Below are 57,225 nucleotides of genomic sequence, written 5' to 3' on the forward strand. Positions count from 1 at the left end.
GCAACGCAGTATGGGCTGTGCAGACGCCAAATTTAAGTACGAGTATTAACCGAACAGCACACTAACCCGTTACCGGCCAGGGGCTGAAACTCAACGGCGCGTGGCCGGGCCTTGCTACACGCCCAGCGGGCACGTTTGCTGGCGGCGCTGCTCGAACAGGCAGATGGCCGCGGCGGCGGCCACATTGAGCGACTCCACCCCGGCGGACTGCGGAATGTGCACGCGCCAGTCGGCGCCTTGCAACAACGCGGGCGCCACACCCCGGCCCTCGTTACCAAACAGCCAGGCGCATGGTGCGCGCAAGTCCAACCGGTACAAAGAACGTGCCTGTTCCAGCGTGGTGGCGGCCAGCGGGATGTCGAGCCGCGCGCGCAGCGCCGACAGATCGACCCGCTCGTGTACCTGCAGGGCAAAGTGGGCGCCCTGCCCGCTTCTGAGCACCTTGGGCGACCAGGCGGCGGCACAGCCCTCGGAAAGAAAAGCCGCTGTCAGGCCGGCTGCGGCGGCGGTGCGCAGCAAGGTGCCCAGATTGCCCGGATCCTGCACCCGATCCAGCCACAGACAGCCCTCGGTCACGCGCGCGGGCATCGCGGGCACCGGCACGTCCACCAGGAAGAACACCGCCGGGCCATGCTCGACTTGCGACAGCACGCGGGCCAGATGGTCTTCGACCACCACGCGCCGCACCGTCTCGCAAGCGCTCCACAGCGGCTTGATCCAGCCAGGCGACTGCGCCTGAAACCCCTCGCTGACAATCAGCGCCAGGGGCACGCCGTAGCGCTCGAACCAGGCGCGGCACAGGTGCTCGCCTTCGAGCAGCACGCGCGTCTCGCGGTTGCCCGGGCGGCCTTGCGCCAGGCGCAGCCACAGACGGTAGTCGGGGTTGTCCCGCGAGGCGATGTGGCGTACCGAGATAGGCTGGGTCATGAGCAAAGTGCACCGGTCAAAAGGAATCGAACGAAAGGGATCGGGCCGCGTGATCAGGCGGGGATGCCGCGCGCGGGGCCGTCCAGCAGGCGGCGCACGGGCGCGAAGCTGCGCCGGTGCGCCGGGCACGGCCCGAATTCGGCCAGGCGGGCCAGGTGCAGCGCCGTGCCATAGCCCTTGTGCTGGTCAAAGGCATAGTGTGGATACAGGGCGTGCAGGCGCAGGCAATCGGCGTCGCGCGCGGTCTTGGCCAGGATCGAGGCCGCCGAGATGGCCGCCACCAGGGCGTCGCCCCCCACCACGGCCTGCGCGGCGCACGGCAGGCCTGCGGGCAGGCGGTTGCCGTCCACCAGAATTTTCGTGGGCGGGCTGGGCAAGGCCAGGCAGGCCTGGCGCATGGCCAGCAAGGTGGCCTGCAGGATGTTGAGCTGGTCGATCTGCTCGACGCCGACCTGGGCGATGGCCCAGGCCAGGGATCGCTGGCGGATTTCGTCGGCCAGGCGCTCGCGTGTGCGCGCACCGAGTTTTTTGGAATCGGCCAGCCCGGCGATCGGCTGCGCGGGGTCGAGAATGACCGCCGCCGCAAAGACCGGGCCCGCCAGCGGGCCACGGCCTGCTTCGTCCACCCCGGCCACCCAGGTGCTCGCCGACGACCGGATCGTGGGCGAGCGACCGCCCCACTCGACGCGTGGTTCGGGCGCGAACAGATCAGCTTGCATGGCCGTGGCAGACATCGAGAATCGCCTGTGCCGCCAGGCCGGGGGTATCCCGGCTGAGCGTGGCGTGCAGGCGCGCAAAGCGTTCGGCCACGACGGCGGCCCGAGCGCTGTCGCTCAGGGCTGCCCACGTGTGTTCCGCCAGGGCTGCAGGGGTCGCCGCCTCTTGCAGCAGTTCGGGCACGACGAAGTCGCGCTCGAGGATGTTGGGCAGGCCCACCCAGGGCAGGCTGGGCGCATTCTGGCCCGATTTCCACGCCATCAGGCGTCGCATCCAGGGCGTGATGGCATAGGCGATGACCAGGGGGCGCTTGAAGAGCGCCGCTTCGAGCGTGGCCGTGCCGCTGGCGACCAGCACGGCATCGGCGGCCTCCATGGCGTGCCAGGCGATGGGCCAGGTCTGCGACGGCAGCCCGTCGGCGCGCGCGGCGGCCGGGCCGGGCAGCGCCGACCATACCTGGCAGCGCGCCAACGGATGCAGCGCCAGGATCGCCTCGAACTGCGTCCGGCGCGCGGCATTGACCACCGGCACCACAATCCGCAGATCGGGGTCTTGCGTCTGCAGCTGTTGGGCGGCTTGCAGGAAGCGCGGCGCCAGCAGGCGGATTTCGGACTCGCGGCTGCCCGGCATCAGGGCCAGCACCCGGGCGGTGGGTTCGAGCCCGAGCGCGCGGCGCGCGGCGGCCCGGTCGGGTTGTCGGGGGATGAGCTCGGCCAACGGATGGCCGACGTAGGTGACCGGCACCCCTTCTTTTTGGTAGAGCTCGACCTCGAAGGGGAACAGCACGAGCATGTGCGAGACCGCCCGGCGAATCTGATGGATGCGCTCGTAGCGCCAGGCCCAGATGGACGGCCCGACGAAGTGCACCGTGGGGATCCCGGCGGCGCGCACTTTTTCTTCGAGGCGCAGGTTGAAGTCGGGCGCATCGACACCGACGAAGACGTCGGGGCGCTGCGCCAGCACGCGGCGCCGCGTGTCGCGCCAGGTGCGCAGCAGGCGCGGCGCGTGGCGCAAGGCATCGACATAGCCGAACACCGACAGCGCATCCATGGGATGCCAGGCCTGGAAACCGCTGCGCGCCATGGCCGGGCCGCCGATGCCGGCGGTCTGCGTGGCCGGGTCGCGCGCCAGTAGCCCCGCGATCATCCGGGCAGCCAGCAGATCGCCGGAGGGTTCACCGGCGACGATGGCCGCCCGGATCATGGCCGGACGATGCCGCGGCTGGAGGCGCGCAGGAAGTCGAGCAGCGTCTGCAGGGCGGCGGCCTCGGCGGGATGCTGGGACTGCAGCCCGGCCAGGGCCTCGATGGCCTGCTCGATGTTGAGCTGGCGGCGGTACAGCACCTTGTAGGCTTCTTTCAGCACCTGGATGTCGGCGGGCGTGTAGCCGCGGCGGCTCAGCCCTTCGGAATTGATGCCCACCGGGCGGAAGGAATCGCCCGCGCCGATCATGTAGGGCGGCACGTCCTGGCGCACCGAGCTGGTGCCGCCGATCATGGCGTGCGCGCCAATGCGCACGAACTGGTGCACCGCCGACAGGCCGCCCACGATCGCCCAGTCGCCGATGTGGATGTGTCCCGCGAGCTGCACGCTGTTGGCGATGACGATGTGGCTGCCCAGCTGGCAATCATGGGCGATGTGCACGTAGGCCATGATCCAGTTGTCGTCGCCCAGGCGGGTGGTGCCGATGTCCTGGACGGTGCCCGTGTTGACCGTGACGAACTCGCGAAAGGTGTTGCCCGCGCCGATTTCCAGCCCGGTGGGTTCGCCCTGGTATTTCTTGTCTTGCGGAATGCCGCCGATCGAGCAGAAGCGGTAGAAGTGATTGTCGGGGCCGATGCGGGTATGCCCGTCGATCACGCAATGCGCGCCGATGCGCGTGCGTGCGCCCACGCGCACGTGCGCGCCCACGAGGCTGTAGGGCCCCACGCTGACGTCGTCTTCCAGCTCGGCGCCGGGGGCGATGATGGCCGTCGGGTGAATCTGCGCAGCCGCCATCATTCCTCCAGGATGCGCACCGCACACATGATTTTGGCTTCGGCGGCGATGTGGTCGTCCACCTTGGCGACCGCCGTGTACTTGCAGATGGAGCGGCTGAGCTTGTCGGCCGAGACTTCCATGCGCAGCGTATCGCCGGGCACGACCGGGCGGCGGAAGCGCGCGCCATCGACGCCCACCAGGTAATAGGCGACCTTGGTGCTGACCAGGTTGGGCGCACCGGCGTCGGCAAAGGAGAACAAGGCGGCGGCCTGGGCCAGCGCCTCGATGATGAGCACCCCGGGCATCACCGGATGGTGGGCGAAGTGCCCCTGGAAAAACGGTTCGTTGTAGGTGACATTCTTGATGGCCACGATGCTCTTGCCAGGGTCCATCTCCAGAACGCGGTCTACGAGCAGCATCGGCTGGCGATGCGGCAAGCGCTCCATGATGTCTTTGATGTCGAGTTCCATTATCGTGTGTCCTGCTTGTTATGTGTTGGCTGCCCGCTCGCGGCGGCCCGCTCTGCCGAGCGCACGCGCTTGCGCAGCTGCGCCAATTGGCCGATCACTGCGGCATTATGTTGCCAGGCGGTGTGTTCAGCCACCGGGAATACCCCCGTATAGCGTCCCGGCTTGAGAATATCGGACGTCACGGCAGTACCGCCGGAGATGTGTACGTCGTCCGCGAGCGTGAGATGGCCGCCGAACATGGCCGCGCCGCCGATGACGCAGCGCTTGCCCATGGTGGTGGAGCCGGCCACGCCGACGCAGGCCGCCATGGCGGTATGGTCGCCGATCTGGCAGTTGTGCCCGATCATGATCTGGTTGTCGAGCTTGACGCCATTGCCCAGCACCGTGTCTTCGATGGCACCGCGATCGACGGTGGTGTTGGCGCCGATCTCGACGTCGTCGCCCAGTCGCACCCCGCCGAGCTGGGCGATCTTGGCCCAGGCGCCCGGCGTGCGCGGATCGGGCGCAAAGCCAAAACCATCGGCCCCCAGCACCACGCCGGCGTGCAGGATGGCGCGCGCGCCCACGCGCACCCCGTGATACAGGGTGACGTGCGCGTGCAGCAGGCTGTCGCGGCCGATGTCGCAATCGGGCCCGATGACACAGCCTGCGCCGATGCGCGTGCCGGCGCCGATGCGACAGCCGGATTCGATGATGGCCAGCGGCCCGACGTGTACCCCGGCTTCGAGCGTGGCGTCGGCGGCAACGACGGCGCTGGGATGGATGCCTTGCGGCAGATTGGCCAGGCGATGCTGGTCAAACCACTGCGCCAGCAGCGCGTACAGCAGATACGGCTGGGCGCACAGTACGACGGCCCAGTCGACCGGGCCCGGATGCTGCGCCTGAAAGGCCTGCCAGTCTTCCGGGCGCAGGATGACGGCCCCTGCGCGACAGCCCCGCAGCTGGTCGGCCAGGCGCGGGTTGGACAGAAAACTGATTTCGCTGCCGCCCGCCGCCGTGAGCGAGCCCAGGCCGGCGATGCGCAGCGTATCGGCGCCGGGCGCGTTGGTGATCTTGCACCCCAGGCCGACCGAATCCGCGCGCTGCAAGAGCTGCGGCAACACCGGAGCCCGATCGGGCGCAAGCAACACCGGCATGGGAAATCAACCGCCCAGGGCCTTGATGACCTGATCGGTGATATCGACGCGCGGACTGACGGTGACGGCGTCCTGGATGATCAGGTCGTAATTTTGCTGTTCGGCAATTTTCTTGATGGCCGCATCCGCCTTCTCGACGATGGCGGAGAATTCTTCGTTGCGGCGGCGGTTGAAGTCTTCCTGGAATTCGCGACGCTTGCGTTGCAGGTCGGAATCCATGTCTTGCAACTGACGCTGACGCTTGATGCGGTCGGCCTCGGCCAGCACGGGCGCGTCTTTGTCGAGCTTCTGGGCCTGTGCGCGCAAGCTGTCGGAGAGTTTTTGCAGATCTTGGTCGCGCTTCTTGAATTCGGCCTCGATTTTCGACTGGGCCGCCTTGGCCGGCTTGGAATCGCGCAGGATGCGCTCGGTGCTGACAAAGCCGATCTTGGTGCCCTGGGCGTACGACGGCACGACGAACAGCGCCCCCAGCCCGATCGCAGCAGCCACGGCCAAGGTGCGGTGACCACGGACGGCGCGTTGCGCCAAAGTTGAAACATTCAAACCTGTAAGACTCATGATGTAAAAACCACCTGCGGTGAACGCTGCGAAAAAATGGTTATTGTGCCACTAAAAAATGGGAATCAGAAACCCGTGCCGATCTGGAACTGGAAGATTTGCTTTTGGTCACCTTCCTTGGCGTTGAGCGGGCGCCCGAAGGACAGCTGCAACGGCCCGAGGGGGGATTCCCAGGACAGCCCCACCCCGGCGGAGTATTTCCAGCCGCAGGGGTCGGCCACCTGGCCGTACTGGCCGTTGGCGCAGGGCGAACCGTCGGTGGTGGTGACCTGGCCGATGTCGCTGAACATGAACCAGCGCAGGGTGCGGTCGCGCGAGGCGCCCGGGAACGGCAGGTACAGCTGCACGTTGCCAACGATGCGCCGCGAGCCCCCCAGGTAGGTGTCGGTGAGGCTGTCGCGCGGCCCCAGCGACGCGCCCTCGTAGCCACGCACCGAACCGATGCCGCCCGCATACATGTTCTTGATGACCGGGAAGGCCTTGCCGCCACTGCCGTAGGTCTTGGCCCAGTCGGCCTGGCCGTTGAGCGCCAGCGTGAAGGAGCGGCCCAGCGGCCAGTAGAACTGCTGCTGCCCGCTGAGTTTGTAGTATTTCAGGTCCAGCGTGGAGATGTCGGCCGATACGCGGCTGTAGCTGCCCTTGTGCGGCGCGAGCGCACTGTCGCGGGTGTCTTTGGCCCAGCCCAGGCTGAAGATGGCGGCGTTGGTGGTGTCGCCGTACTGCTGGACGAAATCTTGATAGGCCAGCGGCGCCGGATTGACCGACAGGTCGGTGCCCATCGTCATGTCGTGCAGCGAGTTGCGTTCGAACGTGCCGCCGGCGAAGATGCGGTCGGTTTCTGAAATGGGCACGCCGAAGTTCAGCCCCAGGCCCATGGATTCGACCGAGTACCAGCCCAGCGAACCGCTGTCGGAGACGTCGTACGGCGTGGTGCGGCGGTAGTACAGCGACGTGGTCTTGCTGATGCCGTCTTGCGTCCAGTAGGGGTTGGTGTGCGAGATGACCGCCGCCCGGTTGGTCTTGCTGGTGTTGACGTTGAGCGACAGCGAGTTGCCGCTGCCAAAGACGTTGTCCTGGCTGATGCCCGCCGACAGCATGAGCTTGTCGGTGGAACCGTAGCCCAGGCCCAGGCTGATCATGCCGGTGGGTTTTTCCTTGACATCGACATCGACGTCCACCTGGTCGGGCGAGCCGGGCACCGGCTCGGTCTTGACGTCCACGTCGCTGAAGTAACCCAGGCGATCGATGCGTTCTTTGGAGGTCTTGATGCTGGAGGAATCGTACCAGGCGGCCTCTTGCTGGCGCATTTCGCGGCGCACCACCTGGTCGCGGGTGCGCGTGTTGCCGCCCACATTGATGCGGCGCACATAGACGCGCCGCCCCGGATCGACGAAGAAGGTGAGCTTGGCCACGTGCGCGTCTTTGTCGAGCGTGGGGCTGGGGTTGACGTTGGCGAAGGCATAGCCCAGCGAACCGAGGTAGTCGGTGATGGACTTGGCCACGGCATTGGTCTTTTCGGCGGAGAAGGTCTCGCCCTCTTTCACCGTGACGAGCGGCTTGAGCTTGTCTTCGAGCCCGAGCAGATCGCCCGCCAGATCGACCGTGCCCAGCTTGTAGGGCTCGCCCTCGTGCAGCGACATGGTGATGTAGATGTTCTCGCGGTTGGGCGAAATCGTCACCTGCGGGGGTTCCATCGAAAATTCGAGGTAGCCGCGGTCGAGGTAGTACGAGCGGATGCGCTCGACGTCGCCCTCGAGTTTTTCACGCGAATACTTGTTGGTGCCGGTATACCAGGTCATGAGGCCGCCGGTGGTGAGCTGCATCTGGTCTTCGAGCGTACCCGCCGAGAAGGCCTTGTTGCCGATGAACTCGATCTTGCCGATGGTGGCGACGTCGCCCTCGAAGATGTCGAAGCTCACGCCCACGCGATTGCGCGGCAGCGGCGTGATGACCGGCGTGACCTGGACGCCATACTTGCCCTTGGACAGATACTGCTGCTTGAGTTCGAAGACGGCGCGGTCGAGCATGGCCTGGTCGAAGATGCGGCCCTGGCCGAAGCCCACCTGGGTGAGCGACTTGGTGAGCGCCTTGGCATCGAACTCGCGCATGCCGTTGAAATTGATGGAGGCGATGGTGGGACGTTCTTTGACCGACACCACCAGGACGTTGCCCCGGGCGTCGATCTTGACGTCGCTGAAAAAGCCCGTACCGTACAGCTTCTGGATGGCGGCGGCGGCTTCTTCTTCGGTGAAGGTCTGCCCTACCTTGACGGGCAGATAGGTGAAGATCGTCCCCGGATCGACGCGCTCGATACCCTGCACCTGGATGTCGCCGACGACAAACGGGGTGAAGGCGGCAGCCACCGCGGGAGCCAGCAAGGCCGCCAGAACCACGGGCAAAGCGCGCTTGATGAGACGAGAGTTCCGGAGAGACGACATCCTGGCAATCCTTTTCAGCCGTAACAGGGATAAGGGGAAAGTGATGCGCGATTGTAAGTCACAACGCGATCACCTGAAAAGCCGCGAAAAATCATTGAACAAGGCCAGAAACATGAGCCCGAACACCAGGCTCATGCCGATGCGCAGGCCCGCATCACGCACCCGTTCGGAGACGGGACGCCCACCGCGCAGCGCCTCCAGCAGATAGAACAGCAGATGCCCGCCATCCAGCATGGGGATGGGCAGAAGGTTGAGAATGCCGATGCTGATGCTGATGAGGGCGAGAAAGCTCAGGTAGGCTTCGAGGCCGACGCGCGCCGTCTGCCCGGCCACCTCGGCGATGGTCACCGGGCCGCTGACGTTGCGCCAGGATACCGCGCCCACCACCATGCGCCCCATCATGCGCAGGGTGAAGGCGCTGGTGTCCCAGGTGCGCCGCACACCGGCCCAAAGGCTGTCGAGCGGCCCCAGCCGCACCAGGGTCTGGGGCTGATAGGCCTCGATGAGGGCGCCGATGCGACCTTGCGTCGTGCCGTCGTCCGCGGTGACAGCCGCAGGGACGACCTGGAGCCGGATTTGCGCCGCGCCGCGTTCGATGGTCAGGACGAGCGGCTGCCCGGCGTGCGCCTGGATGGTCTGCACGAAGCCCTGCACGGACGGCTGTGCTTGCGCGCCCACGGCCAGGATGCGGTCGCCGGACAGCAGGCCGGCCTGTTGCGCCGCCCCGCCGGGGCTCACGGCGCCCACCCGGGGCTGCGGCGCCTGCAAGACGAGCCCGGCGGCGCGCAGGGGATCAGGGCCATCGGGGCTGAGCGCCTGCGCGGGCAGGTCGAGCCGCAGGCTGCGCTCGGCGCCCTGCGCGGCACGCAGCGTGAGCGTGACCGCCCCGCCCGAGGTGAGCGGTTCGAGCAGCTGCCAGCGCGCCTGGTTCCAGGAGGCCACGGCGCGCCCGTCCACGGCCAGCACGGTGTCGCCCGCCTGCACGCCGACTTGCGCCGCCACTGAGGCGGCGGGTGGCTGGGCCAGCACGGCCACGGGTTCGTGGACGCCCCACAGGCTCAGCATCGCATAGAGGATGGCCGCCAGGATCAGGTTGGCGGCGGGCCCGGCCAGCACCACGGCGGCGCGCTGCGCCAGGGGCTTGCCGTTGAACGCCGCCGCCCGCGTGGCGGGGTCGGCCTGTTCGGGCGCGTCGTCGAGCATCTTGACGTAGCCCCCCAGGGGGATGGCCGACAAGGCCCACTCGGTGCCCCGACGGTCGAGGCGGCGTGCCAGGATAGGCCCGAAGCCCACGGAAAAGCGCAGGATGCGCACGCCACACCAGCGCGCCACCCAATAGTGTCCCAGCTCGTGAAACGTGACGAGCAGGCCAAGGGCGAGCGCAAAGGCAAACAGGGTCAGCAGCATGAAGAGGCAGCGGCTCAGGCCGCTGCTTGGCAAAATCCGGCGGCCAGCGTCCGGGTACGTGAATCGAGATCGAGCACCTCGTCCAGGGAGCCCGGGACTTGGGCGTAGCGCCCCGCCGCCTCGTCCAGGCAGCGTTCGATGACGGCGGCGATCTGAGTATAGCGGATGCGCCCTTTCAGAAAGCCCTCGACGGCCACTTCGTTGGCGGCGTTGAGCGCAATGCAGGCGCTTTGCCCGTGGCCCAACGCGTTCAGCGACAGGCGCAGACAGGGAAAGCGCACGAGGTCGGGGGTTTCAAAGTCGAGGTGTCCCAGGCGCGCGAGATCGAGCAGACCCACGCCGCTGGCCAGGCGCTCGGGGTAGCCCAGCCCGTAGGCAATGGGCGTGCGCATGTCGGGCTGCCCCAGCTGCGCCAGGATGGAGCCATCGACGTACTCGACCATGGAGTGCACCACGCTTTGCGGGTGGATCACCACCTGGATGCGGTCGATGGGCATGGCAAAGAGCCAGTGGGCCTCGATGACCTCGAGCCCCTTGTTGAGCATGGTGGCCGAATCGACCGAAATCTTGCGTCCCATGCGCCAATTGGGATGGGCGCAGGCCTGGTCGGGGGTGACGAATTCGAGTTCGTCGAGCGCGGTACGCCGAAACGGCCCGCCCGAGGCCGTGAGCAGCAGCCGACGCACCCCGGGGGCGGGCTGCGCCGGTGCGCGGGCGCGATCGGCGGCCCAGGGCAGGCACTGGAAGATGGCGTTGTGTTCGCTGTCGATGGGCAGCAGCTCGGCGCCGCTGTCGCGCACCGCCTGCATGAACAGCCCCCCCGCCGCCACCAGGGCCTCTTTGTTGGCGAGCAGCACCCGCTTGCCCGCGCGCGCCGCAGCCAGCGCCCCGGGCAGGCCCGCGGCCCCCACGATCGCGGCCATGACCGCCGTGACTTCGGGATCCGCCGCCGTGTCGGCCAGCGCCTGCGCGCCCAGGCGGACTTCGGGGCGCGGCGTGCCTGTCGGCCAGGCCGCCAGGAAGCGCGCACGCGCGGCGGCGTCCGGCACGACCACGACGCGCGGGCGATGCCGCAGCGCCTGGGCGGCCAGGGCCTCGATGCGGCTGTGCGCGCTGAGGGCATGAACCGAGAGCCGATCGGGATGGCGGGCAACCACATCCAGGGTGCTGACCCCGATCGAGCCGGTGGACCCGAGGATGCAGAGACGGTGTACGGCAGGCATGACTTATCCGATGATGAGCAGAAGAATGGCGACCGGCGCGACGGGCAGCACGGCATCGATCCGATCGTACACCCCGCCGTGCCCGGGCAGCAGCTGGCTGGAGTCTTTCACCCCCGCGCGGCGCTTGAGCAGCGACTCGAACAGGTCGCCGACGATCGACCAGCCCGCCAGCACCACGCCCGCCAGCACCACGCCCGCCCAGCCCAGGCGTCCGAGCAGCAGCTGGCCGTAGCTGCCGGGCCACCAGAGAGCGGTGAGCGCCAGCCAGAGCGTGGCCGCCAGCACCCCGCCCGCCGCACCTTCCCAGGTTTTGCCGGGGCTGACCTTCGGCGCCAGCTTGTGGCGCCCGAAACCGCGTCCGGCAAAATAGGCCGCGATGTCGGCGCACCACACCAGCGCCCACAGGCTGATGAGGGCCGCGGCGCCATGGCTGAGAAAAATCCACGACAAGGCATACCAGGTGGCGGCAAGCACGATCACAGCCGCCACGGCCAGGCCCGCCGAAGGGCAGACGGCGGGCACGCGAGCGCGCACGACCATCGCGGGCGCGGGCAGCAGCCAGAACAGCAGGGCCAGGGGCAGGATGCCCCATTGGAACAACTGGGCAAACCCGGCCTGCTCGTCAACCAGCAGGCGCGAACCGATACCCATGAGAAACACCAGCAGCACGACGGCGCCGTTGCGCGCCAACGGCTGGTGCCAGACCAGGCGCCACCATTCCCAGAGCGCGGCCCCCGTCATGAGCGTGAGCAGGCTGAGCATGGGCCACGGCGTGGCTGCCGTCACGGCCCCCGCGACAATCAACAGCAGGACTATCGCCGTGAGGATTCTTTGACGCAGCATCACGTCCCCTTATCTTGGTGTGTGCAGTTGCTCGCTGGTGCGCCCGAAACGGCGTTCACGGTCGCGATACCAGGCAAAAGCCCGGTCGAGCTCGTCCGCGTTGAAGTCGGGCCAGTAGCAGTCGGTGAAGTACAGCTCGGTATAGGCCAGCTGCCAGATGAGAAAATTGGAAATGCGCTGCTCGCCGCCCGTCCGGATGAAGAGGTCGGGTTCGGGCGCGTAGTGCATGGCCAGCCAGGGGCTGAGCGCCGCTTCGTCGAGCGCCTCAGGGTGCTGGGCGAGTTCGGGCTGCGCTCGCAGCAGGGCCTGGATGGCCTGCAGGATGTCCCAGCGCCCGCCGTAGTTGGCCGCGATGGTGAGCGTCAGCGTGATTTCTTTGGCGGTGCGCTGCTCGGCTTCGGCAATCAGCTGGCGCAGGCGCGCATCGAACGCCCCCAGGTTGCCGACAATGCGCAGCCGCACACCCTGGGCAATGAGCTTGTCCACCTCTTTTTCAAGCGTGCGCACGAACAGGCGCATGAGCAGCGAGACCTCTTGCGCGGGCCGCCGCCAGTTTTCGGAGCTGAAGGCAAACAGCGTGAGGTATTCGACCCCCCGCTGCCCGCAGGCCTCGACCGTGCGCCGCACGGCCTGCACGCCGCGCACGTGCCCCGCCGTGCGCGGCAACTTGCGCCGGGTAGCCCAGCGCCCGTTGCCATCCATGATGATGGCCACGTGCCGCGGGGTCTGCCCGGTGGCTGGAATCGCCTGGGTGGAGCTGGCCTGACGCATGCCGCCTGAATCGCTGTGCAAATCGGGGCTCAGACCGTCATGATCTCGGCTTCCTTTTGGGAAACGAGCTTGTCGACGTCGGCCACGTAGCGGTCGGTGAGCTTTTGCACTTCGTCCTGGCCGCGGCGTTCTTCGTCTTCCGAGATTTCTTTTTCCTTGACCAGTTTCTTGAGCGTTTCGTTGGCGTCGCGGCGCAGGTTGCGCACCGCCACTTTGGTGTCTTCGCCTTCGCCACGCACCACCTTGGTGAGGTCGCGGCGGCGCTCTTCGGTGAGCGCGGGCATGGGCACGCGGATGTTGTCGCCCATGGCGATGGGGTTGAGGCCGAGATCGGATTCGCGGATGGCCTTATCCACGGCGGCGGCCATGGTTTTTTCCCAGACCTGGACACTGAGCGTACGCGCGTCGATGACGGTGACGTTGGCCACCTGGCTGACGGGGACGGGCGAACCGTAGTATTCGACGTGCACGTGGTCGAGAATGCCCGCGTGGGCGCGGCCCGTGCGGATCTTGGCCAGGCTGGTCTTGAGCGACTCGAGGGATTTGGCCATGCGCTCGTCAGCCGAGCGGCGGATGTCGGAAAGACTCATGAAGGCTCCTATACCTGTACCAGCGTGCCTTCGTCTTCGCCGCAGACGACGCGACGCAGGGCCCCTGGTTTATTGATCGAAAACACCTTGATCGGCAATTTTTGGTCACGGCACAAGGCAAATGCGGTGGCATCCATGACTTCGAGCCGACGCACGATGGCCTCGTCGAAGCTGATGCGCGAGTAGCGCGTGGCGTTGGGGTCTTTATTGGGATCGGCGCTATAGATGCCATCGACCTTGGTGGCCTTGAGCACCATCTCGGCCCCGATCTCGGCGCCACGCAGCGCGGCGGCCGTGTCGGTGGTGAAAAACGGGTTGCCGGTGCCCGCGGCGAAAATGACGACCTTGCCTTCTTCGAGGTAGCGCAAGGCCTTGGGGCGGATATAGCGCTCGACCACCTGGTCGATATTGAGCGCGGACTGCACGCGCGCATCCACGCCGTGGTTCTTGAGCGCGTCTTGCAAGGCCAGACCGTTCATCACCGTGGCCAGCATGCCCATGTAGTCGGCGGTGGCGCGATCCATGCCCTGGGCGCCAGGCGCCACGCCGCGAAAGATATTGCCCCCGCCGATGACGACGGCAAGTTGTACCCCGAGCGACACGATGCCGTGGATTTCTTCGGTCATGCGAAGAATGGTCGCGCGGTTGATGCCAAAGGCATCACCCCCCATCAGCGCTTCACCCGAAAGTTTCAGAAGGACGCGCTTGTAGGCTGGATTTGACATGCACCAGATTCCTGGAAGGATGAAGGAAACGCCCCGGCGGGGCGTGATGTGGCATCGCACCGGCGGCGCGATGCCATCGTACCTGAATCAGCGGGGATCAGGAACCGCTGGCGGCAGCGGCCACTTCGGCGGCGAAGTCTTCGCTCTTTTTCTCGATGCCTTCGCCCACCACGAACAAGGCGTAGCGGTTGATGCGCGCGCCCTTTTCCTTGAGCATCTGCTCGACGGACTGTTTGTCGTTCTTGACGAAGGGCTGCGACAGCAGCGTGACTTCTTTGAGGAACTTGTGCACGGCGCCTTCGACCATCTTGGTGACGATTTCGGCGGGCTTGCCGGATTCGGCGGCTTTCTGTTCGGCCACCGAGCGCTCGGCGGCGATGGCGGCGGGATCAACGCCATCGGCGTTGAGTGCGCGCGGCTTGGTGGCGGCGATGTGCATGGCCAGGTCCTTGCCCACTTCGTCGGCGCCGGCGAAATCGACCAGCACGCCGATGCGCCCGCCGTGCACGTAGCTGTTCAGGCCGTCGGTGGTCTCGAAGCGCTGGAAGCGACGCACGGACATGTTTTCACCGATCTTGCCCACCAGCGCCGTGCGCGTGGTTTCGACCGTGCCCTCGCCCATGGCGCAGGCGCCAAGCGCGGCGACGTCCGCCGGGTTCTTTTCGGCGACCAGCTGGGCCAGCGCGTTGACGAAGGCGATGAAGTCTTCGTTCTTGGCGACGAAGTCGGTTTCGCAGTTGACTTCGACGAGCGCGCCGACCTTGCTGTCGGCGGCGATGTGCAGGCCGATGAGGCCTTCGGCGGTGACGCGGCCGGCGGCCTTGGAGGCCTTGCTGCCGAGCTTGACGCGCAGCAGTTCTTCGGCGCGGGCCAGGTCGCCCTCGGCTTCAGTCAGGGCCTTTTTGCATTCCATCATGGGCGCGTCGGTCTTTTCGCGCAGCTCTTTGACCATGGCGGCAGTGATTTGAGCCATTTGATTCTCCTGTTCGATCAATGCAGATACCGGCAGGCGCCGGTATCGGGTGGCCCGGACACGATGCCGGGCCAACGAAGGCAGCGGATGACGAGGGGTTTATTCCTCGTGGTGCTCCTGCTCGACCTCGATGAATTCTTCACCTTCGGCCAGCTCTTCGACCAGGCCGTTGATGCTTTGTTCACGACCGGCCTGCACGGCATCGGCCATGCCACGGGCGTACAGCGCGATGGCCTTGGAGGAGTCGTCGTTGCCGGGAATGACGTAATCGATGCCCTCGGGCGAGTGGTTGGTATCGACCACGCCGACCACCGGAATGCCCAGGGTACGGGCTTCGGCAACGGCAATCTTGTGATAGCCCACGTCGATGACGAACAGCGCGTCGGGCAGGGTGTTCATGTCCTTGATGCCGCCGATGGACTTGTTCAGCTTGGCCAGCTCGCGTTCGAACATCAGGGCTTCTTTCTTGCTCATGTGTTCGGTGGCGCCTTCGGCTTGCTGGGCTTCCATGTCTTTCAGGCGCTTGATGGAAGTCTTGACCGTCTTGAAGTTGGTCATCATGCCGCCCAGCCAGCGGCTGTCGACGAAGGGCATGCCGCAGCGGGCGGCTTCGGCGGCCACCAGCTCGCGTGCCGAGCGCTTGGTGCCCACGAACAGGACGTTGCCGCCACGGGCCGCCACCTGGCGCACGAATTGCGTGGCCTCGAGGTATTTCTCGACGGTGCGTTCGAGGTTGACGATGTGGATCTTGTTGCGCTGGCCAAAGATGTACTCGGCCATCTTCGGGTTCCAGTAACGGGTCTGGTGGCCGAAGTGGACACCGGCTTCCAGCATTTCGCGCATGAGGCTCATGAATGTTCTCCAAAGGGTTTGGTCTTGTACATGGCCAGTATCCGGGGCTAAGATGGCCCGGACACCCATGGCAAGCCATGTACGCTATTTTTGAATGCTCGCCGCCAAAGACCGTAAAGCGTAGCGCCAAAGCGCAACCACAGCCATTGATAGCGAAGCCTATAATTCTACTATTCTTACTTCACTTTCAGCAAGCTTTCCCATGACTCAACTCGTCACCGATCCCCAGGATCTCGATCAGATGCGCGCCGCCTGCCAGGCAGCCGCCAGCATTCTCGACTACCTCACGCCCTTCGTGAAGGCGGGCGTCACCACCGGCGAACTCGACCGCCTGTGCATGGAATACCTCACCGACGAGCTGAAGGTGAAGTCCGCCACGGTGGGCTACGCGCCGCCGGGCTATCCGCCCTACCCGGCCTCCATCTGCACTTCGGTGAACCACGTCATCTGCCACGGCATTCCCAGCGACAAGGTGCTGAAAAACGGCGACATTCTCAACATGGACATCACCATCATCAAAGATGGCTGGTTCGGCGACACGAGCCGCATGTACACCGTGGGCGAACCCTCCATCCTCGCCAAGCGCCTCATCGACACCACCTACGAATGCATGTGGCTGGGCATCGAACAGGTACGCCCCGGCGCCACGCTGGGCGACATCGGCCACGTCATCCAGAAACACGCCGAAGCCGCCGGCTTCTCGGTGGTGCGCGAATACTGCGGCCATGGGGTGGGTCGGCGCTTCCACCAGGACCCGCAGGTGCTGCACTACGGCAAGCCCGGCACGGGCTTGCGCCTCGAACCCGGCATGATCTTCACCATCGAACCCATGATCAACGCCGGACGCCGCGAAATCCGCACGCTGGCCGACCAATGGACGGTGGTCACGCGCGACCACAGCCTGTCGGCGCAATGGGAGCACAGCATCCTGGTCACCGACAACGGCCACGAAGTGCTCACCATCTCGCCGGGCATGCCGCTGCCGCCCGACTTCGCACAAGCCACCACGACGGCTGCATGAACCTGGCCGCGCGCGATGGCCTGGCTGCACTGCGCAGCCGCTTGCAGGAACAAAAAGCACACGCCATCGAACGCTACCGCCGACAGCCGCGCCCCGAAGCCCTGCTCGCCGCCCTGCGGCGCGTCGCCGACACCCAGGTGCGCGCGTTGCTCGAATCGCATCCGCTGCCCAGGGGCGCCTGCCTGGCCGCCATCGGCGGCTATGGGCGCGGCGAGCTGTATCCCGGCTCCGATCTCGACATCCTCGTGCTGCTGGAACGCAATCCCGACGCCGCCGGGCGCGAATGCATCGAAGGTTTCATCGCGGCCCTGTGGGACATCGGCCTGGAGCCTGGGCACAGCGTGCGTACGCTGGCCCAGTGCCGTCACGAGGCGGCGGCCGACATCACGGTACAGACCTCGCTGCTCGAGGCCCGCTGGCTGGCGGGCAGCCGCAAGCTGTTCCAGCAGTTTCGCGCACAAATGCAGGCCGACCTCGACCCCTGCGAGTTCTACCTGGCCAAACGCACCGAGATGCAGCAGCGCCATGCGCGCCACCAGGACACCCCCTACGCGCTCGAACCCAATTGCAAAGAGGCCCCCGGCGGCCTGCGCGACCTGCAGGTGCTGCTGTGGCTGGCACGCGCGGCGGGCCTGGGGGCCAGCTGGAAGGCCGTGGCCCGCACCGATCTGCTCACTTCGGCCGAATTTCGCGCACTGCGCCGCGCCGAGCGCGCCTTCAAGCGCCTGCGCATCGAACTGCACCTGCTGGCCGGGCGCCGCGAAGACCGGGTGCTCTTCGACCTGCAGCCGCGCCTGGCCCACGTCTACGGCTTTGTCGATCAACCCCACCGGCGGGCCAGCGAACTGCTGATGCAGCGCTACTACTGGGCAGCGCGCGTCGTCTGCCAGGTGAACCGCCTGTTGATGCAAAGCCTGGAAGAGCGCCTGTTTCCGCAGCCGCAGGCACCCGCGCAGCGTCTGGACGACGATTTCTGCGTGCGTCGCAACCGGCTGGTTCTGCAGCGGCCCGATGCCTTCGAACGCAAGCCGGGGCTGCTGCTGGGCGTGTTTCTGGCCCTGCAGCAGCACCCCGAGCTGCAGGGCATGGCCGCCGACACGCTGCGCGCGCTATGGCACGCCCGGCGCCACATCGACAAGCACTTTCGCGACGATCCGGCCAACCAGCAGCAGTTTCTCAGCATCCTGCAACAGGCGCAGGGCATCGTACACGCCCTGCGCGACATGACGCTCTGGGGCATTTTGCCGCGCTACCTGCCGCCCTTCCGCCGCATCGTCGGGCAGATGCAGCACGACCTGTTTCACGCCTACACCGTCGATCAGCACATCCTCATGGTGATCCGCAACGTGCGCCGCTTCACCATGCCCGAACACGCGCAGGAATACCCCCTGGCCAGCCAGCTGATCGCCGATCTGGACGATCACTGGCTGCTCTACGTGGCCGCCCTCTTCCACGACATTGCCAAGGGGCGCGGCGGCGACCACTCGCAGCTGGGTGCCGCCGAGGTCAGGCGCTTTGCCCGACGGCACCGGCTGCCGCGCGCCGACAGCCAGTTTCTGGAATTTCTCGTGCGCGAACACCTGACCATGTCGCAGGTGGCACAAAAGCGCGATCTCAGCGATCCACAGGTCATCCATGCCTTTGCCCAGCGCGTCGGCACCCAGCACCGCCTGGCGGCCCTGTACCTGCTGACGGTGGCCGACATCCGCGGCACCAGCCCGCGCGTCTGGAACACCTGGAAGGGCAAGCTGCTGGAAGACCTGTACCACCAGACCCTCGCCACCCTGGGCGGCGCCCGCCCCGACACGCGCACCATTCTGGCCCTGCGCAAAGAGGCTGCCGCCACGGAAATCCGCCGCCTCGGCTTGCGCGACGAAAGCCGCGATGCTTTCTGGTCGCAGCTGGACGTGGCGTATTTCCTGCGCCATGGCGCCAATGAGATCGCCTGGCACACGCGCCACCTGTACCACTGCTTCCAGGGCCCCGCCCCTGTGGTGCGGGCCCGCGTGCTGGGGCAAAGCGAGGCGCTGCAGATCCTCGCCTATGCCCCCGACCGCAGCGACCTTTTCATGGACATCTGCACCTGCTTCGACCGGCACGGCCTGAGCATCCAGGACGCGCGCATCCACACCACCCGCCAAGGCTGGGCGCTGGACAGCTTCATCGTCCTGCTGCCCGAGGGCGACCGCGACTACCGGGCGCACGCCACGCTCATCGAGCATGAACTTCTGGCCACCTTGTCGGTCTCACCCCAAACGCTGGCCGCGCAGACGCTCGGGCACCGGGGATCACGCCGCTCGCGCGTCTTTCCCATCATGCCCAGCGTCAGCCTGCAGCCCGACGAGCAAGGCGGCAACTGGCGGCTGTCGGTGATGACCGCCGACCGCGTGGGGCTGCTGCACGATCTGGCGCGCGTTTTCACCCGGCACGGGGTCAGCCTGAAAATGGCCAAGATCATGACGCTGGGCGACCGCGTCGAAGACATCTTCATCGTGCAGGGCGGCATCCTCGACCAGGCGCGCGGGCAGCTGCAGTTCGAACGCCACGTGTTCGAGGCGCTGGCAGCGCAACCGGTCGGCACGCAGGCGCGCGCGCCCTTTCAACCCTCTATCCCGACTCAAGCATCCTCATGACTCTCACCCGATCCGACCGCATTCTCCGGGGCACCGCCGTGCTGTGCCTGGCCGCCGTGGGCTTTGCCCTCGTCTCGCAATACGCCTTTCACCTGCGGCCCTGCGCCTGGTGCGTGCTGCAGCGGCTCATCCTGCTGGCGATCGCCGCCGTCTGCGGCCTGGCCTCCACCGGCTGGGGCTCGATCCTGGTGCAGCGTATCGGGGCGCTGCTGGCTGCGGCGCTGGGTGTTTGCGGCATGCTGGCGGCCTGGTATCAGTACAGCGTGGCATCACACTCGTTTTCCTGCGCCCAGACCTTCGCCGACAAGTTCATGTCGGGCACGGGCCTGGATGCCGCCCTGCCCTGGCTGTTCGGCATCTACGCCAGCTGCATGGATGCGCGCGTGAGCCTGCTGGGCATCGAATACGCGCTCTGGGGGCTGCTGCTGTTCGTCGTCTGCACCGGGCTGGCGCTGTGGGTCTTGCTGTCACGCGGCCCGCGGCACGACCGGGCCTGAGCGGCCCGTGTCCGTCGGCGCGCCGCCCTCGGCGGGCGGCGGCTCAGGCGTCTTCGGCGGGCGCCACCATGGCGCCCGAGCGGATCGGCAGGCCGCGCGTGCGGCTCAGGCGTTCGAGGTAGGCGGCGTCGATATCGCCCGTGACGTACTGGCCGCTGAAGCACGATGACTCGAAACCCTGCAGGGCGGGGTTCAGGTCGCGCAGCGACTGTTCGAGATCGGCCAGATCCTGGTACACCAGGCCGTCCGCGCCGATTTCACGGGCGATCTGCTCGGTGTCCCGGCCCGTGGCGATGAGTTCGGCCTGGGTCGGCATGTCGATGCCGTAGACGTTGGGATAGCGCACGGCGGGCGCCGCGGAGGCGAAATAGACCTTGTTCGCGCCCGCTGCCCGGGCCATGTCCACGATCTCGCGGCTGGTCGTGCCGCGCACGATGGAATCGTCGACCAGCAGCACGTTCTTGCCGCGAAATTCGAGGTCAATGGCGCTGAGTTTCTGGCGCACCGATTTCTTGCGCACGGCCTGGCCCGGCATGATGAAGGTACGCCCCACGTAGCGGTTCTTGATGAACCCCTCGCGGTAGTTGAGCCCCAGGTGGGCGGCCAGCTGCATGGCCGAGGGGCGGGACGAGTCGGGAATCGGCATGACCACATCGACGTCGCCCAGGCGCAGCGACTTGGCGACGTTGTCGGCCAGATACTCGCCCATCTGCAGGCGCGCATCATAGATGGATATGCCGTCCATGACGGAATCGGGCCGGGCGAAGTAAACGTATTCGAACACGCAGGGGGTCTGCTGCAGGCCGGGCTCGGCGCACAGCTCGTGGCTGACTTCGCCTGCCTCGGTGATGACGATGGCCTCGCCCGGTGCGACATCGCGCACCAGACTGAAGCCGCTGCCCGTCAGCGCCACGGATTCGGATGCCAGCATCCATTCGGCGCCTGCCTCGGTGTCGTGGCGCCCGAGGCACAGGGGGCGGATGCCGTGCGGGTCGCGAAACGCCACCAGGCCGAAGCTGCTGATGTTGGCGATGACGGCATAGGCGCCCTTGGCGCGTCGATGCACGGCGCGCACCGCCTGGAAGACGGCGTTGGCGTCGAGCGTGACGCCGTCGGAGGCCTGCTGCAGCTCGTGAGCGAAGACGTTGAGCAGCACCTCGGAATCGGAATTGGTGTTGATGTGGCGGCGGTCGTGCTTGAACAGCGCCTCGCGCAGTTCGCGCCAGTTGGTGAGGTTGCCGTTGTGCACGAAGGTGATGCCAAAGGGCGCGTTGACGTAAAAAGGCTGGGCCTCGTCCACGCTGGCGCTGGAACCCGCCGTGGGGTAGCGCACCTGCCCCAGGCCGCTGTTGCCCGGCAAGGCGCGCATGTTGCGTGTGCGAAAGACGTCGCGCACCAGGCCGTGCGCCTTGTGCATGCTGAAGAACTGGTCGTGGGCGGTGGCAATGCCGGCCGCGTCCTGGCCCCGGTGCTGCAGCAGCAGGAGACTATCGTAGATCAGCTGATTGACCGGGCTTTTGCCCATCACACCGACGATTCCGCACATGATTGATATCCAGAGCTAGTAAGGAAGCAGCTGCGCCACATCGGCGGGCAGCATGGTTTTGACTTGTTGAAACCCTTTGACCAGGGCCGCCGAGGTGCGCGCCTCGTGCCACCAGGGTTCTTCGGGCAGCTGGGTGTAGCCCGCCAGGCCCACCAGCGCGAGCACCAGCACGATGCCGCGCACGGCGCCGAACACCGCCCCCAGGCCGTGATCGGCGGGCGTCAGCCCGGTGCGATCGACCAGCGCGCCCAGCGCCATGTTCAGCAAGCCGACGGCAAACAGCACCAGGATGAACACCGTGCCATAGGCGGCCAGGGTGCGCAGCAAACCGTTGCCGATGAGGTCGTCGAGCCAGATCGACGCCGCGGGCCCCCACCAGATGGCGGCCACGAAGGCCGCCAGGTAGGCGATCAGGGACAGCACTTCGCGCAAGAACCCGCGCAGCAGGCCGATCAGGCAGGACACTGCCACGATCGAGATGACGATGTAGTCGAAGCTGGTCACTTGTCGGAGATGAGGCCGTTCTGGTAGCCCAGGGCGCGCAGCCGCGTCTGGGCGGCCTGGGCGGCCTCATGCGAGCTGAAGGGCCCCACCCGCAGGCGGTAGACCGTGCGCCCCGCCGACTGGCCGCGCTCGACGTAGGCATCGGTGACGCCGGACTGACGCAGATTGTCGCGCCGCCGCTGGGCGTCTTGTTCAGTGGTATAGGCCGCGACCTGCAGGAAATAGCGCCCTTGTGCGGTGCCGGCCGCGGGGGCCGGGCTGCTGGCCGGGGGTGCCTTGCCCGCCAGCAGGGCGAGCGCCACGGAGCCATCGTCGGTGCGCTCGGCGGGGGCGCGCGCCGCGGGCTTGGCTGGCTTGCTGGGTTCGGCGGCGGGCCGGGCGGCCGTTTCAGGGCGCGCTGCCGGTTTGGGCGGCTGGACGGACGCCACGGGCGGCGGCGTCACGGCAGGCGCAGTGGCCGCCGCGGGCGGCTGCACCGTGCCGCCCGCGCCATCTGGCGTGGGCGGCGTCAGGCTGCCGGATGCGGCCTGGCCGTCAGCCAGCGTGCCGCCGCTGCCGCCTTGGGGGCTGGTTGCGGGCTCGGGGGATTGCACGGCGCCGTCGGCCTGCGCCGAAGGCGCGGCGTCGGTCACCGGCGGCAGCCCGGTCGGCGCGGCGGGCACCACGATGGGCGCGCGAGTGTCTTCGCTGACGGGCTTTTCGAACAACCAGGGCACCACGATGAAGGCGGCCAGCACCAGGGCCAGTGCGCCGATGAGGCGACGCCGGGCCTTGCCGCGCAGTTCTCTGAGTTGAGCCTCGCTGGTTTGGCCAGAGCGCGACCCGGCACGCTTGCCCGTATCAGTCTCGTGACGAGAAAACATCGTACAGCTCACCCATTACAAAGGGCGGGCTGACGCACCCGCCCGGTCAAGAGAGGACGTCCCGGCCTTCGCGGCGCAGGGCTTCAAGCACAGGGCCGACCGTTGCAAACGACCCGAATACGAGGATTCTATCATTGTCGGTCGCCAGTTTCCGGGCTTGTGCAAACGCTTGTTCCGGACTGTCAAATGTCGATACCTCGACGTCCTGGCGCGCCACGGCGGGCCGGGGCGCCGCGCGCACGCCGGGCTTGTGTGCGCTGGAGGCGCGAGTGACTTCGGTGGTCTGCGCGATGAAGGGATCGACGGGCGCCACGTCGCCGGCGATCCGGTGCACGATCTCGGCCAGCTCTTGCGCCGTCGTGCCGCGCGGCCCCTCCAGGGTGGCGCACAGCCAGCGATCGACACGCCGCGTCAGGCGCGACAGCGTGGTTTCGATATCTTTGTCGCGCAGCATGCCCACCACCGCGTAGGTGTGTGGATAGTGCCCCATGCTGTCGAGATTCTGGCCCAGCGCCGCCGCCGCGTGCGGGTTGTGGCCCACGTCCAGGATCGTCGCGGGCAGGCCCGGCAGAATCTGCATGCGCCCCGGCAGGTTGACGTGCAAGAGGCCCTGGCGCACGTTTTGCTGCGTCACCACCAGACGGTCGCGCAGGTTTTCGAGTGCCGCCAGTGCCGCGGAGGCATTGAGCAGCTGGTTGGCCCCGCGCAGCGCGGGATAGCCCAGCGCATTGCGACGCTGGGAGCGCCCGCCATAAGCCCACTGCTGGCGGTCGCCCGAATAGTTGAAATCGGTGCCGAAGCGCCAGAGATCGGCACCGATCTCGGCGGCGTAGTCGATGACCGTCTGGGGCGGCACGGGGTCCGCGCAGATGGCCGGCTTGCCCGGGCGGAAGATGTGCGCCTTTTCCCAGCCGATCGCCTCGCGGGTATTGCCCAGGTAGGCCATGTGGTCGAGATCGACACTGGTGAGGATGGCGCAGTCGGTGTCGATGAGATTGACGGCGTCCAGGCGCCCGCCCAGCCCGACTTCGAGCACCACCACGTCCAGCCGGGCGGCCTGGAAGATCAGCAGGGCGGCCAGCGTGGTCATCTCGAAGTACGTCAGCGTGGTGTCACCGCGCGCGGCTTCGATGCGCGCCAGCTGGGCGACGATGTCGGCATCGCTGGCCTCGACGCCGTTGACGCGGATGCGCTCGTTGAAGCGCAGCAGGTGCGGCGAGGTGTACTGCCCCACCTGGTAGCCGGCATCGAGCAGGATGGATTCCAGCATGGCGCAGGTGGATCCCTTGCCGTTGGTGCCGGCCACCGTGATCTTGACGCAGTCCAGGCGCACGTCCAGGCGCTGGGCCACGGTACGGATACGCTCGAGCCCGAGATCGATGGGCTTGGGATGCAGGGTGTCCAGGTAGGCGAGCCAGTCAGCCAGGCCGGCGTCCGGCGCGGGAGCAATCGATGACATGAGAATGAGAACCACAAAGAAAAACGGCAGGTGCCGATATTAGCACCTGCCGTCTGGCCACACGCGAGCACCCCTACTTTGCAAACAGGCTGCGCTGCGTGAAGGCCACCTTTTTACTTCTTGCGCGCCGGAGGCACGTCGGTGCAGTGGCCATCGGCCACTTCGGCGGCCATGCCGATCGACTCGCCCAGGGTTGGGTGCGGGTGGATCGTCTTGCCGATATCGACGGAATCCGCCCCCATCTCGATGGCCAGCGCCACTTCGCCGATGAGGTCGCCCGCGTGCGTGCCGACGATGCCGCCACCCAGTACGCGGCCGGTTTCAGCGTCGAACAAGAGCTTGGTGAAGCCCTCGTCGCGCCCGTTGGCGATGGCGCGCCCGGAAGCCTGCCAGGGGAACAGCCCCTTCTTGAGCGCAATACCGTCTTTCTTGGCTGCCTCTTCGGTCAGGCCCACCCAGGCCACTTCGGGATCGGTGTAGGCCACCGACGGAATCACGCGGGCGTCGAAGAAGGCCTTCTGCCCGGCGATGGCCTCGGCCGCCACGTGCGCCTCGTGCACCGCCTTGTGTGCCAGCATGGGCTGGCCGACGATGTCGCCGATGGCGTAGATGTGCGGCACGTTGGTGCGCATCTGCTTGTCGACCGGGATGAAGCCGCGTTCGCCGACGGCGACCCCGGCGTTCTCGGCACCGATTTTCTTGCCGTTGGGCGCGCGGCCCACGGCCTGCAGCACCAGGTCGTAGCGCTGGGGTTCTTTGGGGGCGGCTTCGCCCTCGAAGGTGACCCAGATGCCGTCTTCCCTGGCCTCGGCGCCCACCGTCTTGGTCTTGAGCATGACGTGATCGAAGCGCTGTGCGTTCATCTTGTCCCAGACCTTGACGAGGTCGCGGTCGGCGCCCGTCATGAGCGTGGGCAGCATTTCGACGACGTCCAGGCGCGCGCCCAGGGCCGAGTACACGGTGCCCATTTCCAGACCGATGATGCCGCCGCCCACGATCAGCATGCGCTGCGGCACCGATTTCAGCGCCAGAGCCCCGGTGGAATCGACGATGCGGGGATCGTCGGGCAGGAACGGCAGCTTCACCGATTGGCTGCCCGCGGCGATGATGGCCGAGGCGAACTTGATGGTGGTCTTGCCGCCGTCGGCCTTGACGACGACCAGGTGGTGCGGGTCGGCAAAGGTGCCCACCCCCTGGACGACCGTCACCTTGCGCGCCTTGGCCATGCCCGCCAGGCCGCCCGTGAGCTTGCCCACCACGCCGTCCTTGTAGCCGCGCAGGGCATCGAGGTCGATCTTGGGCTCGCCAAAGGCGATGCCGTGCGCGGCCATGGACTTGGCCTCTTCGAGCACGCCCACGGTGTGCAGCAAGGCCTTGGAGGGGATGCAACCCACGTTCAGGCACACACCGCCCAGGGTGGCGTAGCGCTCGACGAGCGTGACGCGCAGGCCCAGGTCGGCGGCGCGAAACGCCGCCGAATAGCCGCCGGGACCGGCGCCCAGCACCAGCACGTCGCAATCGGCGTCGGGCGTGCCCGTGAAGTTGGCGGCGGCGGGTGCCGCCACGGCGCTGGGTGCAGGGGCTGCGGCAGGCGCCGGACTGGCCGCCGGGGCGGCTGCCGCAGCCGGACTGGCGCTGGCCGCCGGGGCGGCATCGGCGGGCGCTGCCGCGCCCTCGGCCGCCTCGACGCGCAGAATGGCCGTGCCCTGCGAGACCTTGTCGCCGATCTTGACGAGAATTTCTTTCACCACCCCGCCCTGGTCGGCCGGGATCTCCATCGAGGCTTTGTCGGACTCGACGGTGATCAGGCTTTGCTCGGCGGCGATGGTGTCGCCCACGGCCACCAGGATTTCGATCACGTCCACCTGATCGAAATCGCCGATATCCGGAACATTGACGTCCTTGAGACTCATGCGAAGCTCCTTACAGGATGATGCGGCGGAAGTCCGCCAGCAGACCGGCCAGATAGGCGTTGAAGCGGGCTGCGGCGGCGCCGTCGATCACGCGGTGATCGTAGGACAGGGACAGGGGCAGCATCAGGCGCGGCTGGAAGGCCTTGCCATCCCACACCGGCTGCATGGCCGAACGCGAGACACCCAGGATGGCCACTTCGGGCGCATTGATGATGGGCGTGAAGTCGGTGCCGCCGATGCCGCCCAGCGACGAGATCGAGAAGCAGCCGCCTTGCATCTGCGACGGCGAGAGCTTGCCCTCGCGAGCCTGGGCAGCCAGTTCGGACATCTCGCTGGCCAGCTCGAACACGCCTTTCTTGTCGGCGTCACGGATGACCGGCACTACCAGCCCATTGGGCGTATCGGCGGCAAAGCCGATGTGGTAGTAGTGCTTGAGCACCAGATTGTCGCCGTCGAGCGAGGCATTGAATTCCGGGAATTTCTTCAGGGCCGCGACGACCGCCTTGATGAGGAAGGCGAGCATGGTGACCTTGAGGCCGGACTTCCTGTTCTCGGCGTTGAGCTGCTGGCGCAGGGCCTCGAGCTCGGTGATGTCGGCCACCTCGTTGTTCGTCACGTGGGGGATCATCACCCAGTTGCGATGCAGGTTGGCGCCCGAGATCTTCTTGATGCGCGACAGCGGCTTGGCTTCGATCTCGCCGAACTTGGCGAAATCGACCTTGGGCCAGCCCAGCACGCTGAAGCCCTCGCCGCCCGGCAAGGTGGAGCCGACCGGGCTTGCGCCGCCCGTGGCCAGGGCCTGCTTGACGTAGGCACGCACGTCGTCGGCCGTGATGCGGTTTTTCGGGCCGCTGCCGGTGACCTGGGCCAGATTGACCCCCAGCTCGCGGGCAAAGTGACGCACCGACGGCGAAGCGTGCGGCAGATTGCGCAGCGGCACCTCGGCTTCGGCGTACGAGGCCGTGGGCGACACCCGCGCCGGGGCCGGCGCGGCGACGGACGCCGGCGCGGGCGCCGCGACAGGCGTCGGCGCAGCAACAGGGGCTGAGACGGGCGCGGGTGCGGCGGGCGCCGCTGCTGCCGGCGCCGGAGCCGCTTCCGCGGCAGGTGCGGCGGCGGCCTCTTCGGCGGCCTCGACTTCGAGGATCACCGAACCCTCGGCGACCTTGTCGCCGACCTTGACCTTGATGGCCTTGACCACCCCGCCCTGCGAGGCGGGGATTTCCATGGACGCCTTGTCGGATTCGACGGTGATCAGGCTTTGTTCGGCGGTGATGGTGTCACCCACCGCCACCAGCAGTTCGATGACGTCGACCTGATCGAAGTCGCCGATGTCGGGGACCTTGATTTCCACGATAGCACTCATGTTCCTCGTCCTCCTTAGGCGTGATGCGGGTTGGCCTTGTTGGCGTCAATCCCGTACTTGGCGATGGCTTCGGCGCACTTGGCGATGTCGATCGTGCCTTCGTCGGCCAGGCTGCGCAGGGCGGCCAGCACGATGAAGTGGCGATCGATCTCGAAGTGCTTGCGCAGTTCGGAGCGATAGTCGGAACGCCCGAAGCCGTCCGTGCCCAGCACCTTGAAGTGGCGCCCGTCGGGAATGAACGGACGGATCATGTCGCCATAGGCCTTGATGTAGTCGGTGGAGACGATGATCGGGCCTTGCGTGCCCTTGAGCTGCTGGGTGACGTAGGCTTCTTGCGCCGGCTCGGTGGGGTGCAGCAGATTGTGGCGCTCGGTGTCCAGGCCGTTGCGGCGCAGTTCGCTGAAACTGGTGGCGCTCCAGACGTCGGACGTGACGCCCCAGTCTTTTTCGAGCAGGTCTTGCGCGGCGATGACTTCGCGCAGGATGGTGCCCGAGCCCATGAGCTGCACGTGCGCCTTGCCCGCCTTGGCGCTGGACTGCAGCTTGTACATGCCCTTGAGGATGCCCTCTTCGTCGCCCGCCTTCAGGCCCGGCTGCGAGTAGTTCTCGTTCATCACCGTGATGTAGAAGAACACGTCTTCCTGGTTGTGCATCATGCGCTCGATGCCGCTGCGGATGATGACCGCCACCTCGTGGGCAAAGGCCGGGTCGTAGGCCACGCAGTTGGGAATGAGCGAAGCCTGGATGTGGCTATGGCCGTCTTCGTGCTGCAGGCCTTCGCCGTTAAGCGTGGTGCGCCCCGCCGTGCCGCCCAGCACGAAGCCGCGCGCCAGCATGTCGCCCGCCGCCCAGGCGTGGTCGCCAAAGCGCTGGAAGCCGAACATCGAGTAATAGATGAAGAACGGGATCATGATGGTGTTGCTGACCGAGTACGACGTGGCCGCCGCAACCCAGGAGCAGAAACCGCCCGCTTCGTTGATGCCTTCTTGCAGCAGCTGGCCGTTTTCGGCCTCGCGGTAGTACATCACCTGGCCCTTGTCCACCGGCACGTACTTCTGCCCTTCGGGCGCATAGATGCCGATCTGGCGGAACAGGCCTTCCATGCCGAAGGTGCGCGATTCATCGACCAGGATGGGCACCACGCGCGGCGCCAGCGCCTTGTCGCGCAGCAGCTGGTTGAGCACGCGCACGAAGGCTTGCGTGGTGGAGATCTCGCGGCCTTCGGCGGTGGGCTCGAGCACGGCCTTGAAGGCGTCGAGGCTGGGCACCGGCAGCGATTCGTCCGCCTTCTGGCGGCGGTGCGGCAGGTAGCCGCCCAGCGCCTTGCGGTGCTCGTGCAGGTACTTCATCTCGGGCGAATCTTCGGCCGGCTTGTAGAAGGGGATGTCGTCGATCTTGTCGTCGGGGATGGGAATGTTGAAGCGGTCGCGGAATTCGCGCACCGAATCGATGTCCAGCTTCTTTTGCTGGTGCGTGGGGTTCTTGGCCTGGCCCACGTGACCCATGCCGTAGCCCTTGATGGTCTTGGCGAGAATGACCGAAGGCTGGTCTTTGTGACCGGCCGCCGAAGCAAACGCGGCGTAGACCTTGTGCGGATCGTGACCGCCGCGGTTCAGGCGCCAGACGTCTTCGTCGCTCATGCGGCTGACCATTTCGAGCAGCTTGGGGTGCTTGCCGAAGAATTTCTCGCGCACGAACTTGCCGTCGTTGGCCTTGTAGGCCTGGTATTCGCCATCGACGGTCTCTTCCATGACGCGACGCAGGATACCTTCCTTGTCGCGCGCAAAGAGCGGATCCCAGTAGCCGCCCCAGATGAGCTTGATGACGTTCCAGCCATTGCCGCGGAAGGCGCCTTCGAGTTCCTGGATGATCTTGCCGTTGCCGCGCACCGGGCCGTCCAGGCGCTGCAGGTTGCAGTTGACCACAAAGATGAGATTGTCGAGTTTTTCACGGGCGGCCAGGCCGATGGCGGCCAGGGTCTCGGGCTCGTCGATCTCGCCGTCACCCACGAAGACCCAGACCTTGCGCTGATCGGTGTGCGCCAGGCCACGCGCCTGCAGGTACTTGAGGAAGCGCGCCTGGTAGATGGCCATCATGGGGCCAAGGCCCATGGACACCGTGGAGAACTGCCAGAAGCTGGGCATGAGCTTGGGGTGCGGGTAGGACGACAGCCCCTTGCCCTTGCCACCGACTTCCTGGCGGAACCAGTTGAGGTTTTCTTCGGTGAGGCGGCCTTCGAGGAAGGCGCGCGAGTACATGCCGGGCGACGAATGGCCCTGGAAGTACACCAGGTCGCCGCCGTGGTCGGGCGATTCGGCGTGCCAGAAGTGGTTCTGGCCGCATTCGATCATGGTGGCAAGCGATGCGAACGAGGCAATGTGCCCGCCCAGGCTGCCGCCATCGGGCGGTTCGTGCTTGTTGGCCTTGACCACCATGGCCATGGCGTTCCAGCGGATATAGGAGCGGATGCGCTCTTCGAGCACCATATTGCCCGGATGCGGCGGTTCGAGCCCCGGCGGGATGGTGTTGACGTAGGCGGTGTTGAGCGAATACGGGATGTGCGCGCCGGAACGGCGGGCCAGGTCGATCAGGCTTTCGATGAGGAAGTGGGCGCGTTCGGCCCCTTCGCGATCGAGGACGGCTTCAAGTGCATCGAGCCATTCTTGTGTTTCCTGCTGATCGGGATCCGTCACAGCGGTGTTGGCTTGTTCAAGAGAGGACATATCGTTGTGTCTCCTGGGGTGTGGTACGAGGACGCGACCACACATCGCGCCTGCCTTGGATTGAACCGGATCGGGAGGGGGATTCCGGATACACGCGTGCCCAGCCGCCCGAGCGCACGCGCACCCAGCCGAACCGGCACCTGCGCCCATTCTAGGAAAGACCCCGGTTTAGCACAAGCAAAATTTCACCTCGTGGTATGAATTTTTATTATGTGAAAAATTGAATAGTGATTTCGCGTCTAAAATGGGTTCCATCGCACGACCATCATGGCCATGGCATACCCCAATCGCAAGTCCCTCATTCCCACGACGTTCTATGAGCACGCCCGCCATAGCCGTCGGCTGTACTGGCTTACACCCGCCGTCGTGCTGGTACTGTACCTGTGCGTGATGGGGGCCTTCGTCTGGCTGCAGCGCCTGCAAAGCGACAGCGTCATGTTCGTCACCATCGATCAGGAAACGCGCCAGCAGCGCCTGATGATGGTGGTCTTCGCCCTGTCGCTGGTCATCGTCTTCAGCCTGCTGGCACTGTGGCGCTATACGCGTTTCCGCACCCAGGCCGAGGCCGCCCTCATCGCCGAAACAGGCTTTCGCCGCGCCATGGAAAACTCCATGTCCACCGGCATGCGGGTGTTCGACATGCAGGGGCGCATTGCCTACGTCAACCCGGCTTTCTGCCGCATGATCGGCTGGAACGAGGCCGACCTCATCGGGCGCACCGCGCCCTTCCCCTACTGGCTGCCCGGGCGCCATGACCACCATCGCGAAACCCTCGCGCAGCTGCTCTCGGGGCGCACGCCCAGCAGCGGCCTCGAAATCGAGGCCCAGCGGCGCGACGGCTCGCGCTTCACCGCCCGCATGTATGTCTCGCCGCTGCGCGACCCCAACGGCGAGCAGATCGGCTGGATGACGTCGATGACCGACATCACCGAACCCAAGCGCATCCGCGAGGCCCTGACCGCCGCCCACGAGCGCTTCATGACGGTGCTCGAAGGCCTGGACGACGCCATCTCCGTCGTGGCCGACACGCCCGAGGGGCTCGAGCTGCTGTTTGCCAACCGCACCTACCGGCGCCTGTTCGGCGCGCAGACCGGCGGTCACGCCGAACTGCTGGGCGGGCGCCTGGGGCGCTTCACCGACGAAACCATGGAGCTCTACTCGGCTTCCGCCGAACGCTGGTTCGAAGTACACCACCGCATGCTGGCCTGGACGGACTCGCGCCGTGTGCGCCTGCAGGTGGCGCGCGACATCACCGAGCGGCGCAAACACGAGGAAGAATCTCGCGTACAGCAGGAAAAGGCCCAGCTCACCAGCCGCCTGACCACCATGGGCGAGATGGCCTCGTCCCTGGCGCACGAACTCAACCAGCCGCTCACGGCCATCAGCAACTACAACATGGCGGCGGTGGCCATGGTGAAATCGGGCAAGGCGCCCACCGAATCCTTGCTGCAGGCACTGGAGAAAGCCTCGCAGCAGGCCGAACGGGCGGGCAAGATCATCAGCCGCATCCGCGAGTTCGTCAAACGCAGCGAACCGCGCCGCCAGGCCGTGGGCCTGACGCGCATCGTCGAAAACGCCGTGGGCTTTGCCGACATCGACGCGCGCAAGCGCCAGATCGAGATCGTGCAAAGCCTGCCCGATCCCATGCCGCAGGTGCTGGCCGACCCCATCCTCATCGAACAAGTGCTGCTCAATCTGCTGAAAAACGGTGTCGAAGCCATGGAAAACAGTGAATACCGCAGCCTGCACGTCAACATCACCGATCAAGACCCGCAGGTGGAGATTGCGGTCATCGACCGCGGCCACGGCCTGCGCAGCCCCGAGCGCCTCTTCGAACCCTTCTACAGCACAAAATCCGAAGGACTGGGCATGGGGCTCAATATCTGCCGTACCATCATCGAATCTCACCACGGACGCCTGTGGGCCAGCCCCAACCCCGACGGCGGCACCATCTTTCGTTTCACCCTGCCCAAGGCGCCCCGCGACCTGCAGACAGAAGCATCCCCGGAGGAAACAGCAGCATGACCGATCCGCAAGTTCCCAGCATCATCTATATCGTCGATGACGACGAAGCCGTGCGCGACTCTCTGCGCTGGCTGCTCGAAGCCAATGGGTACGCCGTGCGCAGCTTCGCGGGCGCCGAAGAATTCCTCGACGCCTACAACCCCGATCAGGTCGCGGTGCTGATCGCCGACGTGCGCATGCCCGGCATGAGCGGCCTCGAGCTGCAAGAAACCCTCATTGCCCGCAAAGCCCCGCTGCCCATCGTCTTCATCACCGGCCACGGCGACGTGCCCATGGCCGTATCCACCATGAAAAAAGGCGCCGTCGATTTCCTCGAGAAGCCGTTCAACGAAGCCGACCTGCGCCGCATCGTCGCCGGCATGCTCGAACAGGCCACCGCCAAGGTGCACGAGGCCCAGGCGCATCGCGACCAGCAGGCCGTACTCAACCGCCTGACGGCGCGCGAACAACAGGTGCTCGAACGCATCGTGGCCGGGCGCCTGAACAAGCAGATCGCGGGCGATCTGAACATCAGCATCAAGACGGTCGAGGCGCACCGCGCCAACATCATGGAAAAGCTCGAAGTCACCACAGTCGCCGATCTCATGAAGATCGCCCTGACCCGCACCGAGGAGGCCTGACCATGACGGCCCGCATGATCGATGGCAAGGCCCTGTCGGCCCAGGTGCGCGACGACGTCGCCGTCCGCGTCCAGGCGCTCAAAAAGCACGGCGTCACGCCGGGGCTGGCCGTGGTGCTGGTCGGCGAAGACCCGGCCTCGCAGGTCTACGTGCGCAACAAGGCGGCGGCCTGCGACAAGGCCGGCATGCTCTCGCGCGAAATCCGCCTGGCCGAAGACACGCCCGAAGAAGAACTGCTCGATCTCATCGAGGCGCTCAACCAGGATCCGGCCATTCACGGCATCCTGGTGCAGCTGCCACTGCCCGGTCACATCGATGCCGGGCTCGTCATCGAGACCATCAGCGCCACCAAGGACGTGGACGGCTTTCACATCAGCAACGCCGGCCTGCTCATGACGGGCCGCCCGCTGTTCCGGCCCTGCACGCCCTACGGCATCATGAAGATGCTCGAATCCGAGCAGGTTGCGCTGCGTGGCGCCGAAGCCGTCATCGTCGGCGCCAGCAACATCGTCGGCAAACCCATGGCCATGCTGCTGCTGGCCGCGGGTGCCACGGTCACGCTGTGCAATTCCAAAACGCGCGATCTCGGCGCGCAGACGCGCCGCGCCGACGTGCTGGTGGTGGCCACGGGCAAGCCGGGCATCGTCACGGGCGACATGGTCAAGCCGGGCGCCGTGGTGATCGACGTGGGCATCAACCGCCTGCCCTCGGGCAAGCTCACGGGCGACGTCGAATTCGACGGCGCCGCGCAGGTGGCCTCGGCCATCACACCGGTGCCCGGCGGCGTGGGGCCCATGACCATCGCCATGCTGCTCGTCAACACCCTCGAAGCGGCAGAACGCACCCTGAACACTTGAAAAATGGGGCGTACGCCCCCATGCTGCCACAATGACCTCGACACCCCTTGCCGAAAACCCCCTCCTCGTATCGGCCGAGGCAACTGTTGATTACGCCGCCGTGCGCCCCGGACACATCGAGCCCGCCGTGCGCGAGCTGATTGCCGCCACACGGCAGGCCATCGAGACAGCCGCGGGCCGCGGTGACGCGCCCGACTGGGAGAACCTCGTCGAGGCCATCGAAGACCCCTCCGAGCGCCTGCACCGCGCCTGGGCCATCGCGGGCCACCTCAACGGCGTGGTCAACACCCCCGAGCTGCGGGCCGCCTACAACGACTGCCTGCCGCTCATGAGCGAGTTTTCCACCTGGGTGGGGCTGCATCACGGGCTGTACGCGCGCTACCGCGCGCTGGCTGACAGCCCGCTGTACGGACAGCTGTCGGCCACGCGGCGGCGCATCGTCGATCTGGCTTTGCGCGACTTTCGCCTGAGCGGCGTCGAACTGCAGGGCGAGGCCCGCAAGGCTTTCGCGCGCAACGCCGACCTGCAAGCCCAGGTGTCGCAGAAATTTTCTGAAAACGTGCTCGATGCCACCGATGGCTGGACGCTCCTCATCACCGACGAGGCCAGGCTGCAAGGGTTGCCCGAAAACGTCAAGGCCAGCGCGCGCCAGCTGGCGCAAAAGGCCGGTGAAGACGGCTGGAAACTCACGCTGCACATGCCCTGCTATCTGCCCGTCATGCAGCACGCGCAAGACCGTGAGCTGCGCCAGACGGTCTACCGCGCCTACGGCACCCGCGCCTCCGACCAGGGCGACCCCGCCTTCGATAATTCCGAATCCATCGAATCCCTGCTCGCCCTGCGCGCCGAAGAAGCCTCGCTGCTGGGCGAGCCCAACTTCGCCACGCTGCAGCTCGAAACCCGTATGGCCGACAGCACCGACCAGGTGCTGAAGTTCCTGCGCGAGCTGGCCGCCAAGGCGCGCCCCAGCGCCGAGCGCGACCTCGCCAAACTGCGCGCCTTCGCCGCCGAACAACTGGGTCTTGGCACCCTCGAACCCTGGGACGTCGCCTACGCCTCCGAGCGCCTGCGTGAGCAGCGCTACGCCTATTCCGACGAAGAACTACGCCCCTACTTCACCGAGCATCAGGTGCTCCAGGGGCTGTTCCAGGTCATCCATACCCTGTTTGGCGTGCACCTCGAAGCCTGCGACGCCCCCACCTGGCACGCGGACGCACGCATCTATCGCGTGCTCGATGCCCAGGGCGAAGAGCTCGGACGCCTGGGCATCGACCTCTACGCCCGCCCCGGCAAGCAGGGCGGCGCCTGGGTGGACAGCGAACGCAGCCGCCGCCGCCACGGCAGCGCCCTGCACCGCCCGCTGGCCTGGCTCACCTGCAACTTCGCCGCGCCGCACGACGGCGGCGAAGCCCTGTTGTCGCACGACGAGGTCATCACGCTGTTCCACGAAAGTGGCCATGCCATGCACACGCTGCTCTCGCGGGTGGACGATCCGGGCGCGGCCGCCTTTGCCGCTGTCGAATGGGACGCCATCGAACTGCCCTCGCAGTTCATGGAAAACTTCTGCTGGGAATGGGGCGTGCTGCAGTCGCTCACGCGCCACGCGGACACCGGCGCGCCGCTGCCGCGCGCCCTGTACGACAAGCTGATTGCGGCGAAAAACTTCCAGAGCGGCCTGCAGGCCCTGCGCCAGGTGGAATTCGCCTTGTTCGACATGCTCATCCACACTCAGCAACATGGCCTGTCCATCAGCGCGGTGCTCGACACGCTCGATCAGGTGCGCCAGGAAGTCGCCCTGCTCATTCCGCCCGCCTGGCACCGTTTCCCGCACGCCTTCTCGCACCTGTTCGCCGGCGGCTACGGCGCGGGCTACTACAGCTACAAGTGGGCCGAGGTCTTGTCCGCCGACGCCTTCGCCGCCTTTGAAGAGCAGGCACACCCCGATGCCGACGGCACACGCAACGTCTTCGACCCGGCCACGTGCCAGCGCTACCTGGACGAGATCATCGCCGTGGGCGGATCACGCCCCGCCGCCGCATCGTTCCAGGCCTTCCGCGGACGCGCGCCCTCGCTCGACGCGCTTTTGCGCCACAGCGGCTTGGTTCAGTCGGCCTGACGCGGGCCACGGCCATGCACACGCGCCACGCCACCCCGCCGCATCGTCGCCACGGTGTGACCAGGCGCCCATGGGGCTGGCGACAGCGCCTGACGGCGCTGCTGGCCCTGTGGCTGTTGGGGCTGGGGCTAGCCAGCGCCGCCGTGCATCCAGTGCGCGGTTTTCTGCCTGACTTGAAATTCACCCTGCAAGGCGCGGGCAACGTCAACGTCACCGAACAGGCCTTCGCGGGCAAGGTGGTGCTGATGTTCTTTGGCTACGCCAGCTGCCCGGACATCTGCCCCACTACCATGGCGCAGCTGGCCCAGGTGACCGAGGCGCTCGGGCCACAGGCCAGCCAGGTGCGCATCCTGTTCGTGAGTGTCGATCCGCACCGCGACACGCCCGACGTGCTGCAGCATTACGTCGACCAGTTCGACCCGCATGCCATCGGGCTGACGGGCAAAGAGTCCGCCATCGCGGCGCTTGCCAGGCGCTATCGTGTGGCCTACCAGATCGGCCGCCCGGCCAGCAACGACCCCAAGGCCTTCTACGAGGTGTCGCACAGCCGCGGCATCTACGCCTTCGACCAGCACGGCAAAGCCGTCTGGCTGGCCTCGGACAGCGAATCGCAAGAAGAATTGCTGGCGGCGCTGCGGCCGCTGCTCAAGCCCGCCGCACAGTAACCCCCCCGCCGCACGGCAAGCTGCCAGATCAATCCAGCTGGCGCGCGGCCTCGCGCAGTGCCGTACGGATACCTTCTTCGATCGTCGGGTGGTAGAACGGCAGGCGCAGCATCTGCGTCACCGTCAAGCCCATCTGCAAGGCCCAGGCCAGCAGGTGCGCCACGTGCTCGGCGTCCGGCCCCACCATCTCCGCGCCCACGAAGCGCTTGTCGGCGCGGCGCACGTAGACGTGCAGCAGCCCCTGGTTGCGCAGCATCACGCGCGAGCGCCCCTGGCGCGTCCAATCGACCGCCCCCAGCACCATGGCTTCAGGGTCGAATTGCGCATAGCCCCCACCGACCTGCATGATCTGCGGGTTGCTGAACACCACGGCAATGGGCGCGCGGCGCGGCAAGGCCTCGACGTCCGGCCAGGCGGCGGCGTTGTGGCCCGCCAGGCGGCCATCGTCCGAGGCCTCGTGCTGGATGGCATGACGCCCGGTGACGTCGCCCGCCAGGAAGACGGCATGCCCGTGCACCTGCAGGGTGGCGGGATCGACACGCGGCATGCCGCGCGCATCCAGCGGCATGCTGGTGCGCTCGAGGTGCAAATCGGCCAGCGCCGGGCTGCGGCCCGCCGTGAGCAGCACCTTGTCGAAGGATTCGGTGTGCGCCACCCCGTCTTCGGCCTGCCAGCTGACCACGGCCTGATTGCCGTCGCGGCGCACGGCGGTCACCTGCGCGTTTTGCACGAGCGCGAGCTCGGCCGCCAGCAAGCCCACGGCGCTCGCGCGCACGGCGGGGTCTTGCAGGTGGGCGAAGCTGCCCGAACGGTTGAGCACGCGCACGCGCACCCCCAGGCGCGCCAGGGCCAGCCCCAGCTCGACGCCGATGACCCCCGAGCCGACGATGAGGATGCTGCGTGGCAGGTCGTGCCAGTCGAAGACGTCGTCGTTGACGATGGCGAGATCACCCAGGGGGGCATAGATGTCGGGCACAATGGGCCGCGTACCGGTGGCCAGCACGATGCGGGAAGCGTGGATACGCTGGCCCTGGGCGGTTTGCAGCACGCCATCGCGCAGAAACTCGACGGAGGCGTCGAGGCGGTGCTCGGGCGGCATGGCCTGCACATCATCGACCACGAAGCCCACGAAGCGGTCGCGTTCGCGGCGCACCCGTTCCATGACGGCCACCCCATCCACGCGCGCGGTGCCTTCCAGGCGCACGCCGAAAGCCGGGGCGTGGCCGATGGCGGCAGCGGCCTCTGCTGCCGCAATGAGCAGCTTGGAGGGCATGCAGCCCACCCGGGCGCACATCGTGCCGTGCGGCCCGCCTTCGATGAGCAGGGGTTTCAGGCCCGCGTCGCGCACGGCGCGGTAGGCCGGCAGACCGGCCGAGCCGGCCCCCACGATGGCGACATCACAAGTGATAGGTTCCGACATGAACAACCTCCTTGGGCATGTGCCCGACAACGAGCATCTTCAACGACACGCCATCACCCCGTCCACATGGGAGCGGGGCTGGCCCGATGCCTGTGCTCAGGCGGGCTGCACGTCGTAGCCCGCCTCGCGGATGACGTCGGCCAATGCGGCCGGATCGGCGGCGGGCTCGACGGCAACGCGGTGGTTGGCCAGGTCGATATGCACCTGCGCGCCCGGCACGGCCTCTTGCACGGCCTGGGTGATGGTCTGCACGCAGTGCTGGCAGGTCATGTCGGAAACGATGAATTCGGCTTTCATGGAACACTCCGGGTAAAGGATGATGCATCTTAAACCCTGCCACGGGGGCAAGCTCAAGCGCCAGGCAGGTGTTGACATTACCATAAGGTCAAGGTTGATCATACAATCAAGCCAGTCTTCGGAGCTTTCTCATGAACCGCCTGACCACCGCCCCCGGGCTCGACCTTGACGTCGAGGGCATGACGTGCGCCTCATGCGTGCGGCGCGTCGAGACCGCACTAGGCAAAGTACCCGGCGTGGCCACCGCCAGCGTCAACCTCGCCACCCACCGCGCCCACGTCACGCTCGCCCCCGAAGGGGCCGATCCGCAGGCGCTCGTGGCCGCGGTAGTCAAGCGCGGCTACGCGGCGCGCATTCTCGATACGGCGCGGCCAGCCGCCGCCGAAGCGCCAGCGGCGGAAGACGCCCGGGCGGGAGCCCGCTTCGCCGTGGCGCTGCTGCTCACCTTGCCCGTCTTCGTGCTCGAAATGGGCGCCCACCTCGTCCCGGCGCTGCACCACCTGATCCAGAACAGCGTGCCGCCGCAGACGCTGGCCTGGCTCGAGTTCGCCCTCACCACGGCGGTGCTGGCCGGGCCGGGCCGCAGCTTCTTTACCCGCGGTCTCAAGGCCCTGATCCACGGCGGGCCCGACATGAACACGCTGGTGGCGCTGGGGGCGGGCAGCGCCTGGCTGTATTCCAGCGGCGTGACGCTCGCACCCGCCCTCTTCCCGTCCGCATCCAGGCACCTGTATTTCGAGGCCGCCGCCGTGGTTGCCACGCTCATCCTGCTCGGGCGCTGGCTCGAGGCCCGCGCCAAGGGCCGCGCGGGCGCGGCCATCCGGCGGCTGATGGGCCTGCAGCCGCGCACCGCCTGGGTACGGCGTGACGCGGACTGGCACGAACAGCCCATCGGCACCCTGCTCGCGGGCGATGAAATCCGTGTACGGCCTGGCGAAAAGGTGCCGGTGGACGGCCTGGTGACCGAGGGCGAATCCTGGGTGGACGAATCCATGATCACGGGCGAACCGATGCCCGCGGCGCGACGCGCGGGCGACCGTCTGATCGGCGGCACGCTCAACACGCAGGGCAGCCTGGTGTTCCGCGCCACCGAGGTGGGCAGCCAGACGGTGCTCGCGCGGATCATCCGTCTGGTGGAACAGGCCCAGGCCAGCAAGCTGCCGGTGCAGCAGCTGATCGACCGCGTCACCGCCTGGTTCGTGCCGGCGGTGATGGCGCTGGCGATCCTCGCGTTTGCCGCCTGGTGGCTGTTTGGCCCGGCCCCGGCGCTGACCCACGCGCTGCTGGCCGGCGTGGCGGTGCTCATCATCGCGTGTCCCTGCGCCATGGGCCTGGCCACGCCCATTTCCATCCTGGTGGCCACGGGCCGCGCCGCCAGCCTGGGCATCCTGTTTCGCCAGGGCGAAGCCCTGCAGCGGCTGCGCGACGCGCGGGTGGTCGCCTTCGACAAGACGGGCACGCTCACCGCAGGCCGCCCGGCGCTCACCGACATCGTGCCGCTGGATGATCGCGCGCCCGCCGCCTGGCTGGGCGTGCTGGCCGCCGTGCAAAGCGGCTCCGAACACCCCATTGCCCACGCCATCGGCGCCACGGCGCGCGCGCAGGCTGTCGACGTCCCTGCCGCCACCGAGTTTCAGGCCATCAGCGGGGCGGGCGTCCAGGCGCGCGTGCTCGGGCACCTGTACCGGATGGGCTCCGTGCGCCTGATGCAGGCGCACGGCATCCCGGTGGACGACGCGGCGCAACAGCAGCTGGACACCCTGGCATCCGCGGGCAAGACCCCCTTTCTCGTGGCCCGCGACCAGCAGCTGGGCGCCATCGTGGCGGTGGCTGACACGCTGCGGCCATCCGCCCGTCCGCTCATCGAACAACTGCACGCGCTGGGGCTCAAAACGGCGCTCATCACCGGCGACCACCCGGCGGCGGCCCGGGCCGTGGCGCAGACGCTGGGCATCGACATCGTCCACGCCGAAACCCTGCCCGAACACAAGGCCGATCACCTGCGTGCGCTGCAAGGCAGCGTGGGGCCGCTCGCCTTCGTGGGCGACGGCATCAACGACGCGCCGGCGCTCGCGACGGCGGACGTGGGCATCGCCATGGGCCACGGCACCGACATCGCCATCGAATCCGCCGACGTGGTGCTCATGAACGACGATCTGGAATCCGTGGCGCGCGCCATCGCGCTGTCGCACAAGACGCTGCGCAACATTGGCCAGAACCTGTTCTGGGCCTTCGCCTACAATGCGGCGCTCATCCCGGTGGCCGCCGGGGTGTTCTATCCCTGGCTGGGCTGGCAGCTCTCGCCCATGCTGGGGGCGGGCGCCATGGCGCTGTCCAGCGTCTTCGTGGTCACCAATGCCCTGCGCCTGAAAACCCAGGCCCTGGCCGTGCGACCAGACCCACGGCCATGAACGCGTGCTGCCGCGCCCGCAGGCCCAGGACCGCACGGGCAAGGACGCACGCAACAAGGGCATGAACGGAAAAGGGACATGACATGCATACCATCGGTGAGGCGGCGACGCTGACGGGCCTGACGCCCAAGATGATCCGCTACTACGAAAGCCAGGCGCTGTTCGCCCCGCATGGCCGCAGCGCCGCGGGCTACCGCCTGTACGACGAGGCCGACCTGCACGCACTGCGCTTCATTCGCAGCGCGCGCGACCTGGGGTTTTCGCTGGCGCAGGTGGCCGCGCTTACCGACCTGTGGCGCGACCGCCACCGCGCCAGCGCCGAGGTGAAGCGCCTGGCGCTGGATCACATCGAGGCGCTGGAACACAAAGCCGCCGTGCTGCACAGCATGGCGGCCACGCTGCGCGCGCTGGCCGAGCACTGCCACGGCGATGAACGCCCCGATTGCCCGATTCTCGAAGGCCTGGCGGCCAATGCGACTGCGCCGTCTCAGCCCGCCGACCACTCCCGCAGCAGCGTCCGGTAGTCGGGCCGCTGTTTGGGCTCGATCGCGTCGATGGGCGTGCCGATGGAGAGGTAGCCCATGAAATGCTCATCCAGGGCGTCAAAACCCAGCGCCGCGCCCAAGCCATCCAGATAGGTGCCCAGGCCGGTGCTCCAGAAGCCGTGATAACCCAGCGCGTGGGCGGCATTGAGCATGTTCATGACCGCCGCCGCCACGGACAGGCGGCTTTCCTCGACGCGAATGCGGCCCTGGGGATCGGGACGGCAGCCGAGCAGAATCACCAGCGGCACCCGGGCCAGCCAGCGGCGGGCGTTTTCGACCTTGCGTTCGAGCAGAGGCTTGCCTTCGGCCTCGGCGACGCGCACGGCGACATCGACGAGCGCCGGGACGTTGGCCCCGCGCACCAGGGCCAGGCGCCAGGGATGCACCGCGCCGTGATCGGGTGCGCACATCGCCGCCTGCAAGATGCAGTCGAGCTGCGCGTCGTCCGGGCCAGGGGCCTGCACGAACTTGACCGACTGGCGGCTGAGCAAAGTATCGAGAAATGAAGTATCAGTCATGCGAGGTATCCGAAACGGAGCGCCTGGCTTGCGCCAGGCGGCGTGTATCGACGGGCCGGGCTCAACGCCCGGAAGCCTGGATCATCAGCGCCTTCATGCGCCGGATGGCGGCTTCCCAGCCGTCGAACACGGCCTGGGCCACGATGGCGTGGCCGATGTTGAGCTCGGCGATGCCTGGCAAGGCCGCGACGGGCTGGACATTGTCGTAGTGCAGGCCATGCCCGGCATTCACGCGCAACCCCTCGCCCACGCCGACGGCGACGGCGGCACGCACGCGCTCGAGCTGTGCGGCACGGGCCGCGGCGTCCGGCGCATCGGCATAGGCGCCGGTGTGCAGCTCGATGACCTGGGCGCCCGTGCGCACGGCGGCGTCGATCTGCCCAGCGTCGGGGTCGATGAACAGCGACACGCGGATACCCGCATCGTGCAGGCGCGCCACGGCGGCGGCCACCTGCTCGTAGTGGCCCACGACGTCCAACCCACCTTCAGTGGTGAGTTCGCGGCGGTTTTCGGGCACCAGGCAGACATCCTGCGGGCGAATCTCGCAGGCGATGGCCAGCATCTCGGGCGTAATGGCGCATTCGAGGTTCATGCGCGTGCGCAGCGCCGGGCGGATGGCGCGCACGTCGGCATCCTGGATATGACGCCGGTCTTCGCGCAGATGCAAGGTGATGAGGTCGGCCCCCGCCTCTTCCGCCCGCAAGGCCGCCTGCAGCGGATCGGGATAGACCGTGAGCCGCTGCTGACGCAGCGTAGCCACGTGATCGATATTGACGCCGAGTTCCATCAGCCGTTCTCCTGGTTGGGCACGTCGGCGGCGGACCAGCCGCCACCCAGCGCCTTGTAAAGTTCGACCCGGTTGGCCAACGCCGCCGCCCCCAGGGTGATGAATTGCTGCTGCACGGCGTACAGGTTGACCTGCGCCGTCTGCACCTGCAGGAAGCTGTCAACACCGGTTTCGTAGCGGATTTCGGACAGCTTCAGGGCGCGCACGGCGGCCGCCTCGGCCAGGCGCAGGGCATCGAGCTGGCCGCCATAGGTGGCCTCGCCCGCCAGGCCATCGGCCACTTCGCGAAACGCCGTCTGGATGGCCTTTTCATAGCTGGCCACGGCGATTTTCTGGTTGGCCTTGGCGAGGTCGAGCCCGCCCTTGATGCCCCCCGAGAACAGCGGCATCTGCACCTGCGGCGCAAACTGCCAGTAGCGGTGATCGCCGCCGAACAGCGCCCCCAGCTCGGGGCTGGCAAAGCCCAGCAGCCCGGTGAGCGTGATGCGCGGGAAGAAGGCCGCGCGGGCGGCGCCGATCTGGGCGTCGGCAGCCTTGAGGTCGTGCTCGGCCCCGAGAATGTCGGGGCGACGTTCGAGCAGCTGCGAAGGCAGGCCCGCCGGAATCGCCTGCACCAGTTGATCGCGGCCAAAGGGCTGGGCCACGGGCAGATCACCCGGAATCGGCGTGCCGAGGATGAGTTGCAAGGCGTTGGTGGCCTGGCTGACGGTGCGCCCGGCGGCAACCCGGTCGGCGCGTACCGATTCGAGCTGCCCCTGCGCCTGGGCCAGGTCGAGGTCGGAGGCGATCCCTTCGTTGAAGCGCGCCTGCACCAGCTTGAGCGTGCCTTGGCGGGCCTGTTCGGTCTTTTCCATGAGCGTCCGCAGGGACTGGGCCGAGCGCAGGGTGAAATAGGCCTCGGCGGTCTGGGCGATCAGCCCCAGCTGCACCGTGCGGCGCGCCTGCTCGGTGGACAGATACTGTTGATAGGCGGCCTCGCTGAGGTTGCGCACCCGTCCGAAGAAGTCGAGTTCGAAGGACGTCATGCCCACGCCCGCGATGACGCTGCGGCTGACGGCGGGCGAATCGGGGCCGCCGCTGCGCATATTGGCGGGCAGGTGCGTGGCCTGCTCGGTGCCCTGGGCGCCGAAGGTGGGCAGGCGGTCGCTTTGGGCGATGCCGAACTGCGCCCGCGCGGCCTCGACCCGCTCGACGGCCACCCGCAGATCGCGGTTATTGCGCAGGGCAAGCTCGATGAGCGCTTGCAGCCGCGGCTCAAGGAAAACGTCGCGCCACGCGGGCAAGGCGGCGTCTTGCGCGTCCGCCGCGGCCTGCACGGGGAAACGGTCGGGCACCGGGGCCGTCGGCCGGTGATAGGTGGGGGCCAGCGAGCAGGCGCCCAGGGCCAGGCACAGCGTGCTCAGCGCCAGAAATCGGCCCTTGTGCAACAGGGTTTTCATGAGCGTTCTCCGGCCTGGGATTCATCGGCCGCCGGGATATGAGGCGCCTGGTGACCCAGCAGCTTGGGTTTGGTCTTGAACAGTTTCAGGATGACGACGAAGAAGGTGGGCACGAAGATGACGGCCAGCGGCGTGGCCGCCAGCATGCCGCCCATGACGCCCAGGCCCACGGCGTTCTGGCTGGCCGCGCCCGCCCCATTGGCAAGCACCAGCGGCACCACCCCCAGAATGAAGGCAAAAGACGTCATCAGGATGGGCCGGAAGCGCAGTCGCGCCGCTTCAATGGCGGCCTCGCGCAGGCCGGCGCCGCTGGCGTACAGATCTTTGGCGAACTCCACGATCAGGATGGCGTTTTTGGCGGCCAGGCCGATCACGGTCACCATGCCCACCTGGAAGTACACGTCGTTGGACTTGCCCATGAGGCTGCTGAGCAGCACCGCGCCCAGCATCCCCAGCGGCACGGCCAGCATGACGGACAGGGGGATCGCCCAGCTCTCATAGAGCGCGGCCAGCACCATGAACACCACCAGCACCGACAAGGCCATCAGGATGGTCGATTGATTGCCCGCCTGGATTTCCTGGTACGACAGGCCCGTCCATTCGTAGCCCAGCCCGCTGTTGGGCAGCTGGGCGACCAGGCGTTCCATCTCGGCCATGGCCTGGCCGGTGGAGTAGCCCGGTGCCGCCGAGCCGCCGATGCGCACGGACTCGTAGCCGTTGTAGCGCACCACCTGCACCGGGCCGCGCCCCCAGTCGAGAGAGACGAACGAGGACAGCGGCACCATATCGCCCTGGGCGTTGCGCGCATTGAGCTTGAGGATGTCATCCGGATTCATGCGCGCCGACTGATCGGCCTGCACCCAGACGTTCTGCACCCAGCCCTGGTTGGTGAACTTGCCCACATAGGCCGAACCGATGGCCGTCGAGATGAGGTTGGCGGCTTCGGAGAAATCCACCCCCTGGGCGGCGGCCTTGGCGCGGTCGATCTGGATGTGCAGCTGCGGCCCCGCGCCCAGGCCCGTGATGCGGGTCTGCGACAGGATGGGGCTTTGTGCCGCCAATTGCAGCAGCTGCTGCGCGGCGGCTTGCAGCGCGTCCTGCCCCACCCCGCCCCGGTCTTCCAGGCGCAGGTCGAAGCCCGAAGCATTGCCCAGCGACGAGATGGCCGGCGGCGTGATCGAGATCACCATCGAATCGGGCAGGCCGAAGAGCAGCTTGCCCATCGCGGTGCCCGAGATGGCCTGGGCCGAGTCGCCCGGCCCCTTGCGTTCGGAGAAGTCTTTGAGCGGAATGAAGGCGATGGCGGCGTTCAGCCCGTTGCCGTTGAAGCTGAAGCCCTGCACGGCAATGACGTTGGCCACCTGGGGCAGGCTCATGAAGTACTGCTCGACCTGCTTGATGATGTCCACCGTGCGGTTGGAACTGGCCCCGGACGGCAGCTCGATGTTGGCGATCACGTAGCCCTGGTCTTCGTCCGGCAGGAAGGACGTGGGCAGGCGCGCGTACATCCAGCCCAGCACGCCCACCAGCAGCAGGAACACGATCATCATGCGCAGCGAGCGCGACAGGCTGCGCCCGACCCAGCGGGTGTAGCCGTGGGTGCTGCGGTCGAAGAAGCGGTTGAACCAGCCGAAGAAGCCGCCCTTGGTCTCGTGGTGCCCCTTGGGAATGGGCTTGAGGATGGTGGCGCACAGCGCCGGCGTGAAGCTGAGCGCCAGAAAGGCCGAGAACAGGATGGACACGGCCATGGCCACGGAAAACTGGCGGTAGATGACGCCCACCGAGCCGGACATGAAGGCCAGCGGCAGGAACACCGTCGTCAGCACCAGCGTGATGCCGATGATGGCGCCGCTGATCTGCGGCATGGCCTTCTTGGTGGCTTCGCGCGGCGGCAGGCCTTCTTCGGCCATGATGCGTTCGACGTTCTCGACCACCACGATGGCGTCATCGACCAGGATGCCGATGGCCAGCACCATGGCGAACATGGTGAGCACGTTGATGGAAAAACCCAGGCCCAGCATCACGGCAAAGGCCCCGAGGATGGCTACCGGCACCACCAGCGCCGGAATCAGCGTGTAGCGGACGTTCTGCAGGAAGAGGAACATCACGACGAACACCAGCACCATGGCCTCGAACAGCGTGTGCACCACCTGTTCGATGGACAGATCGACATAGGGCGAAGTGTCGTACGGAATGGTGTAAGTGATGTCGTCGGGGAAGAACTTGGAGAGTTCCACCATCTTGGCCTTGGCCAGCTTTGCCGTCTCGAGGGCGTTGGCCGTGGGCGTGAGCGACAGCGCGAAGGCCGCCGTGGGTTTGCCGTTCAGGCGCGAACCGAATTGATAGTTGTCGGAACCCAGCTCGACGCGCGCCACATCGCGGATACGCACGGCGGAGCCGTCCGGATTGGCACGCAGCACGATGTCGCCGAATTCTTCGGGCGTCTTGAGCTGCCCGTTGACAATGAGCGGCGCCGTGGTGCGCTGCGCGTCGGGGTTGGGCGGCGAACCCAGCATGCCGCCGGAAATGACCAGGTTCTGCGCGGCGATGGCGTTGTTGACCTCGCTGGCGCTGAGCTTGTAGCTGACGAGTTTTTGCGGGTCGAGCCAGACGCGCATGGCGCGCGGGGCGGCAAAGAGCTGGAAATTGCCCACGCCCTTGACGCGCGACATGGGGTTTTGCACGTTGCGCGTGATGTAGTCGGCCAGCGAGGCCTGATCCATCGAGCCGTCCTTGGAGGACAGCGTGACCACCATCAGGAAGTTGGAGTTTTCCTGGCTCACCTTCAGGCCCTGCTGCACCACGGCGGTCGGCAGTTTCGCCGTGACGTTCGAGAGCCGGTTCTGCACGTCCACCTGCGCCATGTCGGGGTCGGTGCCCGGTGCGAAGGTGACGGTGATCGCGGCCTGGCCGTTGGAATCGCTCACCGATTCGTAATACAACAGGCCTTGCGCGCCATTGAGCTCGTTTTCGATGATGCTGGAGACGCTGGTGGCGACTTCAGAGGCGCTGGCCCCCGGATACGTGGCCCGGATGTTGACCGTGGGCGGCGCGACTTCCGGGTACTGGGAGATCGCCATATTGGGGATGGCCATGATCCCGGCCAGGGCGATCGCCAAGGCGAGCACCCAGGCAAAAATGGGTCGTTCGATGAAAAACTGTGGCATGAGAGTCCGCCTGAAAACCAGTGGGATGTCGGAGGCAGCGGCGCTTAGTCGGCCTTCGCCGGGGAAGCCGGACTGGCATCAGGCTTCTGCTGGGGCGCGGCACCGCCCGCGGCGGGGCTGGCCGGCTCGCCCGCTTTCCAGGGCATGGGCTGCACCGGGGCGCCCGGGCGAATCTTCTGGAAGCCCTCGACCACGAGCTGATCGCCCGCCTGCACCCCTTCGTAGACGATGTAGCCCGTGCCCGACTGCGGCCCCAGCTGCACCGGGGTGTACACGGCCTTGCCGTCCTTGACCAGCACGATGGTGTTTTTGCCATCCGCCGCGCGCTGCACGGCCTGGGCCGGGATGATGAGCGCCTTGGGATCTACCCCCTGGGTGAGCCGCACACGCACGTACAGGCCCGGCAGCAGGATTTGCTCGGGGTTGGGAAAGAGCGCCCGCAGATTGACCTGCCCGGTGCCTGGATCGACGGCAATGCCGGAAAAGAGCAGCTTGCCCGCGTGGCGGTAGGTGCTGCCGTTTTCGAGCAGAATGTCGGCTCGCGTATTGCCCTGCGCATCGGGCTTGACCACGCCTTCGGCCACCTGCTGGCGCAAGGCGGCGATCTGCGCCACCGGCTGGGTGACATCGACGTAGACCTCATTGAAGCGATGCACGGTGGCCAGCAGCGTGGCCGAGGTGGCGCTGACCAGCGCGCCCACCGTGACGTCCGACTTGCCGATCTGGCCATCGATGGGCGAGGTGACCTTGGTGTAGCCCAGGTTGATGTTGGCTGCTTCGAGGGCGGCCTTGGCGGCGGCCACGGCGGCGTCCGCCTGGCGGGACTGCGCCACGGCGTTGTCGTAATCTTGCTGGCTGATGGCGTGCTGCTTGATGAGCGCGCCATAGCGCCGCGCCTGCAGGCTGGCCGTCAGCGCCGCCGCCTGGGTGCTTTTCAGCTGCGCCGCGGCCTGGTCGCGCGCCGCCTGGTAGGGAGCCGGGTCGATGGTGAACAGCAGCTGACCCGCTTTCACGCGGCCGCCCTGCTCGAATTCGATACCCTGCACGATGCCGTTGACGCGCGCGCGGATTTCCGCATCTTCGATGGCCGCCACGCGCCCGGGCAGTTCGGTGTTGACGACCGCCGACTGCGGCTGAATCTGCACCACGCTCACAGGAACCTTCATGCCCTGCATGCCTTGTTCGGCCTTCTGGCCGCAGGCCGCCAGAGACAAGAGCAGCACCAGCGCCATCGGCTTCAGCACCCGATGCGCGGGTCGTTGCAAAAAGGCCATGTGAACACTCCCGATTGGATAAATTTTGAAAAGTATAAGGGGAAACCTGAATGATCCGTTGAAAACCAGGTTTCCGACGAACCAGGGCAAAACTGCGTTCACCCCGCCTTGTCGGACGCGGACGGACACGTGCTGCCGCCGCCATTTTCAGGGGTGAAACGATCGACCAGAATGCGGATGCGTTGCGTGATCTCGTCGAGCTGCGGACGGTCGGCGAACAGGCCTTCCAGGGCGAGCAAGAAGACCTGGGCCACGTCCGGCGCTTCGAGCACCTGCACGATACAGGCCAGCACGCCCTCGCGGTGGTTCCAGGCCACTTTCGGGCGCAGCCGCTCGTAGACGTCGTGGAATTCGTTGGCCATGGGCGCCTGGGCCATTTCCGACCAGCAGTCGAGCACCAACCGCTGGCAGACCCGCCACAGGCGCTCGCGCTGCGAGCCCGGTTCAGCGCCCGCCCGCATCGCGGGTTGCACGCGCGCGGACACCCACGCATCGAACACCTGAATGAAAATGTCTTCTTTGTCTTTGAAGTTGCGATACAGCAGCGTACGCGAAATGACTGCACGCCGGGCGATGTCTTCGAGCGTGGTGCGGGCATAGCCAAAATTGAGAAAGCACCAGCGGGCCGCATCCAGGATACGGATGCGGCGCTCGGCCAGTGCTTCGGGGCTCAATTTCTGTGACATCGCGAGATTTTGACAAAACTCGCGTTTTTTGTCAATTTGACAATAAGCCGGAGGGGATCAGCTCAGCAGCAAGGAATCGTCCGCCAGTTCTTCGCCCCGCACGCGCTCGAACATGGCCAGCAGGTCGGGCACCTCCAGCCCCTTGCGCTTGTCGCCCTGCACGTCCAGCACGACCCGCCCCTGGTGCAGCATGACGGTGCGGTCGCCCACGTCCAGGGCCTGGCGCATGCTGTGCGTCACCATCATGGTGGTGAGCCCGTATTCGGCCACGATCTTGGCGGTAAGTTCGAGCACGAACTGCGCGGTGCGTGGGTCGAGCGCCGCCGTATGTTCGTCGAGCAGCAGAATGCGCGAAGGTCGCAAGGCGGCCATCAGCAGGCTGACGGCCTGGCGCTGGCCGCCCGAGAGCAGGCCAATGCGGTCAGTGAGGCGGTTTTCCAGCCCCAGGCCCAGCACTGCCAGGCGCTCGCGAAAGAGGTCGCGCATTTCCTCGCGCACGGCGCGGCGCAGGCTGCGAAACTGCCCTCGCCCCAGCGCGAGCGACATATTTTCTTCGATGGTGAGGTTTTCGCAAGTGCCCGCCATAGGGTCTTGAAACACGCGCGCCACCTTGGGCGCGCGATCCCAGACGGGCTGGCGCGTCACGTCCTCGTTGTCGATGAGGATACGGCCGCTATCGACCGTCTGCTCGCCCGAAATGGCATTGAGAAACGTGGATTTGCCCGCCCCGTTGGAGCCGATGACCGTGACGAACTGGCCCGCCGGGATGTCGAGCGACATGCCGCGCAGGGCCTGCGTCTCGATGGGCGTGCCAGGATTGAATGTCAGTTGCAGATTTTGTGCGCTGAGCATGATCAGGCCCTCTTCTTATGCAAACGCTGCTTGACCAGCGGAATCACCAGCGCCACCGTCACCAGTACGGCGGTCACCAGGTTGAGGTCCTGCGCCTTCAGGCCGATGAAGTCGGCATTGAGGGCCAGCGCCACGAAGAAACGGTACAGCACGGCGCCGATGACGACGGCCAGGGTGGCGATCACGAGACGCCGCGTCGGCATGATGGATTCGCCGATGATGACCGCCGCCAGCCCGATGACGATGGTGCCGATGCCCATGGAGATGTCGGCGCCGCCCTGGGACTGGGCGAACAGCGCCCCGGCCAGGCCGCACAGGGCGTTGGAGATGGCCATGCCCAGCAGTACCATGCGCCCGGTGTGGATGCCCTGGGCGCGCGCCATGCGCGGATTGGAGCCCGTGGAGCGCATGGCCAGGCCCACCTGGGTGGCGAAAAACCAGTCGAGCAGCAGCTTGACGACCACCACCAGGGCCAGCAGGATGAGCGGCCGGGCGATGTAGTCTTCCATGCCGCTCGGCTGCAGCACCGTAAAGACGGTGGGATCGGTGATGAGCGGCACGTTGGGCGCGTCCATCACGCGCAGGTTGATGGAATACAGCGCGATCATCATCAGGATGCTGGCGAGCAGATCCATGATCTTGAGGCTGACGTTCAGCCAGCCGGTGATCATCCCGGCAAAGCCGGCGGCCAGCGTGGCGATGAAGGTGGCGAGGAAAGGGTCCATGCCGTGGTGGATGAGGATGGCCGCGGTGGCCCCACCCAGCGGAAAGCTGCCATCCACGGTGAGGTCGGGAAAGTTGAGGACACGAAAGGAGATGAGCACGCCCAGGGCGACCAGGCCGAAAATCAGCCCGATCTCGAAGGCCCCCCACATGGAGTAAATAGACATGGAATTCTCTAGAAACGGGATGCCGCGCACCGCGCGCATGACGCGGGCCGACACCAGTGCCGGCCGGGCCGATCGGGCCCCGCGCCGGAAAAAACGTAGGCCGCACAGGCGGCCTGGGAACGAAACGAGACTGTCATCCGCTGCTGCGCGGCCTGCCCGGCGGGCCCGAAGGCGCCGGGCGCAGCCTGCTTACTGGATGACCTGAGCCGCCGACTTCACCACGGCGTCGGACAGGGTGACGCCCTGTTTCTTGGCCGCCGACAGATTGACGTACAGTTCTTGCTTGGCGCTGGTTTCAGAGGCGATGGCGCCGGGTTTTTCGCCCTTCAGGATGCGCACCACCAGGCCGCCAGTCTGGACGCCCAGGTCGTGATAGTTGACGCCCAGGGCGGCAACGGCCCCCCGCTTGACGCTGTCGGTATCCGACGCAATGAGCGGAATCTTGGCCGAATCGCCCACCTTGACCAGCGATTCGTAGGCCGACACGACGTTGTTGTCGGTGTTGGTGTAGATGACATCGACCTTGCCCACCAGGCTGCGGGCCGCCGCGCCCACATCGACCGTGCGCGCCGCCGTGGCTTCGATCAGGCTGAGGCCGGCCTTGGGCAGCAGTTCTCGCATCTGCTTGACGACCACCACCGAATTGGCTTCGCCGGGGTTGTAGACCATGCCCACTTTCTTGGCGTTGGGCACGATCTTCTTGATGAGGTCGATCTGCTTGTCGAGCGCCAGCGCGTCCGACACCCCGGTGACGTTGGTGCCCGACGGCCCCCAGCCGGGTACAAGCTGCGCCGCGACCGGATCGGTGACGGCGGAATACACCACGGGGATGGTCTTGGTGGCAGCTACCACGGCCTGCGCCGACGGCGTGGCGATGGCCACGATGACGTCAGGCTTGTCGCCCACATATTTGCGCGCGATCTGTGCGGCGATGGCGGTATTGCCCTGTGCCGTCTGGAACTGCCACTTGAGCCCCTTGGCCTCGGTATAGCCCGCCTGGGTCAGCGCCTCGCGCACGCCGTCCTTGACGGCATCCAGCGCCGGGTGCTCGACGATGGAGGTGACCGCCACCGACTGAGCCTGTGCCTGGGGCGCCGCGAGCGCCCCCATGAGCGCGGCGGCGCCAGCCAGGTGACGAACGAGGGGATGCAGTTTCATGTATGGCTCCTGTGGTGACCTTGCCTGAAGAGACCGGATTCGGCAATCAGGCGCTCAGTCTAGCGGGAAAAATCTTGATTATCTGCAGGGGATTTCCCTGTTTCGGCAATGATTTTAACCTGTGGCGTTATTTTTCTTACCTGAAGGGCGATAAATCGCGACACCTTTGAATTTGAAGAAATAAAATTGCTTTCACATGGGGTGCTACGAATCGATCGGGCCGTAAACAGCCGTATTGGCGCCATTCGTGATGTCATTCGTGGCGTCATCCGTGGCACCACCTGTGACGCCATCCACGACGCTATCCGTGGCATCACCACGGCCGCGGCGGCCGCTATGTGCAGTCGCTGGCGCGCACGGCGGCAACAAAGGCGGCGATGCGATCGGCGTCCTTGATGCCCGGAGCCGATTCAACCCCGCTGCTGACGTCCACCGCAAAGGGCCGCACGGCGGCGATCCCCTGCCCCACCGTCTCGGCGGTCAGGCCGCCCGAAAGCACCACGGGACGCGCCTGCGCATCACCCCGCACGGCGGCCAGCAGGGCGGCATCGAAAGACAGGCCGCTGCCGCCATAACCCGCGCTGTAGCTGTCGAACAGCCAGCCGCCGGCAGCGTCATACAGCCGACACTGCGCCAGCAAGTTTGCCGCCGAGTCCAGGCCCGGCGCCCCCACCCGGAAGGCCTTCAGGTATGGCACGCCGAACTGGGCGCAAAACCGTGGCGGCTCTTCGCCATGAAACTGCAGCAGGTCGGGGCGTACGCGCGCGAGCACCTGCTCGACCTCGGCGACTGAAGGGTTGACGAACAGGGCTACCGTGGAGACGAAGGCGGGCACCTGGCGGCGCAGCGCCGCGGCATGATCCAGACTCAGCGCGCGGCGGCTGGGCGGATAGAACACCAGCCCCAGGGCATCGACCCCGAGGTCGACCGCCGCCGCCACGTCGCCGGGGCGCGTCAGGCCGCAGACCTTGATGCGCGTGCGTCCGGGCGTCTTCATTGGAAGGCCCCCGCGGCGTCGCCCGAGCCATAGGCATCCGAACCGTAGGCGCTGTCTTGCCCGAAGGTGACGGAATCCGGATTGACGACCGGCGCATTGCCCTTGTAGTGCGTGACCATGCCGGGAAAGCTCAGTACTGCGGCCACCATGAGAACCTGAATGATGATGAAGGGGATGGAGCCCCAGTAGATTTGCGCCGTGGTCACCTTGGCGATCAGCTTGCCGGTGACGCGGTCGCGGTAGTCTTCTTTGGGCGCCACCGAACGCAGGTAGAACAGCGCGAAGCCAAAGGGCGGATGCACGAAAGACGTCTGCATGTTGACGGCCAGCAGGACGCCAAACCAGATGAGATCGATGCCCATTTTGTCGGCCACCGGCCCGAGCAGCGGCACGATGATGAAGGCCAGCTCGAAGAAGTCGAGGAAAAACGCCAGGAAGAAGGTCATGACGCTGACTACCACCAGAAAACCCAGTTCGCCCCCGGGCACGTGCAGCAGCAGCTGCTCGACCCAAAGATCGCCGTTGATGCCGCGGAAGCTGAGGCTGAAGATGGTGGAGCCCACCAGGATGAAGACGACGAAGCAGGACAGGCGCGCCGTGCTTTCCATGGCCTGCTGCAGCTGGCGCATCGAGAAGCGTCTGCGCGACACGGCCATGATGAGCGCCCCCACCGCCCCCATGGCGCCGCCTTCGGTGGGCGTGGCCACGCCGATGAAGATCGTGCCCAGCACCAGGAAGATGAGCGCCAGGGGCGGGATCATGACGAACACCACGCGCTCGGCCAAAGGCGAGAGCCAGCCCAGGCGCAGGATGCGGTTGCCCAGCGCCATCAGCAGCGCCACGCTGCCCCAGATGAGCAGCACGATGACGAGGCGCTCGTCCAGCGGGATGTCGGTGTGCGCGCGGAAGTAGTAGTCGGAACCGTAGCGCGCCACGGCGGCGGCGATGAGTGTGAGCACGAGCAGCGAACGCAGGCCGCGGCGCCCCTTGGCATCGACCTCGCCGCGCGCCTCGGGCGGCAGGGCCGGCACCTGGGCGGGCTTGAAGAAGGCCACCAGAAACACGTAGCCCATGTAGGCGCCCGCCAGCAGCAGGCCCGGCAGCATGGCGCCACGGTACATGTCGCCGATCGAGCGCCCCAGCTGATCGGCCAGGATGATGAGCACCAGCGACGGTGGGATGATCTGCGACAGCGTACCCGAGGCAGCGATGACGCCCGAGGCCAGGCGCCGGTCATAGCCGTAGCGCAGCATGATGGGCAGGGAAATGAGCCCCATCGAGATCACCGAGGCCGACACCACCCCCGTGGTGGCGGCCAGCAGGGCGCCGACGAAGACGACGGCAATGGCCAGGCCGCCGCGCAGCGGGCCGAACAGCCGCCCGATGGTGTCGAGCAGGTCTTCGGCCATGCCCGAGCGTTCGAGTATGAGCCCCATGAAGGTGAAAAACGGCACGGCCAGCAGGGTGTCGTTGCCCACGATGCCGAAGATGCGCTGCGGCAGCGCCTGAAAGAGCAGCGGGCTCATCAGGTTGAGGTCGATGGCGACCAGGCCATAGAGCACGCCCGTGGCGGCCAGCGAAAACGCCACTGGAAAGCCCAGCAGCAGAAAGACGATCAGGTTGAAGAACATGATCGGCGCGAGGTTCGAGACGAGAAATTCCATGTTCAGCGCCCCGCGACCGTGTCTGTGCCCTGCCCGGCCTGCTGCTGGGCAAGGATGTCTTCCACCAGTTTTTCTTCGTCGCTCTTGCCGCTGGATACGCGCATGGGATTGCCGCACTGCCCGCGCAAAAAGCCGATGCACTTGAGCAGATGCGACAGCCCGGCCAGGATGAGCAGCGCAAAGCCCGCGGGTATCAGCAACTTGGCCGGCCAGCGGATGAGGCCTTCGGTGTTGGAGGACAGCTCGTGGGTGAGATAGGATTCCCAGAAAAACGGGATGGACAGCCACAGCACCAGACAGGCCGCGGGCAGCAGAAAGAAGATCACGCCGAAGATTTCAATGTACACCTGCGCGCGCTCGGACAGCTTCTGCGACAGCACGTCTACCCGGACGTGTTCGTTGCGCAGGAAGGTGTAGCCCGCCGCCAGCAGAAAGATGGCGCCAAACAAGTACCACTGCAGTTCGAGCCAGGCGTTCGAACTGAGGTTGAAGACCTTGCGCATCACCGCGTTGCCGGCGCTGATGAGCGCCACGATCAGCACCAGCCAGGTCACGGCGCGACCCACCAGCGTATTCAGGGCATCGATATACCCGGAAATCTTCAAGAGAGTTTTCATTGCTCGTCCAGAGAAGAAAAGCCACGGGACACGAGCTTGCCCCGACCTGTCACAAATTTTCCAATTCTATCCGATGGCGCGCGGGCGTCACCATGGGAATACTACGCAGACGCAGCCAGCAGGCCGCCCAGGTGATGGCGCAAGGCGTCCTGGGGGGAACGCAGCGGCAGGTCTGGCGCCCGCGGATAGGCCACGTGCGCCAGATACAGGCCGTCGGACATGAACGTGGGGGCCGACAGGCGGCGGTCGCGCCGGGCGAGCAGCTCGGCGGCCCAGTCAGGCGGGCGGCGGCCACGCCCCACCATGAGCAGCATGCCCATGAGGTTGCGCACCATGTGGTGCAAGAAGGCGTTGGCGCGCAGTTCGAAGACCAGAAAATCGCCCGCGCGCGTGATATCCAGCGCCTGCAAGGTACGCACCGGGCTGGCGGCCTGGCATTCGGACGAGCGAAAGGCGCTGAAGTCGTGCTCGCCCAGCAGGTGGCGGGCGGCGGCGCGCATGGCCTCGTCATCCAGCGAATCATGCACCCAGCCCACCTTGCCAGTGAGAATGGGCGAGCGCACGGGGGCGCTGCGCAGCACATAGAAGTACGTGCGCGCGCGGGCATCGAAGCGGGCATGAAAATCAGCGGCCACGGGCCGCGCCCACTGCACCGCCAGGCTGGCGGGCAGCAGGGCATTGAGGCCCCGCACCCAGGATTCATCCCGGCGGACGGCATCGGTATCGATGTGCACCACCTGCTGCAAGGCATGCACCCCGGTGTCGGTGCGCCCAGCACAGATGGTGGGCACGCCGGGGCTGGCCAGAAACCGCCGCAGCGCCGCTTCCAGCACGTCCTGCAACGTGCCCCCGCCAGGCTGCGTCTGCCAGCCGTGCCAGGGCGCGCCGTCGTAGCTCAGGCCCAGTGCGATGCGTGCCACGATCGGCCCTCAGTGTCGAGCGAACGCGCCAAACCGGGGCTACGCCTTGGGTGCGGACGGTGCATCCGGCTGGGCCAGGTCGAGATCGACGTCCTTGAGCTTTTCCCGCACCATGGCCTCGGTGACGCGCGGCGTGTCCTCGGCATCATCGCGCGCCCCATTGGCGCGACGCAGCAGCCAGGCGATGATGAAGACGATCACGGCCAGCAGCGTGGTCATTACCCCGAGCAGGTGATCCTGGAGCCAGGTGGCCCGGTGCTGGGCGCGCTGGGAGGCCTGCAGTTCGGCGGCATCGGCCTGGGCCGGTGCCGCGGGTGCCAGTGTGGTGCCCAGGTCGGTGCCCGCCTTGGCGGTAGCGGACGCACCCGGCCGGGCCGAAGCGCCGACCTGGCCTGCCGCGGAATCGCTGCCCGGCGCAGCGTCGGCGGCGTCTGGCTGCTGCGCATCCAGGGCTTCGGCGGCGGTCTGGGCATTGGCCTGCGCCGCTGCCTCGTGGCTGGCTTCGCTGATGGCGTTGGCGATCTTGCCGATCGACTGGCCAATGGCCTGGGCGCCATCAACCGCGGCATGACCCGCCACGCGGCCTTGCGCCTGCAAGGCCTTGTTGAGGTTCTGGACGTTGTCCTGCAGCTGCCCCACGCGCGCTTCGGCGTCTTTCAGCGCGCGCCCGCGGGCGGTGCGCTGGTCGGCCGACTCAGCCGCGCCCCCCTGGCTCAGGCGCAGCTGGTCTTTGGCGGTGGCGGCGCCTGCCGGATGATCCGCCCCGCGCGCATGCGACACGGCCCCCCGGGTGCCCGAAGTCAGTGGCGCGGCACCCGCGCCCACCCGGCCGCTGAGACGGTCGAAGGCTGCCGTCTGCTGCACGAACTGGCGCCGGGCCTCGGCATCGGAGATCGACAGCATGTCGTCGATACCGGGCACGGCCAGCGCCGCGCCCGCGCGCACCAGATTGATGTTGTGCCGGATGAAGGCCTGCGGATTGGCCCGCTGCAAGGCCATCATCAACTGATAGAGGGACACGCCATCGACGGCGTGACGGCGAGCGATGGCAAACAGGGTGTCGCCCGGCCTGACCCGGATGGCGCCTGCCGGAATACGGCGGCTGGTGGGTGCGGCGGGCGCGCCCACGGCGCTGGCCGGGCTGCTGGCGGGCGCCGTCTGTGACT

Annotated in this window: 49 protein-coding genes (1 of these 49 only partly in view); 10 read left to right on the top strand and 39 right to left on the bottom strand. The window is 66.8% G+C overall.

The annotated features are described in order from the left end of the window. Positions 1-114: 114 nt before the first annotated feature. From CCA01S_RS06105 to rpsB, 16 genes are all read right to left on the bottom strand, one after another. A complete protein-coding gene (locus CCA01S_RS06105) occupies positions 115-927 on the bottom strand; it encodes a TrmH family RNA methyltransferase (RefSeq protein ID WP_066455577.1) in 813 nt (270 codons plus the stop codon). 53 nt (positions 928-980) lie between these two features. After that, the gene (rnhB, locus tag CCA01S_RS06110; protein WP_232304984.1) at positions 981-1,661 is read right to left on the bottom strand and encodes a ribonuclease HII; all 681 of its coding nucleotides are present in this window, start codon (positions 1,659-1,661) and stop codon (positions 981-983) included. After that, positions 1,636-2,847 (bottom strand): lipid-A-disaccharide synthase, encoded by a 1,212-nt coding sequence (gene lpxB / locus CCA01S_RS06115; protein WP_066455580.1) that lies wholly within the window; start codon positions 2,845-2,847, stop codon positions 1,636-1,638. The genes rnhB and lpxB overlap by 26 nt, the downstream gene beginning before the upstream one ends. After that, positions 2,844-3,641, bottom strand: coding sequence for an acyl-ACP--UDP-N-acetylglucosamine O-acyltransferase (lpxA, locus tag CCA01S_RS06120; protein ID WP_066455584.1), 798 nt, complete (start codon positions 3,639-3,641; stop codon positions 2,844-2,846). The genes lpxB and lpxA overlap by 4 nt, the downstream gene beginning before the upstream one ends. After that, entirely contained in the window at positions 3,641-4,093 is a 453-nt protein-coding gene (gene fabZ / locus CCA01S_RS06125; RefSeq protein ID WP_066455587.1) for a 3-hydroxyacyl-ACP dehydratase FabZ, read from the bottom strand. Before fabZ ends, lpxA begins: the two co-directional genes overlap by 1 nt. Next, positions 4,093-5,229 (bottom strand): UDP-3-O-(3-hydroxymyristoyl)glucosamine N-acyltransferase, encoded by a 1,137-nt coding sequence (gene lpxD, locus CCA01S_RS06130; protein WP_066455592.1) that lies wholly within the window; start codon positions 5,227-5,229, stop codon positions 4,093-4,095. Before lpxD ends, fabZ begins: the two co-directional genes overlap by 1 nt. 6 nt (positions 5,230-5,235) lie before the next feature. Next, positions 5,236-5,790 carry an OmpH/Skp family outer membrane protein gene (locus tag CCA01S_RS06135; protein ID WP_066455596.1) on the bottom strand — a complete coding sequence of 185 codons (555 nt, stop codon included), beginning with the start codon at positions 5,788-5,790 and terminating at the stop codon, positions 5,236-5,238. Positions 5,791-5,852: 62 nt separating this feature from the next. Continuing rightward, positions 5,853-8,225 (bottom strand): outer membrane protein assembly factor BamA, encoded by a 2,373-nt coding sequence (gene bamA, locus CCA01S_RS06140; RefSeq protein WP_066455599.1) that lies wholly within the window; start codon positions 8,223-8,225, stop codon positions 5,853-5,855. Positions 8,226-8,294: 69 nt separating this feature from the next. Continuing rightward, positions 8,295-9,632, bottom strand: a complete 1,338-nt coding sequence (gene rseP, locus CCA01S_RS06145; protein ID WP_066455605.1) for an RIP metalloprotease RseP — start codon at positions 9,630-9,632, stop codon at positions 8,295-8,297. A gap of 14 nt (positions 9,633-9,646) precedes the next feature. Next, positions 9,647-10,855 carry a 1-deoxy-D-xylulose-5-phosphate reductoisomerase gene (ispC, locus tag CCA01S_RS06150; protein ID WP_066455607.1) on the bottom strand — a complete coding sequence of 403 codons (1,209 nt, stop codon included), beginning with the start codon at positions 10,853-10,855 and terminating at the stop codon, positions 9,647-9,649. A 3-nt stretch (positions 10,856-10,858) separates the two neighbouring features. Then, positions 10,859-11,698, bottom strand: coding sequence for a phosphatidate cytidylyltransferase (locus CCA01S_RS06155; protein WP_066455610.1), 840 nt, complete (start codon positions 11,696-11,698; stop codon positions 10,859-10,861). A 9-nt stretch (positions 11,699-11,707) separates the two neighbouring features. Continuing rightward, a complete protein-coding gene (gene uppS / locus CCA01S_RS06160; RefSeq protein ID WP_066455888.1) occupies positions 11,708-12,469 on the bottom strand; it encodes a polyprenyl diphosphate synthase in 762 nt (253 codons plus the stop codon). Between the two features lie 29 nt (positions 12,470-12,498). After that, on the bottom strand, positions 12,499-13,059 hold the full coding sequence (gene frr, locus CCA01S_RS06165; protein ID WP_066455613.1) for a ribosome recycling factor: 561 nt from the start codon (positions 13,057-13,059) through the stop codon (positions 12,499-12,501). A gap of 8 nt (positions 13,060-13,067) precedes the next feature. Continuing rightward, complete coding sequence (gene pyrH / locus CCA01S_RS06170; RefSeq protein ID WP_066455616.1) at positions 13,068-13,784, bottom strand: UMP kinase; 717 nt, start codon at positions 13,782-13,784, stop codon at positions 13,068-13,070. Positions 13,785-13,881: 97 nt separating this feature from the next. Continuing rightward, entirely contained in the window at positions 13,882-14,757 is an 876-nt protein-coding gene (gene tsf / locus CCA01S_RS06175) for a translation elongation factor Ts (RefSeq protein WP_066455619.1), read from the bottom strand. A 99-nt stretch (positions 14,758-14,856) separates the two neighbouring features. After that, positions 14,857-15,609 (bottom strand): 30S ribosomal protein S2, encoded by a 753-nt coding sequence (rpsB, locus tag CCA01S_RS06180; RefSeq protein ID WP_066455621.1) that lies wholly within the window; start codon positions 15,607-15,609, stop codon positions 14,857-14,859. A gap of 202 nt (positions 15,610-15,811) precedes the next feature. Here rpsB and map point away from each other — a divergent pair, with 202 nt between their 5' ends. From map to CCA01S_RS06195, 3 genes are read left to right on the top strand one after another with little or no spacing between them, the layout of a single operon-like run. After that, positions 15,812-16,630 (top strand): type I methionyl aminopeptidase, encoded by an 819-nt coding sequence (map, locus tag CCA01S_RS06185; RefSeq protein ID WP_066455623.1) that lies wholly within the window; start codon positions 15,812-15,814, stop codon positions 16,628-16,630. After that, positions 16,627-19,263 (top strand): [protein-PII] uridylyltransferase, encoded by a 2,637-nt coding sequence (locus CCA01S_RS06190; RefSeq protein WP_066455624.1) that lies wholly within the window; start codon positions 16,627-16,629, stop codon positions 19,261-19,263. Before map ends, CCA01S_RS06190 begins: the two co-directional genes overlap by 4 nt. Beyond that, positions 19,260-19,760 carry a disulfide bond formation protein B gene (locus CCA01S_RS06195; RefSeq protein WP_066455627.1) on the top strand — a complete coding sequence of 167 codons (501 nt, stop codon included), beginning with the start codon at positions 19,260-19,262 and terminating at the stop codon, positions 19,758-19,760. Before CCA01S_RS06190 ends, CCA01S_RS06195 begins: the two co-directional genes overlap by 4 nt. A gap of 43 nt (positions 19,761-19,803) precedes the next feature. Here the strand turns inward: CCA01S_RS06195 and purF are convergent, their stop codons facing one another. The 7 genes from purF to aceE form a co-directional block, all read right to left on the bottom strand. After that, entirely contained in the window at positions 19,804-21,306 is a 1,503-nt protein-coding gene (gene purF, locus CCA01S_RS06200) for an amidophosphoribosyltransferase (protein ID WP_066455629.1), read from the bottom strand. Between the two features lie 15 nt (positions 21,307-21,321). Beyond that, a complete protein-coding gene (locus CCA01S_RS06205) occupies positions 21,322-21,810 on the bottom strand; it encodes a CvpA family protein (RefSeq protein WP_066455630.1) in 489 nt (162 codons plus the stop codon). Next, positions 21,807-22,673: an SPOR domain-containing protein gene (locus CCA01S_RS06210; protein ID WP_066455632.1), complete on the bottom strand. Its 867-nt coding sequence runs from the start codon at positions 22,671-22,673 to the stop codon at positions 21,807-21,809. Before CCA01S_RS06210 ends, CCA01S_RS06205 begins: the two co-directional genes overlap by 4 nt. 46 nt (positions 22,674-22,719) lie before the next feature. Continuing rightward, complete coding sequence (folC, locus tag CCA01S_RS06215; protein WP_066455890.1) at positions 22,720-24,132, bottom strand: bifunctional tetrahydrofolate synthase/dihydrofolate synthase; 1,413 nt, start codon at positions 24,130-24,132, stop codon at positions 22,720-22,722. 113 nt (positions 24,133-24,245) lie between these two features. After that, positions 24,246-26,045: a dihydrolipoyl dehydrogenase gene (lpdA, locus tag CCA01S_RS06220; RefSeq protein WP_066455634.1), complete on the bottom strand. Its 1,800-nt coding sequence runs from the start codon at positions 26,043-26,045 to the stop codon at positions 24,246-24,248. 10 nt (positions 26,046-26,055) lie between these two features. Further along, a complete protein-coding gene (gene aceF, locus CCA01S_RS06225) occupies positions 26,056-27,411 on the bottom strand; it encodes a dihydrolipoyllysine-residue acetyltransferase (protein WP_066455636.1) in 1,356 nt (451 codons plus the stop codon). Positions 27,412-27,425: 14 nt separating this feature from the next. Beyond that, positions 27,426-30,134 carry a pyruvate dehydrogenase (acetyl-transferring), homodimeric type gene (gene aceE / locus CCA01S_RS06230; protein WP_066455642.1) on the bottom strand — a complete coding sequence of 903 codons (2,709 nt, stop codon included), beginning with the start codon at positions 30,132-30,134 and terminating at the stop codon, positions 27,426-27,428. Between the two features lie 273 nt (positions 30,135-30,407). On the opposite strand from aceE, the gene CCA01S_RS06235 reads away from it, so the two are divergent. The 5 genes from CCA01S_RS06235 to CCA01S_RS06255 are packed head-to-tail and all read left to right on the top strand — an operon-like array spanning position 30,408 to position 36,417. Continuing rightward, positions 30,408-32,159: a PAS domain-containing sensor histidine kinase gene (locus tag CCA01S_RS06235; RefSeq protein ID WP_103035355.1), complete on the top strand. Its 1,752-nt coding sequence runs from the start codon at positions 30,408-30,410 to the stop codon at positions 32,157-32,159. Then, the gene (locus tag CCA01S_RS06240) at positions 32,156-32,779 is read left to right on the top strand and encodes a response regulator transcription factor (protein WP_066455646.1); all 624 of its coding nucleotides are present in this window, start codon (positions 32,156-32,158) and stop codon (positions 32,777-32,779) included. Before CCA01S_RS06235 ends, CCA01S_RS06240 begins: the two co-directional genes overlap by 4 nt. 2 nt (positions 32,780-32,781) lie before the next feature. Next, on the top strand, positions 32,782-33,636 hold the full coding sequence (gene folD, locus CCA01S_RS06245) for a bifunctional methylenetetrahydrofolate dehydrogenase/methenyltetrahydrofolate cyclohydrolase FolD (RefSeq protein ID WP_066455649.1): 855 nt from the start codon (positions 32,782-32,784) through the stop codon (positions 33,634-33,636). 31 nt (positions 33,637-33,667) lie between these two features. Continuing rightward, positions 33,668-35,752 (top strand): M3 family metallopeptidase, encoded by a 2,085-nt coding sequence (locus CCA01S_RS06250; protein ID WP_066455651.1) that lies wholly within the window; start codon positions 33,668-33,670, stop codon positions 35,750-35,752. Between the two features lie 14 nt (positions 35,753-35,766). Further along, positions 35,767-36,417, top strand: coding sequence for an SCO family protein (locus tag CCA01S_RS06255; RefSeq protein WP_066455652.1), 651 nt, complete (start codon positions 35,767-35,769; stop codon positions 36,415-36,417). 28 nt (positions 36,418-36,445) lie between these two features. Here CCA01S_RS06255 and CCA01S_RS06260 read toward each other — a convergent pair whose 3' ends face one another. Both CCA01S_RS06260 and CCA01S_RS06265 read right to left on the bottom strand, forming a co-directional pair. Beyond that, positions 36,446-37,837, bottom strand: a complete 1,392-nt coding sequence (locus CCA01S_RS06260; protein ID WP_066455654.1) for a dihydrolipoyl dehydrogenase — start codon at positions 37,835-37,837, stop codon at positions 36,446-36,448. 96 nt (positions 37,838-37,933) lie between these two features. Further along, the gene (locus CCA01S_RS06265) at positions 37,934-38,134 is read right to left on the bottom strand and encodes a heavy-metal-associated domain-containing protein (protein WP_066455657.1); all 201 of its coding nucleotides are present in this window, start codon (positions 38,132-38,134) and stop codon (positions 37,934-37,936) included. Positions 38,135-38,265: 131 nt separating this feature from the next. On the opposite strand from CCA01S_RS06265, the gene CCA01S_RS06270 reads away from it, so the two are divergent. Together CCA01S_RS06270 and CCA01S_RS06275 are read left to right on the top strand one after the other, a co-directional pair. Continuing rightward, positions 38,266-40,545: a heavy metal translocating P-type ATPase gene (locus tag CCA01S_RS06270; RefSeq protein ID WP_066455660.1), complete on the top strand. Its 2,280-nt coding sequence runs from the start codon at positions 38,266-38,268 to the stop codon at positions 40,543-40,545. A gap of 83 nt (positions 40,546-40,628) precedes the next feature. Continuing rightward, positions 40,629-41,069 (top strand): Cu(I)-responsive transcriptional regulator, encoded by a 441-nt coding sequence (locus tag CCA01S_RS06275; protein ID WP_066455662.1) that lies wholly within the window; start codon positions 40,629-40,631, stop codon positions 41,067-41,069. Here the strand turns inward: CCA01S_RS06275 and CCA01S_RS06280 are convergent. From CCA01S_RS06280 to CCA01S_RS06345, 14 genes are all read right to left on the bottom strand, one after another. Then, the gene (locus CCA01S_RS06280; RefSeq protein ID WP_066455664.1) at positions 41,033-41,608 is read right to left on the bottom strand and encodes a nitroreductase family protein; all 576 of its coding nucleotides are present in this window, start codon (positions 41,606-41,608) and stop codon (positions 41,033-41,035) included. The two genes, CCA01S_RS06275 and CCA01S_RS06280, sit on opposite strands and share 37 nt — an antisense overlap. A gap of 61 nt (positions 41,609-41,669) precedes the next feature. Beyond that, a complete protein-coding gene (gene pdxJ, locus CCA01S_RS06285; protein ID WP_066455667.1) occupies positions 41,670-42,398 on the bottom strand; it encodes a pyridoxine 5'-phosphate synthase in 729 nt (242 codons plus the stop codon). Further along, on the bottom strand, positions 42,395-43,834 hold the full coding sequence (locus CCA01S_RS06290; RefSeq protein ID WP_066455670.1) for an efflux transporter outer membrane subunit: 1,440 nt from the start codon (positions 43,832-43,834) through the stop codon (positions 42,395-42,397). Before CCA01S_RS06290 ends, pdxJ begins: the two co-directional genes overlap by 4 nt. Continuing rightward, a complete protein-coding gene (locus tag CCA01S_RS06295) occupies positions 43,831-47,001 on the bottom strand; it encodes a multidrug efflux RND transporter permease subunit (protein WP_066455672.1) in 3,171 nt (1,056 codons plus the stop codon). Before CCA01S_RS06295 ends, CCA01S_RS06290 begins: the two co-directional genes overlap by 4 nt. Positions 47,002-47,045: 44 nt before the next feature. After that, entirely contained in the window at positions 47,046-48,275 is a 1,230-nt protein-coding gene (locus CCA01S_RS06300; RefSeq protein ID WP_066455675.1) for an efflux RND transporter periplasmic adaptor subunit, read from the bottom strand. Positions 48,276-48,373: 98 nt separating this feature from the next. Continuing rightward, entirely contained in the window at positions 48,374-48,961 is a 588-nt protein-coding gene (locus CCA01S_RS06305; protein ID WP_232304986.1) for a TetR/AcrR family transcriptional regulator, read from the bottom strand. Between the two features lie 57 nt (positions 48,962-49,018). After that, entirely contained in the window at positions 49,019-49,813 is a 795-nt protein-coding gene (locus CCA01S_RS06310) for an ABC transporter ATP-binding protein (protein ID WP_066455678.1), read from the bottom strand. Positions 49,814-49,815: 2 nt separating this feature from the next. Next, positions 49,816-50,703 carry an ABC transporter permease gene (locus tag CCA01S_RS06315; RefSeq protein ID WP_066455896.1) on the bottom strand — a complete coding sequence of 296 codons (888 nt, stop codon included), beginning with the start codon at positions 50,701-50,703 and terminating at the stop codon, positions 49,816-49,818. A gap of 189 nt (positions 50,704-50,892) precedes the next feature. Beyond that, the gene (locus CCA01S_RS06320) at positions 50,893-51,861 is read right to left on the bottom strand and encodes an ABC transporter substrate-binding protein (protein ID WP_066455680.1); all 969 of its coding nucleotides are present in this window, start codon (positions 51,859-51,861) and stop codon (positions 50,893-50,895) included. A gap of 334 nt (positions 51,862-52,195) precedes the next feature. Then, a complete protein-coding gene (locus CCA01S_RS06325) occupies positions 52,196-52,858 on the bottom strand; it encodes a phosphoribosylanthranilate isomerase (RefSeq protein WP_066455682.1) in 663 nt (220 codons plus the stop codon). Next, positions 52,855-54,522, bottom strand: coding sequence for a TRAP transporter large permease (locus CCA01S_RS06330; RefSeq protein WP_066455684.1), 1,668 nt, complete (start codon positions 54,520-54,522; stop codon positions 52,855-52,857). The genes CCA01S_RS06325 and CCA01S_RS06330 overlap by 4 nt, the downstream gene beginning before the upstream one ends. A gap of 2 nt (positions 54,523-54,524) precedes the next feature. Beyond that, positions 54,525-55,139: a TRAP transporter small permease subunit gene (locus CCA01S_RS06335; protein ID WP_066455686.1), complete on the bottom strand. Its 615-nt coding sequence runs from the start codon at positions 55,137-55,139 to the stop codon at positions 54,525-54,527. A 101-nt stretch (positions 55,140-55,240) separates the two neighbouring features. Continuing rightward, the gene (gene truA, locus CCA01S_RS06340; protein WP_066455688.1) at positions 55,241-56,059 is read right to left on the bottom strand and encodes a tRNA pseudouridine(38-40) synthase TruA; all 819 of its coding nucleotides are present in this window, start codon (positions 56,057-56,059) and stop codon (positions 55,241-55,243) included. A gap of 39 nt (positions 56,060-56,098) precedes the next feature. Beyond that, positions 56,099-57,225: the 3' portion of a type IV pilus assembly protein FimV gene (locus CCA01S_RS06345; protein WP_066455690.1), read on the bottom strand. It continues 430 nt past the right edge of the window; 1,127 of the gene's 1,557 nt are visible here — the last part of the coding sequence; its start codon lies off the right edge, out of view — the gene reads right to left on this strand; it ends in the stop codon at positions 56,099-56,101.

Origin of the sequence: Castellaniella caeni NBRC 101664 (assembly GCF_001592225.1) — a bacterium.
Taxonomy (GTDB): Bacteria; Pseudomonadota; Gammaproteobacteria; order Burkholderiales; family Burkholderiaceae_B; genus Castellaniella; species Castellaniella caeni.

Bases quoted from the DNA above. Each gene is read 5' to 3' on its own strand.
- CCA01S_RS06105 (WP_066455577.1), bottom strand. From the start codon at position 927: ATGACCCAGCCTATCTCGGTACGCCACATCGCCTCGCGGGACAACCCC.
- rnhB (WP_232304984.1), bottom strand. From the start codon at position 1,661: ATGTCTGCCACGGCCATGCAAGCTGATCTGTTCGCGCCCGAACCACGC.
- lpxB (WP_066455580.1), bottom strand. From the start codon at position 2,847: ATGATCCGGGCGGCCATCGTCGCCGGTGAACCCTCCGGCGATCTGCTG.
- lpxA (WP_066455584.1), bottom strand. From the start codon at position 3,641: ATGGCGGCTGCGCAGATTCACCCGACGGCCATCATCGCCCCCGGCGCC.
- fabZ (WP_066455587.1), bottom strand. From the start codon at position 4,093: ATGGAACTCGACATCAAAGACATCATGGAGCGCTTGCCGCATCGCCAG.
- lpxD (WP_066455592.1), bottom strand. From the start codon at position 5,229: ATGCCGGTGTTGCTTGCGCCCGATCGGGCTCCGGTGTTGCCGCAGCTC.
- bamA (WP_066455599.1), bottom strand. From the start codon at position 8,225: ATGTCGTCTCTCCGGAACTCTCGTCTCATCAAGCGCGCTTTGCCCGTG.
- rseP (WP_066455605.1), bottom strand. From the start codon at position 9,632: ATGCTGCTGACCCTGTTTGCCTTTGCGCTCGCCCTTGGCCTGCTCGTC.
- ispC (WP_066455607.1), bottom strand. From the start codon at position 10,855: ATGCCTGCCGTACACCGTCTCTGCATCCTCGGGTCCACCGGCTCGATC.
- CCA01S_RS06155 (WP_066455610.1), bottom strand. From the start codon at position 11,698: ATGCTGCGTCAAAGAATCCTCACGGCGATAGTCCTGCTGTTGATTGTC.
- uppS (WP_066455888.1), bottom strand. From the start codon at position 12,469: ATGCGTCAGGCCAGCTCCACCCAGGCGATTCCAGCCACCGGGCAGACC.
- frr (WP_066455613.1), bottom strand. From the start codon at position 13,059: ATGAGTCTTTCCGACATCCGCCGCTCGGCTGACGAGCGCATGGCCAAA.
- pyrH (WP_066455616.1), bottom strand. From the start codon at position 13,784: ATGTCAAATCCAGCCTACAAGCGCGTCCTTCTGAAACTTTCGGGTGAA.
- tsf (WP_066455619.1), bottom strand. From the start codon at position 14,757: ATGGCTCAAATCACTGCCGCCATGGTCAAAGAGCTGCGCGAAAAGACC.
- rpsB (WP_066455621.1), bottom strand. From the start codon at position 15,609: ATGAGCCTCATGCGCGAAATGCTGGAAGCCGGTGTCCACTTCGGCCAC.
- map (WP_066455623.1), top strand. From the start codon at position 15,812: ATGACTCAACTCGTCACCGATCCCCAGGATCTCGATCAGATGCGCGCC.
- CCA01S_RS06190 (WP_066455624.1), top strand. From the start codon at position 16,627: ATGAACCTGGCCGCGCGCGATGGCCTGGCTGCACTGCGCAGCCGCTTG.
- CCA01S_RS06195 (WP_066455627.1), top strand. From the start codon at position 19,260: ATGACTCTCACCCGATCCGACCGCATTCTCCGGGGCACCGCCGTGCTG.
- purF (WP_066455629.1), bottom strand. From the start codon at position 21,306: ATGTGCGGAATCGTCGGTGTGATGGGCAAAAGCCCGGTCAATCAGCTG.
- CCA01S_RS06210 (WP_066455632.1), bottom strand. From the start codon at position 22,673: ATGTTTTCTCGTCACGAGACTGATACGGGCAAGCGTGCCGGGTCGCGC.
- folC (WP_066455890.1), bottom strand. From the start codon at position 24,132: ATGTCATCGATTGCTCCCGCGCCGGACGCCGGCCTGGCTGACTGGCTC.
- lpdA (WP_066455634.1), bottom strand. From the start codon at position 26,045: ATGAGTCTCAAGGACGTCAATGTTCCGGATATCGGCGATTTCGATCAG.
- aceF (WP_066455636.1), bottom strand. From the start codon at position 27,411: ATGAGTGCTATCGTGGAAATCAAGGTCCCCGACATCGGCGACTTCGAT.
- aceE (WP_066455642.1), bottom strand. From the start codon at position 30,134: ATGTCCTCTCTTGAACAAGCCAACACCGCTGTGACGGATCCCGATCAG.
- CCA01S_RS06235 (WP_103035355.1), top strand. From the start codon at position 30,408: ATGGCATACCCCAATCGCAAGTCCCTCATTCCCACGACGTTCTATGAG.
- CCA01S_RS06240 (WP_066455646.1), top strand. From the start codon at position 32,156: ATGACCGATCCGCAAGTTCCCAGCATCATCTATATCGTCGATGACGAC.
- folD (WP_066455649.1), top strand. From the start codon at position 32,782: ATGACGGCCCGCATGATCGATGGCAAGGCCCTGTCGGCCCAGGTGCGC.
- CCA01S_RS06250 (WP_066455651.1), top strand. From the start codon at position 33,668: ATGACCTCGACACCCCTTGCCGAAAACCCCCTCCTCGTATCGGCCGAG.
- CCA01S_RS06255 (WP_066455652.1), top strand. From the start codon at position 35,767: ATGCACACGCGCCACGCCACCCCGCCGCATCGTCGCCACGGTGTGACC.
- CCA01S_RS06260 (WP_066455654.1), bottom strand. From the start codon at position 37,837: ATGTCGGAACCTATCACTTGTGATGTCGCCATCGTGGGGGCCGGCTCG.
- CCA01S_RS06265 (WP_066455657.1), bottom strand. From the start codon at position 38,134: ATGAAAGCCGAATTCATCGTTTCCGACATGACCTGCCAGCACTGCGTG.
- CCA01S_RS06270 (WP_066455660.1), top strand. From the start codon at position 38,266: ATGAACCGCCTGACCACCGCCCCCGGGCTCGACCTTGACGTCGAGGGC.
- CCA01S_RS06275 (WP_066455662.1), top strand. From the start codon at position 40,629: ATGCATACCATCGGTGAGGCGGCGACGCTGACGGGCCTGACGCCCAAG.
- CCA01S_RS06280 (WP_066455664.1), bottom strand. From the start codon at position 41,608: ATGACTGATACTTCATTTCTCGATACTTTGCTCAGCCGCCAGTCGGTC.
- CCA01S_RS06290 (WP_066455670.1), bottom strand. From the start codon at position 43,834: ATGAAAACCCTGTTGCACAAGGGCCGATTTCTGGCGCTGAGCACGCTG.
- CCA01S_RS06295 (WP_066455672.1), bottom strand. From the start codon at position 47,001: ATGCCACAGTTTTTCATCGAACGACCCATTTTTGCCTGGGTGCTCGCC.
- CCA01S_RS06300 (WP_066455675.1), bottom strand. From the start codon at position 48,275: ATGGCCTTTTTGCAACGACCCGCGCATCGGGTGCTGAAGCCGATGGCG.
- CCA01S_RS06305 (WP_232304986.1), bottom strand. From the start codon at position 48,961: ATGTCACAGAAATTGAGCCCCGAAGCACTGGCCGAGCGCCGCATCCGT.
- CCA01S_RS06310 (WP_066455678.1), bottom strand. From the start codon at position 49,813: ATGCTCAGCGCACAAAATCTGCAACTGACATTCAATCCTGGCACGCCC.
- CCA01S_RS06315 (WP_066455896.1), bottom strand. From the start codon at position 50,703: ATGTCTATTTACTCCATGTGGGGGGCCTTCGAGATCGGGCTGATTTTC.
- CCA01S_RS06320 (WP_066455680.1), bottom strand. From the start codon at position 51,861: ATGAAACTGCATCCCCTCGTTCGTCACCTGGCTGGCGCCGCCGCGCTC.
- CCA01S_RS06325 (WP_066455682.1), bottom strand. From the start codon at position 52,858: ATGAAGACGCCCGGACGCACGCGCATCAAGGTCTGCGGCCTGACGCGC.
- CCA01S_RS06330 (WP_066455684.1), bottom strand. From the start codon at position 54,522: ATGGAATTTCTCGTCTCGAACCTCGCGCCGATCATGTTCTTCAACCTG.
- CCA01S_RS06335 (WP_066455686.1), bottom strand. From the start codon at position 55,139: ATGAAAACTCTCTTGAAGATTTCCGGGTATATCGATGCCCTGAATACG.